The 43,236-nt window shown below is 41.8% G+C and carries 35 protein-coding genes and 2 pseudogenes; 15 read left to right on the top strand and 22 right to left on the bottom strand.

Features of this window, described 5'->3' with window-relative positions:
- The first annotated feature begins 665 nt into the window (after positions 1-665).
- A complete protein-coding gene (locus CDG77_RS18310; RefSeq protein ID WP_094330768.1) occupies positions 666-1,010 on the top strand; it encodes a DUF1815 family protein in 345 nt (114 codons plus the stop codon).
- 442 nt (positions 1,011-1,452) lie between these two features.
- Here the strand turns inward: CDG77_RS18310 and CDG77_RS18305 are convergent.
- Positions 1,453-1,787 (bottom strand): annotated as a pseudogene (locus CDG77_RS18305) (CHAT domain-containing protein); the annotation flags it as partial.
- On the bottom strand, positions 1,781-1,909 hold the full coding sequence (locus CDG77_RS18300; RefSeq protein ID WP_190234000.1) for a hypothetical protein: 129 nt from the start codon (positions 1,907-1,909) through the stop codon (positions 1,781-1,783). The gene CDG77_RS18300 and the pseudogene CDG77_RS18305, both read right to left, overlap by 7 nt.
- 343 nt (positions 1,910-2,252) lie before the next feature.
- Here CDG77_RS18300 and CDG77_RS18295 point away from each other — a divergent pair, with 343 nt between their 5' ends.
- Complete coding sequence (locus CDG77_RS18295; RefSeq protein WP_094330772.1) at positions 2,253-2,759, top strand: acyl-CoA thioesterase; 507 nt, start codon at positions 2,253-2,255, stop codon at positions 2,757-2,759.
- Between the two features lie 243 nt (positions 2,760-3,002).
- On the opposite strand, the gene CDG77_RS18290 is transcribed toward CDG77_RS18295, so the two are convergent.
- The 3 genes from CDG77_RS18290 to CDG77_RS18280 all read right to left on the bottom strand — a co-directional run bounded on the left by CDG77_RS18290 (position 3,003) and on the right by CDG77_RS18280 (position 5,692).
- Positions 3,003-3,200: a hypothetical protein gene (locus CDG77_RS18290; protein ID WP_094330766.1), complete on the bottom strand. Its 198-nt coding sequence runs from the start codon at positions 3,198-3,200 to the stop codon at positions 3,003-3,005.
- A gap of 337 nt (positions 3,201-3,537) precedes the next feature.
- Positions 3,538-4,284 carry a creatininase family protein gene (locus tag CDG77_RS18285; protein ID WP_094330765.1) on the bottom strand — a complete coding sequence of 249 codons (747 nt, stop codon included), beginning with the start codon at positions 4,282-4,284 and terminating at the stop codon, positions 3,538-3,540.
- A 193-nt stretch (positions 4,285-4,477) separates the two neighbouring features.
- Positions 4,478-5,692 carry a pyridoxal phosphate-dependent aminotransferase gene (locus tag CDG77_RS18280; RefSeq protein WP_223269858.1) on the bottom strand — a complete coding sequence of 405 codons (1,215 nt, stop codon included), beginning with the start codon at positions 5,690-5,692 and terminating at the stop codon, positions 4,478-4,480.
- Between the two features lie 155 nt (positions 5,693-5,847).
- Here CDG77_RS18280 and CDG77_RS18275 point away from each other — a divergent pair, with 155 nt between their 5' ends.
- The gene (locus tag CDG77_RS18275) at positions 5,848-6,447 is read left to right on the top strand and encodes an MBL fold metallo-hydrolase (protein WP_094330764.1); all 600 of its coding nucleotides are present in this window, start codon (positions 5,848-5,850) and stop codon (positions 6,445-6,447) included.
- 180 nt (positions 6,448-6,627) lie between these two features.
- Positions 6,628-7,839 (top strand): bifunctional diaminohydroxyphosphoribosylaminopyrimidine deaminase/5-amino-6-(5-phosphoribosylamino)uracil reductase RibD, encoded by a 1,212-nt coding sequence (gene ribD / locus CDG77_RS18270; RefSeq protein WP_094330770.1) that lies wholly within the window; start codon positions 6,628-6,630, stop codon positions 7,837-7,839.
- Positions 7,840-7,868: 29 nt separating this feature from the next.
- On the opposite strand, the gene CDG77_RS18265 is transcribed toward ribD, so the two are convergent.
- From CDG77_RS18265 to CDG77_RS18255, 3 genes are all read right to left on the bottom strand, one after another.
- Positions 7,869-8,087 (bottom strand): hypothetical protein, encoded by a 219-nt coding sequence (locus CDG77_RS18265; RefSeq protein WP_094330763.1) that lies wholly within the window; start codon positions 8,085-8,087, stop codon positions 7,869-7,871.
- 380 nt (positions 8,088-8,467) lie between these two features.
- On the bottom strand, positions 8,468-10,303 hold the full coding sequence (locus tag CDG77_RS18260) for a serine/threonine-protein kinase (protein WP_094330762.1): 1,836 nt from the start codon (positions 10,301-10,303) through the stop codon (positions 8,468-8,470).
- A 245-nt stretch (positions 10,304-10,548) separates the two neighbouring features.
- Entirely contained in the window at positions 10,549-11,601 is a 1,053-nt protein-coding gene (locus tag CDG77_RS18255; RefSeq protein WP_094330761.1) for a hypothetical protein, read from the bottom strand.
- Between the two features lie 655 nt (positions 11,602-12,256).
- Here CDG77_RS18255 and CDG77_RS18250 point away from each other — a divergent pair.
- Both CDG77_RS18250 and CDG77_RS18245 read left to right on the top strand, forming a co-directional pair.
- Complete coding sequence (locus CDG77_RS18250) at positions 12,257-14,185, top strand: alpha-amylase family glycosyl hydrolase (RefSeq protein WP_094330760.1); 1,929 nt, start codon at positions 12,257-12,259, stop codon at positions 14,183-14,185.
- 379 nt (positions 14,186-14,564) lie between these two features.
- Entirely contained in the window at positions 14,565-15,311 is a 747-nt protein-coding gene (locus CDG77_RS18245; protein ID WP_094330759.1) for a hypothetical protein, read from the top strand.
- Positions 15,312-15,578: 267 nt separating this feature from the next.
- On the opposite strand, the gene CDG77_RS18240 is transcribed toward CDG77_RS18245, so the two are convergent.
- Complete coding sequence (locus CDG77_RS18240; protein WP_094330758.1) at positions 15,579-15,980, bottom strand: hypothetical protein; 402 nt, start codon at positions 15,978-15,980, stop codon at positions 15,579-15,581.
- A gap of 171 nt (positions 15,981-16,151) precedes the next feature.
- On the opposite strand from CDG77_RS18240, the gene ppsA reads away from it, so the two are divergent.
- Entirely contained in the window at positions 16,152-19,838 is a 3,687-nt protein-coding gene (ppsA, locus tag CDG77_RS18235) for a phosphoenolpyruvate synthase (protein WP_094330757.1), read from the top strand.
- 34 nt (positions 19,839-19,872) lie between these two features.
- On the opposite strand, the gene CDG77_RS18230 is transcribed toward ppsA, so the two are convergent.
- Positions 19,873-20,268 (bottom strand): type II toxin-antitoxin system VapC family toxin, encoded by a 396-nt coding sequence (locus tag CDG77_RS18230; RefSeq protein WP_094330756.1) that lies wholly within the window; start codon positions 20,266-20,268, stop codon positions 19,873-19,875.
- Positions 20,268-20,555 carry a hypothetical protein gene (locus CDG77_RS18225; protein WP_094330755.1) on the bottom strand — a complete coding sequence of 96 codons (288 nt, stop codon included), beginning with the start codon at positions 20,553-20,555 and terminating at the stop codon, positions 20,268-20,270. Before CDG77_RS18225 ends, CDG77_RS18230 begins: the two co-directional genes overlap by 1 nt.
- A 118-nt stretch (positions 20,556-20,673) precedes the next feature.
- Between CDG77_RS18225 and CDG77_RS39115 the strand changes: the two are divergent.
- The 3 genes and pseudogenes from CDG77_RS39115 to CDG77_RS18210 all read left to right on the top strand — a co-directional run.
- A pseudogene (locus CDG77_RS39115) lies at positions 20,674-20,913 on the top strand (element excision factor XisH family protein); the annotation flags it as partial.
- Positions 20,883-21,242, top strand: coding sequence for a XisI protein (locus CDG77_RS18215; protein ID WP_094330753.1), 360 nt, complete (start codon positions 20,883-20,885; stop codon positions 21,240-21,242). The pseudogene CDG77_RS39115 and the gene CDG77_RS18215, both read left to right, overlap by 31 nt.
- Positions 21,243-21,382: 140 nt before the next feature.
- On the top strand, positions 21,383-22,954 hold the full coding sequence (locus CDG77_RS18210; RefSeq protein WP_190234001.1) for a dolichyl-phosphate-mannose--protein mannosyltransferase: 1,572 nt from the start codon (positions 21,383-21,385) through the stop codon (positions 22,952-22,954).
- 98 nt (positions 22,955-23,052) lie between these two features.
- On the opposite strand, the gene trmB is transcribed toward CDG77_RS18210, so the two are convergent.
- Positions 23,053-23,688 carry a tRNA (guanosine(46)-N7)-methyltransferase TrmB gene (gene trmB, locus CDG77_RS18205; RefSeq protein ID WP_094330752.1) on the bottom strand — a complete coding sequence of 212 codons (636 nt, stop codon included), beginning with the start codon at positions 23,686-23,688 and terminating at the stop codon, positions 23,053-23,055.
- Between the two features lie 492 nt (positions 23,689-24,180).
- Between trmB and gyrA the strand changes: the two genes are divergently transcribed.
- The 3 genes from gyrA (at position 24,181) to CDG77_RS18190 (ending at position 29,359) form a co-directional block, all read left to right on the top strand.
- Positions 24,181-26,805, top strand: a complete 2,625-nt coding sequence (gene gyrA / locus CDG77_RS18200) for a DNA topoisomerase (ATP-hydrolyzing) subunit A (RefSeq protein WP_094330751.1) — start codon at positions 24,181-24,183, stop codon at positions 26,803-26,805.
- Positions 26,786-28,453 (top strand): apolipoprotein N-acyltransferase, encoded by a 1,668-nt coding sequence (gene lnt, locus CDG77_RS18195; RefSeq protein WP_181154381.1) that lies wholly within the window; start codon positions 26,786-26,788, stop codon positions 28,451-28,453. Before gyrA ends, lnt begins: the two co-directional genes overlap by 20 nt.
- A gap of 510 nt (positions 28,454-28,963) precedes the next feature.
- On the top strand, positions 28,964-29,359 hold the full coding sequence (locus CDG77_RS18190) for a hypothetical protein (RefSeq protein ID WP_094330749.1): 396 nt from the start codon (positions 28,964-28,966) through the stop codon (positions 29,357-29,359).
- A gap of 67 nt (positions 29,360-29,426) precedes the next feature.
- Here the strand turns inward: CDG77_RS18190 and CDG77_RS18185 are convergent, their stop codons facing one another.
- The 7 genes from CDG77_RS18185 to CDG77_RS18160 all read right to left on the bottom strand — a co-directional run bounded on the left by CDG77_RS18185 (position 29,427) and on the right by CDG77_RS18160 (position 38,701).
- A complete protein-coding gene (locus CDG77_RS18185; RefSeq protein WP_094330748.1) occupies positions 29,427-30,431 on the bottom strand; it encodes a transaldolase in 1,005 nt (334 codons plus the stop codon).
- Between the two features lie 272 nt (positions 30,432-30,703).
- Positions 30,704-32,134 carry a pyruvate kinase gene (gene pyk, locus CDG77_RS18180; RefSeq protein ID WP_094330747.1) on the bottom strand — a complete coding sequence of 477 codons (1,431 nt, stop codon included), beginning with the start codon at positions 32,132-32,134 and terminating at the stop codon, positions 30,704-30,706.
- A 389-nt stretch (positions 32,135-32,523) separates the two neighbouring features.
- A complete protein-coding gene (gene gap, locus CDG77_RS18175; protein ID WP_094330746.1) occupies positions 32,524-33,564 on the bottom strand; it encodes a type I glyceraldehyde-3-phosphate dehydrogenase in 1,041 nt (346 codons plus the stop codon).
- A 338-nt stretch (positions 33,565-33,902) separates the two neighbouring features.
- Positions 33,903-34,946, bottom strand: a complete 1,044-nt coding sequence (locus CDG77_RS18170) for a DUF2891 domain-containing protein (RefSeq protein ID WP_094330745.1) — start codon at positions 34,944-34,946, stop codon at positions 33,903-33,905.
- Positions 34,889-35,197, bottom strand: a complete 309-nt coding sequence (locus tag CDG77_RS35560) for a hypothetical protein (protein WP_143857047.1) — start codon at positions 35,195-35,197, stop codon at positions 34,889-34,891. The genes CDG77_RS18170 and CDG77_RS35560 overlap by 58 nt, the downstream gene beginning before the upstream one ends.
- Positions 35,198-35,223: 26 nt before the next feature.
- Positions 35,224-36,810, bottom strand: a complete 1,587-nt coding sequence (locus CDG77_RS18165) for a B12-binding domain-containing radical SAM protein (protein WP_094330744.1) — start codon at positions 36,808-36,810, stop codon at positions 35,224-35,226.
- 907 nt (positions 36,811-37,717) lie between these two features.
- Positions 37,718-38,701 carry a CHAD domain-containing protein gene (locus CDG77_RS18160; RefSeq protein ID WP_094330743.1) on the bottom strand — a complete coding sequence of 328 codons (984 nt, stop codon included), beginning with the start codon at positions 38,699-38,701 and terminating at the stop codon, positions 37,718-37,720.
- Positions 38,702-39,001: 300 nt separating this feature from the next.
- On the opposite strand from CDG77_RS18160, the gene CDG77_RS18155 reads away from it, so the two are divergent.
- Positions 39,002-40,072, top strand: a complete 1,071-nt coding sequence (locus CDG77_RS18155; protein ID WP_094330742.1) for a DUF3616 domain-containing protein — start codon at positions 39,002-39,004, stop codon at positions 40,070-40,072.
- 16 nt (positions 40,073-40,088) lie between these two features.
- On the opposite strand, the gene CDG77_RS18150 is transcribed toward CDG77_RS18155, so the two are convergent.
- The 3 genes from CDG77_RS18150 to CDG77_RS18145 all read right to left on the bottom strand — a co-directional run bounded on the left by CDG77_RS18150 (position 40,089) and on the right by CDG77_RS18145 (position 41,944).
- A complete protein-coding gene (locus CDG77_RS18150) occupies positions 40,089-40,493 on the bottom strand; it encodes an NIL domain-containing protein (RefSeq protein ID WP_012411079.1) in 405 nt (134 codons plus the stop codon).
- A 65-nt stretch (positions 40,494-40,558) separates the two neighbouring features.
- Entirely contained in the window at positions 40,559-40,753 is a 195-nt protein-coding gene (locus tag CDG77_RS36605; RefSeq protein WP_190233999.1) for a hypothetical protein, read from the bottom strand.
- A gap of 42 nt (positions 40,754-40,795) precedes the next feature.
- Positions 40,796-41,944 (bottom strand): alanine--glyoxylate aminotransferase family protein, encoded by a 1,149-nt coding sequence (locus CDG77_RS18145; protein WP_094330741.1) that lies wholly within the window; start codon positions 41,942-41,944, stop codon positions 40,796-40,798.
- Positions 41,945-42,358: 414 nt separating this feature from the next.
- Here CDG77_RS18145 and CDG77_RS18140 point away from each other — a divergent pair.
- On the top strand, positions 42,359-43,236 hold an 878-nt coding region (locus CDG77_RS18140; RefSeq protein ID WP_143857046.1), incomplete at its 3' end, for a DUF4347 domain-containing protein.

Raw genomic sequence — 43,236 nt, 5'->3', positions numbered from 1 at the left:
TTGTTGCTCAAGTGACGGATATAAACGGACTTGTACAACCTTGTGTAACACTTCACTTTCACCTCTTTGATGTGCTTACTCTACCATAAATATACATTGTGGTAAAGCGCTAAAATCCAATAATTGGTGATTTCTCAAACACCCCACTTCCTTATCAACCTGCGGTTGATATTAGTCGGAGGTGTTTGAGGAATCACCCGGCTATCCATCCCCGCCCTGTAGAGGGACGGGGAATTCCGCCGAATTAGTTAAATGCATGAGCAATAGAGACTATAACGATAAAAAACTACGTTATAGCCTCCAATAACAGTGAATTTAGCTGCACGTTGCCAAGAAAAACAAAATATGTAGCTTTTCTGTACTTGACTAGTGCTAGATTTAGGTTACTCTTAAATCGGAACGCTTCATATAAGAATCTACCCTGACAGAAGCGTATAAAGATATAGTTAAATTTCGCAATTCTGTCCGAGATTTTTAATTTGCAAACTGAATAGTTTGATACGGCGCTCAAAACTCCGATCTACTACCCTAAACAAGGTAGCCAATTAAAGACTCAATATTATCTGTCTGGTAATTGTAGTGAATAGTTTACAATACCAGTGGATGAGAAAATCTAAAGAAAATATAAAAGAAACTCAAATGACTGTGGTGTCTGGAGGACAAAAGTGTTTCTGAGACTAGCACATCAACATCGACAATTCGTCCAAGACTTGGTAATGAACCTGCAAGCCTTGGCGGTCGTATTAGAGCGGCGCGGGTATCCTGCTTCTTGTTATACCTGTGGCGACCAAATGAATAGTGCATCATTTATGGTTAGCTTGGGTGATAACCACCTGATTCGGTTTTTGGTATCCGATTATGGGATTACTTGGACGGAAATGCGGGATGACCGCGAATTAATGAAGCTAGAAGGTGCAGAGGCAATTAGCCAACTGGACGAACTGGCCGATCTTGTCAAGCAATCTATGCAAACCGATACAGGCTCTAAAATTCTTGCCAAGAAGTATTAAGCTTCCAAAGGTCGATCGCAAATTAGAAATCGATTATCGGTAATTGGTAATGGTGGCTTAGTTAGCGATCGCTCTTATTTATCCTGTTATCCATTGCCTTTAAGTGATTGGCTCGTGGCTGGCCCATCACGTACTTTTTTGTATCTACCAAAACCTCACGAACCGAATTTTGAGCCTTTAGCTGAAAGTTAAAACGCACTCCTAATCACAATCAACATAATTAGTAATTACTAATTCATAATTCATAATCAAAAGACACGTTAAAAATATTGCAACTATCAAGCAAGTAGCGTCGTTTTATTTGGAGTTTAAATCTACTTACATAACGAAATTATAAATTATGAATTATGAATTATGAATTTTTAATGAATTTTCTAGCTGACACATCAGCCATAAGCTTGAAAAAGGCATCCTTTGACAGCAGGTGGGGAACGATCGACACCTAAAGTCCATTGCCAATCAAAATAAAGGATGCCAATAGTACGGATGACTAAAATCATTAACCGCCACCACGGGTAGATTGTGACTTCTTACCTTCCAGTCTCCGGTAATTAATGAGACTTGGGCTTGCCGTAAAGCTTCAGTTTTAGTCAACTTATCGGTGGAAAATATACTATAAAAAGCGCTCATGAGTGCCTGTGTACCACCATCATCCACAGACCCGAGGCGATCGCATCTTGCGCCAGTTTGTTGCATCTGATAGCCAAAGCCCAAAATTTCCTCACCATTACCTAACTTACCTCCCAAGCCGGTTTCACAGGCGCTCAACACTACCAAAGTGCTTCAGGATACTTTCTTTCACCTTGGTAGATTCTGCCGATGTTATTGAATGTTACTGCTTCCCAAGAGCGATCTCCATGTTCTCTAGTGATAGCTAATGCTTGCTGTAATCTCTGCAACGCTTCTTTCCATTGGCCTTGCTGAGATTCTTTGATAGCTTCTTCATTGAGCCTTTCAATTTCTGAAAGCTGATTATTCTTGGGTAAAGCTTGAGCTTTTTTTTGTAGAGTTGTATCTCAAGCTTGCATTTGTGCTTACCTGGTCATTGTCTGGGTAGGCCATCCCAAAACCGAGTAAACTAAGTAGAGTTAAAGTAATAACACTAACATACTGGAGATTAGGCTGCATAACAAAATACTCCCCATACTCGGAAGTGTAAATATTAAATCGAGAATTCTTGCAACGCAATTAATTTTTACGCTATTAAATATTTGGAAAATTTATTTATAGGTGCTTAAAAAAGTGAAAAGGTCACAAGAAAAACCTAGCCAACCAGAATTACCACCTACTAGCGCTCTTGACAATCCATCAAGTCATGAATTTGGGAATTGGTTTGAATATCCTGTGAGAGTGCAACCCCACCACACTGACTATTCTGGTGTTGTTTGGCACGGTTCCTATATAGCTTGGATGGAAGAAGCGCGGATTGAATGCTTGCGATTTATAGGGATTGAATTTGCTGATTTAGTCGCTATAGGTTGCGATTTACCAGTTGTAGAAATGTCATTGCGCTATCACCGTTCAATTCAATTGGGTATGACAGTGGTGGTAAAAACCCGCATGGCTGAGGTAACTGGTGTCCGAATCAATTGGGATTATGCCATAGTCTCAATTGATGGACAACAATTGTACGTTACTGCCAAGGTGACTTTAGTAGCTTTAGATCGCGAAAGAGGCAAGATTATGCGTCAGCTGCCGCCAAGTTTTAAGGATGCATTAGCTAAGATTTCAGCATTAAATAATGATTGACTAACAAAGGTTACAAGTAGCTAGGCGTAAATAAATTAAAGTTTGTGGTAAGGATTTAAGTTCTTACTACAAACAATGAATGGCTTACTAATACCATTTCTTTGTGAGGCTGCGCCAAATTCTCATGGCTTCTTTCTTTGTGTTCTTTGCGGTTCGTTCCTTATATAGTTTGGCGCATCTTCATACAGAATTGGTATAAGTAAGAACTGGATCTTTGTGTTGAATTCAATTAATTTTACTTTTTTACTTGCCGCTTTGGATGTTTGATAGAGTTTGAGTAAACTGCATTATGTGATGCCAAATATCTTGTGGAGTAATGCCAAAACTAATATTTAATAAAATAAGAATTGCGGCAATAGTGAAGGCACTCTTCAGGGTTGCTTTCAACAACTTCCACAATATTATGAAGACAATCCAAGCTACAATCAGCGTAGCAATCATAATATATAAATTCCTTAACAATAGCCCTTACCAGAGAAGATGTTTATTCAGTAAGGGGAAATTTTATCTGAAGTAAAAATTATTAGTGCTAAAGCTATTAGACTTAATTTGGAATAGATATTAAAGCCAATATTGTTGTCTAACTGCGCCAATTTTATATTATCTAAAAATGAGACAATAATTCAGGTGAGAGCAACTTATTTGGCAATTTGGCAGAATTTATGAAATGTTTTTTACTGGCAATTTTGTATCAATAATTACAATTTCTGGAAGGATATATTTAGAAGTTCGGAAGCAAAAGAAACCTGGTGCAGTTGTATAGGTTACTCAAGACTCCTTATTCTGCGTTCATAAATTCCAAATACCCATTACTAAGTTCTTTCACCGCCAAATCATAAAATTGTTTACCGTGTTCTGGCGTTGCTAAAGCCGGATTTGAACCCATCCGTCCATCGGGATAACGCACTCGAAAGTCAGCTGCACTATAAATTGTGTGTCCGCTTGCAACTTCTGGTGAAAGGAATGCTTGCTTAATCGCCTCTGGATAAACGTACTGGGTGAGAGCTACTTCACTTGGAGTTGCGTGAGAACCTTCTTGATTTCCATATAATTCTTTAGCCAGCTTATATACAGAACCGCACATAAACCAGTTTGCTACTTGACATTGCACTTGCTGGGCATTGGGAATCTGCAAATCTTCTAAATGGGCGTAAGTTTCTGAAAATGCAGCTTTGAGGGTAGCGATGTTACCACCGTGTCCGTTGATAAAGTAAAATTTGGTAAAACCAGCTTTGGCTAAACAAGTTACATAATCTCGCACTACCTGAATTAAAGTGCTGGGGCGGAAACTGATTGTACCAGGAAAAGCAGTATGATGCAGTGCCATCCCCACATTGATTGTAGGGCCGACGATCGCTTGAGTCGCATCACCCACACCACGAGCGATCGCTTCTGCACAAATGGCATCAGTACCAATCAACCCCGTTGGCCCGTGTTGTTCTGTGGAACCAATAGGGAAAATAATACCCCGTGACTGCTCTAAATAAGCTTCGACTTCTTGCCAAGTACTTAAATGCAGTAACATTTTTGATGACTTTCCTCAATAAAATTGCGGTGGGACAAAACCTTTTTCTGCTAAACAGCAAGTTCTATATTGCCCATAACATGATTATGAACTCCTTTGCTATCTGGTGGTGGCGATCGCGATAAAATTAGTTGGGATGTTGAAGAGAAACGAACCGCAGAGGCGCAGAGAGCGCAGAGAGAAGAAATGAATGTTAGGTTGTGGGTTGTAGGCTGGCTTGGAGTTTGAGTAAGCGATCGCTCGCTGTTTGTAATGTCTCAGGTGTTTTGCTGAAGCAAAATCTGATTAATGAGTGGCCTTTTTCTGGTTGGCTAAAAAAGCTGGAACCTGGAACTACAGCAACACCAATATTTTTGATTAGATGGTAAGTGAATTCAACGTCTGTTTTGTAGCCAAATTTGGAAATATCTGCCAGAACATAATACGCTCCTTGGGGAAGGAAGTAGGGAATGCCAACTCGATCGAGAATCTGTAAGATGCTGTCTCGCTTCTGGTGATAAAGTTTGGCTAGTTCTTCATAATAGGATGGTGGTAGTTGCATGGCAGCAACTCCGGCTCGTTGTAATGGTGCAGGTGCGCCAACGGTGAGGAAATCATGGACTTTGCGAATGGCTCCTGTTAATTTGGGGTTTGCCAAAATGTAGCCGACTCGCCAGCCAGTGACGCTGTAAGTTTTGGATAGACCATTAATGGTAACGGTACGTTCTTCCATACCGGGAAGAGTCGCTAAGGCAATATGTTGAGTGCCATCATAGAGAATATGTTCGTAAATTTCATCTGTGAAGGCTAAGACATCCCACTTTTGACAAAGTTCGGCAATTAGGGTGAGTTCTTCACGGGTGAAGACTTTGCCGGTGGGGTTGTGGGGTGTGTTGATAATAATGGCTTTGGTATTGGCATTGAAAGCTTGACGCAACTGTGCTTCATCAAAAGTCCAATGGGGAGGATGCAGTGTCACGTAGCGGGGTGTAGCACCAGCTAAAATCGCATCGGGGCCATAGTTTTCGTAATATGGCTCAAATACAATTACTTCATCCCCAGGATCGACTGTGGCTAGCATTACGGATGCCATTGCTTCTGTGGAACCACAAGTGACGGTGATTTGGGTTTCAGGGTCGATATCTAAACCGAGATACCAACGAACTTTGTTGGCGATCGCATGACGAAATGGGCGATCGCCCCAGGTAATGGCATACTGGTTGACATCTGCCTCTATTGCATCATTTGCTGCCTGCTTTAACTCCAAGGGACAGGGAAAATCAGGGAACCCCTGAGCCAAATTCACTGCACCATGTTGCAATGCCACCCGCGTCATTTCCCGAATCACCGACTCTGTAAACTGGTCTGCCTTCGCTGATATTTTTTTACGCCCAATCTTACTCAACCCGATACCTCCGTTGATTTCCATTGGCTTTAGGCGGGAATTTCTCTAAAACCCATAATACAGATACATTTATCGTAGTATACTCAAATTCCAGATTCAGGGGGAATGCAACGTCATAATCTATATACTTAATTATTGATATTAATAGTCAATTACTGAAGTAACGATCCAGAATCATCATGAAATCTTTGCACCGTCCCGATCTCTATAGCTGGTCTAATTTCAATCCGGCAAGAAATATTGATTTCAATGGGATTGCCTGGATTCGCCCAGATGGAAACATCTTGATTGACCCAGTAGCCCTCTCAAACCATGATTGGAATCATCTCAAATCCCTCGGTGGTGTGGTTTGGATTGTGCTGACGAATTCCGAGCATGTTAGGGCAAGTAAAGATATTGCCGATCAAACTTATGCTAAGATAGCTGGCCCTGTGGCAGAAAAAGACACTTTTCCCATACCTTGCGATCGCTGGTTATCTGATGGTGAAGAGTTTGTACCTGGGTTAAAAGTAATTGAACTCCAAGGCTCGAAAACTCCCGGTGAATTAGCTCTGTTACTGGAGGAGACGACTTTGATTACAGGAGATTTAGTCAGGGCACGGAAAGCAGGTAGCTTAACTATATTGCCAGATGACAAGCTGCTGAATCGAGAGGAGGCTGTTGCCTCTGTTCGCAGGTTAGCAGAACTGAGTCGGATAGAAGCAGTGCTGGTGGGGGATGGTTGGCCTATTTTTCGTGATGGACGCGATCGCTTACAGGAACTTGTGGCGACGCTGTAAATGGGTGGGAGTTATCAGAAGGGAAAGGGGAAGGCCGTTTTGCCACCCGAACGCGAGTGCGCCTCCCAGAGTTGGGCTTTTCCCTTTCCCGCTCTTTTTAATTATCAGAAGCAAAGCGCGATTCTTCTGTGGAAAGGCTGTGCGATCGCGTGCAGAATATTTACAGTGTTGCCTAAAATTATGGATAATTCCCCAGTGGTCGCTCAAGCAGATGCATCCTTACCAAATTACACTCAGGAAAATATACATTTAGTGGAGTCAGCAGTTATAAAAGAAAAAATCGGAACTGATTTTGACTCTCGCATGATGCTGCGGTGTTTAGAACTTGCTCGCCGCGCTTTAGGACGGACTTCGCCAAATCCGTTGGTGGGAGCGGTGATTGTCAAGGATGGTGAGATTGTTGGCGAGGGGTTTCATCCTCGTGCAGGTGAGCCTCATGCAGAAGTGTTTGCTTTGCAAGCAGCAGGCGATCGATCTTGTGGTGCAACAATCTATGTGTCACTTGAACCTTGCAATCACTACGGACGGACTCCCCCTTGTTCGGAAGGATTAATCCAAGCTGGAGTGGCAAAAGTAGTAGTAGGTATGGTCGATCCCAATCCATTGGTAGCGGGAGGTGGTATTGCCCGTTTACGGGCGGCGGGGATCGAAGTGTTGGTAGGAGTAGAAGAATCAGCTTGTTATCAACTAAATGAAGCTTTTGTGCATCGCATTCTCTACAAGCGACCTTTAGGAATTTTAAAATATGCTATGACTTTAGATGGCAAAATTGCTACCACCTCTGGTCATAGCACTTGGGTAACAAGCCAAGAGTCCCGCAATGAAGTACATCAATTGCGGGCGGCTTGCGATGCAATAATTGTCGGCGGTAATACAGTCAGACAAGATAATCCTTATTTAACCAGCCATCATGCAGAGGCACATAATCCTCTGCGGGTGGTGATGAGTCGCCATCTCAATTTACCGGAAACTGCCCATCTCTGGCAAACTGCCGATGCTCCAACTTTGGTGTTGACAGAAAAGGGTGCTAACCCCGATTTCCAAGAATTGTTGCGAAAACTTGGGGTGGAAGTCGTGGAATTAACATCGCTTACACCAGATAAGGCAATGGCGTACTTATATGAACGGGGTTTTTGTAGCGTATTGTGGGAATGTGGCGGGACTTTAGCTGCCAGTGCGATCGCTCAAGGAGCAGTACAAAAAGTTTTAGCATTTATCGCCCCAAAAATCATTGGTGGTAGCATTGCTCCCACACCTGTGGGCGATTTAGGTTTTACTACCATGACTGAGGCGTTGTCTCTAGAACGTGTTCGTTGGCGTGTAGTCGGCTCTGATTGCTTAGTAGAAGGTTATTTTCCTCAAAAAGCCATAGTCAATAGTAATAACACTTGACTATCAATCAATTAATCGTGATTTTGCTATCATGAACACTGACGTTCGTGGGCAAGATCGCGGATAAGAGCTAGCCGAGATTCAATGTAGTGGCTAAGAAAATCCGTTTCGTTAGAATCTAACAACACTTGTGTTTCGGTTTGTTTCACCAACCACTGCACCAAGCTAGCATCATCCAGTTGCAAGAGGAGCTTGGCTTGAGCGGTTTCAACCACTGACCAAAGCTGACGCATAATTGTAGGAGTCATCAGACCTCAATTGAATAATTTAGCTTTGCTGTTTTCAGATTACACAATTTCGATCGCACTTTAGGACATTAATGTAGAAGCTGAGACAAGTATTATTAAAAACTTAATAATGTGATTTATAACTTTATGAAGATTAAGAATTTGAAACTCAGTTGGAAGATAGGGATTGGAGATTGGGAAGGCAGATTTTCATGAGTTTAGTTGCAAAAGCTAGAAGGCAAATACACTCAATTCTAAAAACTGGGTTTTTGTGTTTCTGAAGACCGAAATTATGTTGATTGTAGCTCAGTCAAGACAGTTTTCTAAAGACTATATTCAATCATGAATCTGTCTTCTAATATACAAAAATCTCACTTTTGAGAACAATGGGTTACAGGAAATTAACACTGTCTGGCCGTCGAGGGACTGACAAAATCATGTAAATTTTCATCCCAAACACTGATGTAAATAAAATCACATTGTTGGCGGATAATTTGACCCTTGACTGAACCATTTTTAAAACTAAAATTATCAGACTGACGCTGTTGTATCTGCTTAAGTCCCTGCTTAATTTCTTCAGTAGCTTGACCATCTAACATTCCATTCAAGGTAGTCTCCATTACCTGTGGGTCTACCGATTGGGCAAAAGATACCTCAGTTTGACGCAGCACTTTAGAATTTCGATCGAATAAGTAGCCAAGGTCAATTTTGTTTGGCACTAGTTTGTAAACAACAGCACGCGTCTTACCCCATGCGCCTTTTAAATCTTGATTTGGTTTGCCAAGGGTAGCTTCTACGGCACTTCTTGATGTACCTGTAGGAAATGCGGGAACACTTTGTCTGTTGTTAGTAAAAGCTACTTTACTAGGCGGACGATCGTTCTTCTGTGGTGCTGAAGGTACTTCTGGTGTGGGAACAGCAACATTTTCTGGTTCTGGCTGTGGTGTAGAACGTACTTCTGGCGCTGGAGTATCTGAAGTTACAGGTTCTTTTTCTGGCTGTGGTGCGGATACAACTGGGGGATTAAAGGTTGGCAAAGGGGCGGGAATTACTCGCTGTCGTGGTCGTGAGATGGGTGCAACTGGAACCGGAGAAGTTTGGGAAGAAACGGGCGATTTGCTGGATGTGGGAGTGGGCAAAGATTCTGGCGATGGGGTGGAACTTGTGGCAATGGTTGTTTCTGGTTGTTGCTGACGAATGATGTTAGGAATTACTACTGCACCAATCAAGCCGCCTACCAGCAAAGTACCAACAATCAATGTTGGTTTTTGCCAGTTTCCAGGAGTGGAAGACCCTGGAATCACAGAATTTTTTTGCGGCGAATATAATGGCTGGGTTTGTCGAGTTGATGCCACAGTGGGATAAAAATTAACAGTGGGAGTATTTGCACCTAACTCAGGAGGGATATTACTAGCAGATTGCAAAGCGTGTAACATTTTACTAGCAGTGCTGTAGCGATCGCCAGCATGAGGCTTAATTGCCTGATTGAGGATTGCCGCTAATTGGAAAGAGACGTTAGGGGCATATTGCTGCCAAAGTATTTCCCCAGTTTTCAGATCGGTTTGTAATTCTTGCGGGTGTTTGCCGGTCAGCAGATAAACCGCCGTTAAACCTAAACTGTAGATATCAGTGCCGTAAACTGGACGGCCAACAGCTTGTTCGCTAGGCATATACCCAGGCGTACCAATAACGAGCGATCGCGTGGGGTATCCTGGAGGATTCACCACAGAACGGATTGTTTCTTTAACTGCGCCAAAATCAATCAAAACTGGCTTGTTATCAATCGAACGGAGAATGATGTTCTCTGGCTTGATATCTCGGTGAATAATGCCCTTACTGTGGACATAATCTAAAACTGATAGCAGACTCAAGAGAATTTGCCGAACAGCAGCTTCACTCTCAAATCCTTTGGCTTCGACAATTTTTGTCAGAGTTTGGCCGTGAATCCATTCTTGGACAAGGTAAAATTGCCCGTTCTCAGAAAAGTAGGCGTAAAGTTTCGGAATTTGGTTACTACTTTCACCTAAATACTCCAAGGTTGCGGCTTCCCGTTCAAACCGTTGTTGGATAAGTTGGTAATTTTGCGGGTCATTATTGGTTATCGGTTTAAGTTGCTTGATAACACAACGACGGCGAGAAGGCATGTGAACATCTTCTGCCAGAAAGGTTTCGCCAAAACCACCAGCGCCGATTACCTGGATAACTTGATAGCGATTGTTTAGCAGGGTTATTGTCATGAAAAATCACAAGCATAGACATCGGAGACACTCCGCCTCTGGGCTTGTCGTCAGACATCGCCCTTTCCAAATGTACATCACATAAGTAAAGCCAGGGCGAAGGTCATTCGCGTCTACACAAGCAAATTTTACCTCCGCGGACTAAGGATTTAAACCCACCTCGGAGTTTTTGGTCGTGTAGACGTGGTTTTTAACTGCCGATTTTGCTCAGAAAAAGTTAAGGGTTTGAAACCCACGGAGATGTTTTAAGCAAACTCTATAGTTTCAACAAACTCTAAAATACTTTCCTTAATATCTTCAGCTTCTTCTTCGAGGGAATCGGGAGTTTCGCCGTCAATAAAGCTGTGCTGACTACTAACTATATACAAAAATTCACCACTGATAAAAGCGAGCAGCCCTCGGTAGGCATCTAATCTGATCGCAGTTCCATTATTTTCTTGCTTAGAAATTGTGGAACCTTTGGGCATATCGATTAACACATAGTAAGCACCTCGCAAAGTATCTTTCAGATATTCGGTATACTCCACAGAAGCATCTGGTACATTGGCAAAAATCGCCTGGGGTACATACTTGTCTACTAAAATTGTTTGTAAATATTCTTCTTGTCCAACAGATTCCAGTTCCTCTAACTGTTCTAGGGGGAAAGGATAATAATCGATCCTCAATAAAGTACCGATGTCATCAGAAAAGCCAACTACTCCTTCTTGGCTTTGAATTCTACCGCCCTGTTGCGGATCGACCGGAATTGGCACAGTAAAATTACTTAAAGGGGATTGATATGTCTGTTCGCTAAAATCTTCTATGACTACTGTCTCATCTTCGTCATCGTCTGCATATTCTTCCTCTTCTGCTTCTTTAAAGGCTGCAATTACTTCCTTAATAATTTCCTCTGCTTCTTCATCTTCCAGTTCTAAGGCTGCTTGTAGCTTTTTGAGGTAGGCTTGTTTTGGTTTAGCGATCGCGAGTTCATCGTCTAAAAGCACTATCACTCCAGCTGCAAAACCATCCAGCACTAATTCATCCGAGAGAGAGACTTTAGCCGCATTAAACAGAGGCCCAATTCCCTCTTCTTGTGCAATGGAGATGAGTCTATCAACTATTTCGGTGATTTCATCTTCTGAGTATTCCTCAAAAACCTCGAATTCCCAGAGGATACCCGCTAAACTTTCTGCATCTACATCTTCAATCACGGAATCAGCGATCGCAGTGACAGTTGCGATCGCCGCCACCGCCTCTTCTGGACTTAGTGATTCCTCTGATGTCTTTGGTGAGTTAAAAACCTTGTCATATTTGGTCATAATTGCTACCTAAATTAATCCTTGATAGTAATAACAGATTTAAAGCGACAATGGTCAGTTTAGCAATGGAGCGAATCTTCTAGAGAAAAAGTTGGCGAATACCTGGTTGAATCAATATAGGACTTACGCAAAAACTCTCTGAAACTCTTATTTCTTTGTGTCCTTTGCGGACTTTGCGGTTCGTTTTTTCATGATTTTGCGTAAGTCCTGCAATAATTAGTCAAAGATAAGGAAACCTTGTTGACAGCTAATCTCCAGCGCTAATTAATCCGATTTTACAAACTACTGACTAGTCGATATCATGATTTGAGACATATTCCGAAGCGCTCGACGATATTTTTGTAAAAATTTTAATATAAATAAATGAGAGTGATTAATCAAAGGTTTGTAACCAGCACTGGAGCCGCTTCACAAGAGCAAAAATATTGTAAATTTTTGTGATGAAGCTATTGTCGTGAATAACTGCTATATTCCTTTGTTTTTATCCTCTAGCAGATGAATTATATCTATCGATAGAATTATAAACTAGCTAACGATAGATACCTACACCGCGAGCCGGATGTCACAATACCGATGTTTGTAGTTACACACAATACTCGAAATCTTTGTACTGTTAGTTCTACAACTGTGAATTACATAAATTTTGAGTCTTTTTATGGTAAAAACCCCTCCATCTCAGTTTTCCCCAGATCAATACAAAGTTGATTCTGCACAAGAAAAAGTAGACGCTATTATAGAAACGCCACCATCAGAGACTGAGGTTGACCTAGAGTTTCTTTACACCAGAGATATTGAATTTCGTCAAGAAACTATTTACTTTCTTGTGGTCGATCGTTTTTATGATGGCGATCCAGATAACAGCGAAGGTGAAAACTCAGAACTGTACGATCCCAATAGACAAGAATGGGGTAAGTACTGGGGTGGTGACTTGCAAGGTGTCATCGATAAATTAGATTATCTCAAAAATATGGGAGTTACTGCCCTTTGGCTAACTCCATTATTCGAGCAAGTAGAAGAGTTATTTATTAGCAATGCAGCGATGCATGGCTATTGGACAAAAGACTTTAAGCGGATTAATCCTCGCTACATTGCTGATGGAGAGAATCCTTCTTTAAATGCTACTCAAGAAGAAAAAAATACGACCTTCGATCGGTTAATTGCAGAACTGCACAAGCGGAATATGAAGCTGGTGCTGGATATTGTCTGCAACCACAGCAGCCCTGATACCAGTGGGAGCAAAGGTGAATTGTATGATGATGGTGTTAAAATTGCTGACTTCAATGATGATGTCAATAATTGGTATCACCACTATGGCGAAGTGCAAAACTGGGAAGACGACTGGCAAGTACAGAATTGTGAACTATCTGGTTTAGCAACCTTCAATGAAAACAATACAGAATATCGGCAGTATATCAAGTCAGCAATTAAACAATGGCTAGACAGAGGTGTGGATGCACTGCGAGTTGATACTGTCAAGCACATGCCCATCTGGTTTTGGCAAGAATTTACTGGCGAGATGAGCAATCACAAACCAGATGTATTTATTTTTGGTGAATGGATTTATAGTAATCCTAGTGACGATCGCTCAGTAGAATTTGTTAACCACTCAGGCATGACACTTCTAGACTTTGGCCTATGTGTAGCAATTCGAGCCGCACTAGGGCAAGGTTCAGAAATGGGATTCCAAACAATTCAATACATTTTTGACCAGGATTATCGCTATAACGGGGCAACAGAGTTAATTACCTTCATCGATAACCATGATATGTGCCGCTTCCAATCGCTGAATCCCGATCCAGCGATGCTTAAGGTTGCGATCGCCTTAATTATGACATCTCGCGGTATTCCCTGTATATATTACGGCACAGAACAGTATTTACATAACGATACTGATGGCGGTAATGACCCATATAACCGCCCAATGATGGAAGATTGGGATACTGATAGCGAGATTTACCGTTGTATCAGACTGCTGTCTGGTTTACGGCGACTGAATCCAGCCGTGTCAATGGGTAGCCATTGGCAAAAATACTTGACCCCCGACGTATACTGTTATGTGCGCCGTTCTCGTGATTCTCTGTGTTTTGTAGCTTTAAACCGGGGAGGAGAAGTTACCTTACCAGAAGTAGAAACAGAACTACCTGATGGTGAACATACTTGTGTCGTGACTCGCAATAAGTATGAAGTCAAAGATGGCAAGATTTATGACCTAGTACTACAAGAACGGGGAGTGCTTGTTTTCAGCCACGTTGGGGAACGCATCAAAGCACAAACAATTGTCCGCGTCCAACTCAATGGCGTAGATACCAAACCCGGTGAAATTATTGTGGTGACAGGAGATTGCCCAGAGTTGGGTAACTGGGATATCAGCAAAGCATATCCTTTAGAGTACATCAACTCAAATACCTGGTCTGCCGAGATTCCCTTTGATGAAAGTGCTGGTAAGCTGATTGCTTATAAATATGCCATGTGGCGGGAAGGGCAATCGCCTCTGCGCGAAAATTTGGTAAATCGTCGCTGGGTGATTGCGAAAGAAGGTACTGTTAAATGGCGTGATACTTGGGCATCGGGAAGAGAATCATAGAAATTTCATTCAGATAAACAATGAAGTGCGAAGGAGCAAAATTTTCATCCTTCGCACTTTATTTTTTGTGAATTAATAACGCTTCTTGATACTCCGTTGGAGAACTCGAAGAGTAGCTGCTACATATTTATGTATCCAATACCTGATTTCAAAATGCTTTTTCAATAAATATATATTTTAGCTTATGGTGATCTGGATCACACCATTTTGTCAGTAAAAATAGATAGTATCAAGCACATAAACATATAAGAACTGTCAAAAAAAGAGCTAAAGGCTCTATGTTTTACAGTATAAAAGAACAGATAATACCTTTATGAGTATTAAACTCACCAGTTGTTAATTATTACCAAGTCATCTAAAAAAAAAGAGAAAAAGGTAAATGGTGATGTTCGACCTCTTGCTGGAAAATAAATTAAGCGCTTCAAAAAAACGGAAATTTAAAAAAGAAATTTTGGCACGGGTTCAAGGTCGAAATCCAGACTATTTAGATGATGAAATAAATTTTTACAAAACTGAATTACTTCCCTATTTTATAAAATTGAGCGAACATAATCCTGTTGCCAGTGTTACAGAACAATTACGGCTTTTAGTGGGTGTTTGGACACCAATCTGGTCTACAATATCGTTGCATGAAAGTTTACCAAAAAGAATACAAGATCAGTCCTTCCAAATTTTCCAGCGTGATGGTTACTGTGCCAGTGTAGCCCGCTATATTATGGGAAAAGAGTCTTCTTTATCCCATAATTATCAATCAAATTTACCAGCTTATGATTTCATGGTAATCCAAAAATATGGAGTTCAAAATGGTAAATGGTATCTTCAAAATATAGATAGATTTCAAGCTTTTCAAAATCGAGAAATTCCTCTAACTTTAGAATCAGTCTACAACTGGTTTACTAATGTAGTTAACACTAAAGTCAACCTGAACTCGCCAAAAGATGATTTGCCTAAAGTTCTAAATTTAGACAACATAGAGATAAATCATCCTAATGAATTCCAAAAAATATCCTTAGCAACTTCTCAAATTTTTGAGAATTTATACATAGATAATGACTGGCGACTTGTGAAAACTCAAACACATTCCTCACATCTACCTAGTTACACAATTGCTGTGAAGAGGCAATAATATTGTGTCCACTAAGGTGAGTTACATTAATGAATTTACCGCAGTTATTGGTTTTTACTTCTCTGCAAGACGCTGAAGGGTAATGTAGTATTTGTTGCACGTAACCCAGGAGCGTAGACATTTGAATCAAATCCAATATCTAATTTTTTTGTTATGGCGATCCCAAAGGAATTATTAAGTACTTAGGAAGTGCCAATGGAGTAACTAGCCGATCAAGTTGTATATTAAAATACAACTGTGTATAGATAATTTATCTATAAAGTGTATCTATTTAGGTTGGGCAATACGCGCTTCAATATCTTCTAATGTTTGTAACAATAGACTCCTTGCCTGCAATTGCCAACCCCATTTCTGAATTCTATAAGCTGATACAGTCCCAACTATAGCTGCTAATAAAAAAAAGGGTTGATTTAAAGAAATTCCGAATAACAAACCCAATCCAGCAATTCCCCAAAATGGTAAGGCTACAGTTTGTCTTTGTTCTTCCACAATTTGAGTAATTATATTAGATTTATTATTAGCTAATAATGCTTCTTTTACTTGTCGCTGTTCAGCCACCGACACCGTTAAACCTATTTTTCGCCGTAGTTTTTCCATTTTACGGGCATCAGTGCTGTACTCAGTTAACTCATCTTCTGCCATTTTCAGCAGTCGTTGTAGTTGTGCCATTATATGTATCCGGTATTTTGATACAACTATTAACTTGAATAATTGTTAATTTTTATTGACTATAGCGTTGTCTTTAATCGCCAAATTTAAAGTTACACGACAGAATGAAAAATCTAAAATTGAATATGGGAAAGATATGCAAACAAATTATAAACTTAAAAGGTAATATTTATGACTACAGTATCTAAAAGTACTTTATCTCCATCTGCCCAAGAGCGATCGCTCATCTTGTGGTTTGATGAAGTTGGCATTGCTGATATCCCCTTAGTTGGTGGTAAAAATGCCTCACTGGGGGAAATGATTCAACAGCTAACGCCCAAAGGGATTAACGTTCCTAACGGATTCGCCACCACGGCTTACGCCTATCGTCATTTCATCGAATCAGCAGGTTTAGAAGCAAAGCTACGCAAACTCTTTGCCGACTTGGATGTTGAGGATGTCAGAAATTTACGCGAACGGGGGAAAAAAGCGCGATCGCTATTAATCCACACCCCATTCCCTGTAGAATTGCGAGAGGCGATCGCCACAGCATACCATAGTCTTTGCGAACGATACCATGCAGAGACAGATGTAGCAGTCCGTTCTAGCGCCACCGCCGAAGACTTACCCGATGCTAGTTTTGCTGGACAGCAAGAAACTTACCTCAATGTTGTCGGTGTGGAAGGAGTTTTAGCAGCTTGTCATAAATGCTTTGCTTCCATCTTTACCGATCGCGCTATCTCTTATCGTCATACCAAGGGATTTGACCACTTTAGCATTGCCCTTGCCGTTGGTGTGCAAAAAATGGTGCGCTCTGACTTAGCAACCTCTGGGGTAATGTTTTCCATTGACACAGAAACAGGCTTTAAGGATGCAGCACTGATTACAGCCGCCTACGGTTTAGGTGAAAACGTTGTCCAAGGTTCTGTAAATCCCGATGAATATTATGTTTTTAAACCAACTTTAAAAGCTGGTTTCCGCCCAATTATCGATAAAAAATTGGGTAGTAAAGAACTGAAAATGATTTATGATGACGGTTCCAAATTTACAAAAAATGTTTCAGTTTCCCCCAGCGACAGAGGCAAATTTGCCCTGAGTGATGAAGAGATTTTACAACTAGGAACTTGGGCGTGTTTAATTGAAGATCATTATTCTCAAGTCCACGGCATTTTTACTCCGATGGATATTGAGTGGGCAAAAGATGGAATTACTAACCAACTTTTTATTGTACAAGCACGTCCCGAAACCGTACAGTCGCAGAAGACAGGAAATGTATTACGGAGTTATCGGTTGGTATTGGGGAATAGAGAATGGGGAATCGGGAATGGGGAAAAATCTCCTAACTCTTCACTCACCGATTCTCAATCGCCAATTCCCTTGGTTACGGGAAGTGCAATTGGAGAAGCGATTAGTCAAGGGAAAGCCCGCTTAATTTTAGATGTTCAAAAACTCGAACAGTTTCAACCTGGGGAAGTTTTGGTGACAGAAAGAACCGATCCCGACTGGGAACCAATTATGAAACGCGCCAGTGCAATTGTCACCAACTCTGGTGGTAGAACATGCTTTGATGGAGAAACCAAAATATTAACCAATAAAGGGTTTCTAACCTTACGTCAGGTTTATGAGCAAGGTTATGAAGGTTTGCTAACTCTATCATTAAATACTCAGACCAACAAAATAGAGTGGCAACCAATTCTGGATGCCATGAAAAGACAAGCGAAAATGATTAGCGTCAGCGTCTCTCAAACAGGTAGAGTGACTGACAACTACTTACGCTTAACACCAGATCACAAAATGATTAATATCAGAGGTGGTGAATATCTAAAAACTGAAATTCAAGATATGCTTATAGCCCAAGAAATGGTGGTAATAGCAGAAAATATTCCGCAATTAGGTGTACCCGAAAAAGAGAATATCAAGCTGGCTTATTTATTAGGGGGTATACTCACAGATGGTTCTATTTATAGAAGCCGTACTCATGGAGAGGTACAGTTTATCGAAAAGGATACTTTGCCGAAGCAGCAATTTATAGCAGCTATGCAGGAATGCATGAATACAGTTTACGATAAACCATTTGTTGCTCATTTCAAAAAAGTATCTTCTGGCTCAATAAGAGGTCAATTAGTAGTAGGTCAAGCAACAGCTTATAGACTATACTCTAAAAAAATAGCCTACAATTTGCATGAGAAAGAGCAAAATATTGTGAGTATGTTGCTCAATAACTCTGTGGAATTTGCTTATAATTTTCTGGCAGGTGTGATTGATGGAGATGGTTGTTACTTTAATAATCGCATTCATATATATGCGTCAGAAGAACTGCTATTACAAGCTATAATTCTGGCTTGTTTAAAAATAGGGACTGTTCCTCAAGTGACCAACAATCGAGGAATATATAATGTCCAGTTGGTTGAAAAATTAACAGAAATATTGCAATTTACCAACAGGGTTAAAGGGAAAGTTAGCGATAGAGTAATACAAACACGCTTCTTTGCTACCAAACAACTATTTGATGAAAATGCCACAGGACAGATAAAACTCAGAAGAGATAATAATTTACTGATTTCTGACAAACAACTACATAAAATTGGCAAATTCAATCGTCTATTTGCAAGCGATATTCGGATGCAGAGGGTAGTTGCAGTTGATGAAGAAATTCATGATGATGATGTGTTCAATATTACAGTTGCCGAACACCATAACTATGTTGTATTCACAAGTAAATATACCCCAGTGATTGTATGTAATTGTCATGCCGCAATTATTGCGCGAGAATTGGGTGTACCTGCGATCGTCGGATGTGGCAATGCTACAGAAATCTTAAAACCCGGTCAAGAGGTAACAATTTCTTGCGCTGAAGGAGAAGAAGGAAAAGTTTATGCAGGATTATTACCTTTTGAAGTTGAAGAAGTTCCTTTAGAGAACTTACCGCGTACTCATACTAAAATTTTAATGAATGTCGGTAATCCTCAAGAAGCATTGAGTTTATCGGCAATTCCTAACGATGGAGTCGGTTTAGCAAGGACAGAATTTATTATTGCTAACCAAATCCAAATTCATCCAATGGCGTTGATTCATTATGAATTATTAAAAGATGAATTTGCAAAAGCTAAAATTGCTGAAATGACCTCGCTTTATAATGACAAACCCCAATATTTTGTAGATAAATTAGCTCAAGGGATAGGTAGAATTGCCGCAGCATTTTATCCTAAACCAGTGATTGTGCGAATGTCAGATTTCAAAAGTAATGAATATGCGAATTTGTTAGGTGGGCGACAGTTTGAACCCCATGAAGAAAACCCAATGTTAGGTTGGCGAGGAGCAGCGCGTTACTATGATGAAGGCTACAGAGAAGCTTTTGCCCTAGAATGTCATGCCCTGAAACGGGTACGGGAAGAGATGGGTTTAACGAATGTTATTCCGATGATTCCTTTTTGCCGCACTCCTGATGAAGGGCGGTTGGTTTTAGCAGAGATGGCAAAAAATGGTTTAAAGCAGGGTGTTAACGACTTGCAGGTTTATGTAATGTGTGAGTTGCCCAGTAATGTGATTTTGGCTGAGGAATTTGCTGAGGTATTTGATGGTTTCTCCATTGGTTCAAATGATTTAACTCAATTGACACTAGGGATAGATAGGGATTCGGCGTTGGTAGCGCGATTGTTTGATGAACGCAGTCCGGCTGTCAAACGAATGGTGAAAATGGCCATAGAAGCGGCGAAAAAATGCGATCGCAAAATCGGCATTTGTGGACAAGCACCCAGCGATTACCCAGAATTTGCTCAGTTTTTAGTTGAACAAGGAATTGACTCAATTAGTCTGAATCCAGATTCGGTTTTAAAGACAATGCTAGAAGTGGCAAAAGTTGAAGGTAATAATTCATAATTCGTAATGACGCTCGTTCTGACGCTCGATATTTTCAAGTTTCTAACCAGTTATCTAATTTTAAGTTGGGAATATTTTCAAAATCTTTGATATTATTAGTAACCAGAATATCGTCACGAGAACGAGCCACAGCAGCAATTAAGGCATCAAATTCTCCAGTAGGTTTCCCAATCATTCGGAGTTCACTTTGAATCTTGCCAAATTCAATAGCTGCTTCTATTTCAAATTCTTCCACTGGTAGTAGTTCTATAAACTGTGCTAATATCTCTAGATTCTCGGCTACTTGTCGAGAACAATAAACACCTTTGTATAGCTCTGAAACTACAATGATGGACAGATAGCATTGGCTGAAAAATCGATTGAATTTAGTAACAGCTTGGAGATTTTCATTTAGCAGTGCAATGCAAATGTTGGTATCTAGTAGATACATTAGCCGTTATCCTGATTATCAAGTGAGTCTATAATTCTGCCTTGATAAGTATGACGCTGTTGGTCAATTTCTGTAAATATTTCTTTTAATTCTGGTTGATTTTTCCAAGCCCCAAATAATTGATTGAGTCTAGCTAGTCTCTTATCGTCTGTTAATGGTGATTGTGTTTCCGCAATTTTATTGGCAATAAAATTTACGTCTATAATGATTTCTGTCCCATCTGGAATCTCATCAAGTTGTTCTGAAACTTCAATGTTTTGACCACGTTTTATACCTCTAACTTTCATGTTTAATTACCTCCTGTAATTATTAGTTGATGGTGAATAGTTAACCGTTATTAGTTAATAGTTATCAAAATAAACTCATTTGTCCCCCTTCATTTAAGGGTATCTCACTAGCGACTCAGAAGTAGCAGAGCTAGAACAGGTAATTGGTCAGTACTTTACCTATCTTGCTGTTATGAGCCGCAATTATCGAGATAGGGTTTTGTATATTGCTGTTCATGAGGATATTTTTACCGACATTTTTGAGGAGGAACCCCTTGGTAAACTTATATTGGAAGACTACAAAATTCCTCTGATCGTTTTCAATCCAAAGCGAGAGGTTATAGTCCGATGGATACTCTGGAACAATACAGACAGATAATTTGCACCATTCTTACTGAACACACGAAAATTCCTTACTCTTACGGTGATATTCAGCATGAAACTATTTTTGATAAAGAACAGGATCGATATTTGGTGATGATTCTTGGTCGAGAACCAGTGCCTGAACTTTCTGTAACTGCAACACGCCGCGTTCATGGCTGTCTGATTCACATTGATATTATTGATGGCAAAATTTGGATTCAACGTGATGGCACTGAAGATGGACTAGCAACGGAATTCGTGAAGGCAGGGATATCAAAGGATCGGATTGTGTTGGGATTCCGGTCTGAAGAACTACGAAAAGATTCAGAATTCGCCATCGCATAACCAACAATAGTTGAACTTCTGGATCGCTGCCTGTAATATAGCGATCGCTATATTCTGCTGATGATTAACCTATGTCCAATGCCCCATACCCCATGCCCCATCCCCAATACCCAATACCCAAAAAATGGTTCCGAATTGGGATGTTGGGTATATTTATCCTCTCACTCGCCTTACGGTTTTGGGGACTGGAGCGATTCAACACTCTGGTATTTGATGAAGTTTACTTTGCCAAATTTGGTAATAATTATCTCACGCATACGCCATTTTTTAATGCTCATCCGCCGCTAAGTCAATATATGATCGGCATCGGCATTTGGATTGGCAGTCACATTCCTTTTTGGCACGATACAGTAAATGGGTTGACGGGTTCAATGCGATCGCCTTGGACTTATCGTTGGTTAAATGCTCTTACAGGCTCATTTATTCCTGTAGTTGTGGCTGCGATCGCTTATCAGTTGAGTTATCGTCGTAGCTTTGCTCTGCTTGCAGGTTTGTTCACAGCTTGTGATGGCATCTTTCTGGTTGAGTCTCGCTATGCTTTAAGTAATATTTATATCGTCATCTTTGGTTTGTTAGGGCACTGGTTTTTATTATTGGCATTAGATAACCAAAATCGACGACGTTCATTTTGGTTAGTTTTTGCTGGCATTGCTTTTGGTGCTTCAGTTGGTACTAAGTGGAACGGTTTATGGTTCCTATCAGGTGCTTATCTTATTTGGATAGTAGCTTGGGTAATTCAGGGAATACATTCTTTTCCTAACCCCAAACTCTTTTTTACATCCCCTTTATTTAATCAGGCAGGAGGCAGGAGGCAGGATAGCGCAGCGTTAGCGAGTCTGGGAACCTCTACAGGGGAGGGGGCACAAGAAGTAGAAGGCAGGAGGCAGGAGACAGGAATTAGTACTTGTTCTTCTCCCTCTACACCATCTCTGTCATCTCAGACACCACTACAAAATTTGACTCAGCTAAATATTTTCCAGATGTTATTTTATCTAGGAATTATCCCAGCTTCTATCTACAGCATCATCTGGATTCCCCACCTTCAGCTAGATAAAACTTATGGATTTATAGAAGTACATCGGCAAATTTTGAAATTTCACTTACAACTCGGTGGTAATAGTCCGAACGTGCATCCTTATTGTGCTGCCTGGTACAAATGGCCTTTGATGACTCGACCAATGGCATATTATTATCAAACGGCTGAAAGTATCACCGAACCATTACCTGTAATGGGGCCACCTTTGCCTGCTGGTGCTGGAAAAGTTATTTATGATGTCCATGCAATGGGTAATCCATTTTTGTGGTGGTTTGGTGTTGCTGCCATGTTATTTTTAGCAGGAATGTTAGTTGCACAAATCGTAATGCCTTGGGTGAAGGAAAAGCGTTTTTCTGTGCCTGCAACCCTTAGTGTTGATAGTTGGATTGCCTTGTACTTGGTTGTAAATTATGCTGCTAACTTAGCCCCTTGGGTGGAAGTGACGAGGTGCGTTTTCATCTACCATTATATGTGTGCAGTAGTGTTTGTATTTTTAGCGATCGCTTGGTTTGTCGATCAGTGTCTTCGCAGTTATTATCAACAACTCCGGGTTTTAGGTGTCACCATTACTTTTATGATTCTGGCTGCTTTTATTTTCTGGATGCCTATTTATTTGGGTTTACCCCTTTCCCCCGACGGTTATAAAATGCGAATGTGGTTTAACTCTTGGATTTGATTAAAGCGGATATAGGGTAATTAGAAGAGTAACTTTTAAAACATTATTAATACTCGCTTGGGGTAGCGATCGCCCGATCGCTACCCCTCATTCAGAAATTATCGCCTGATAAACAAAGCCCGATAAACAGGTTCACCCTTTTTTTGCGTACCTATTTCCCGTTCTGTGGGGACTGGTAGCGGATTTTCTGCTAACCATTCTTCTGTACCAACTTTCTGATAAGCTGGGTTAGCAGCGAAGCGATCGCGCATTTCCACCGCGATAAATTCCATATCTGATTGCACAAACACAACCCCACCAACTGCAAGGTAGCTGGCTAATTCTGCCACAAATTCTGGTTGCACTACACGGCGTTTAGCATGGCGGGTTTTAAACCAAGGATCGGGGAATTGAATTGTAACGCGCTGTAAACTCCCTGGAGGGAAGGAAGATAAAAGTGAGTCCAGTGAATTATTCACATTGCAAAATAAGTAATGCAGGTTTGTGAAACCCAACTCAAAACGTAACTTATTCGCTTCCACCACCAGAGGTTCACGAATTTCTAAACCTAGATAATTCCAATTAGGTTCTATTTTGGCCATATTTAACAAAAACTGTCCTTTCGCGCAGCCAATATCTAAATGTAGTGGTTGATTTGGCTTTGCATAAATTTTTTCCCATTCAAGGGGACTTGCTGCTGTTTGATACTTTTTAGCAAGTGGATTGACATGCTGGCGGACTCGGACTGCTGCCAAAATTTCCTCTCCTTTACGTGAAAATATCTTGTTGATTCTGAATACTAAATTTTTGCGAGTTTTCCTTTAATTACATCTTGGAAGGCTTTCTCGAATTCTGCTATTTATCAAATATAAACTATCAATTATACCTGCATTTTTAATCTATTATTCAGCGACAAATATGTTAATTAAGGATTATCAGAGCAATAGCTTATAAAGCCAATTTTAGATTCTTTTCTTAAATTTATCCTGTCAGATTTCAAGTTGAACAAATTAGCACTGAGCAACCTTTTATTCTACTGCTCTTGTTAAATAGCTAAAAGCTTCTCAGATGTGAGTTATTATATCTTTTTTTTACTAGATATTTGGATTAGCTGCCCAGACAAAACAAGGCAATAATATGCTAGGATTGTATCAAATTATGGCAATTATTCAAGAGCAATTTAGCATAATTTTGCGCTTTGCCGAGTAAAAAAGCTAAAATCTACGATTTTTGGAGATTTTTAGGTTATGACAACCTCACAGGAGAGGATTATCCCGATAGACTTGCGAACCGAAATGTCGCAGTCTTATCTGGAATACGCCATGAGCGTGATAGTGGGTCGGGCGTTGCCAGATGCCAGGGATGGTCTAAAACCTGTGCATCGTCGCATTCTCTACGCAATGCACGAGCTAGGTCTACTTCACGATCGCCCTTTTAAGAAATGTGCCCGTGTAGTGGGGGAAGTGTTGGGTAAATATCACCCCCACGGCGACACGGCAGTATATGATGCCTTGGTGCGGATGGCGCAGGATTTTTCCATGCGATCGCCCCTAGTTAACGGACATGGTAACTTCGGTTCGGTAGACAACGATCCACCAGCCGCCATGCGGTACACAGAATGCCGCTTACAAGCTTTAACTAGCGCTGGGTTACTGCACGACATCGAGTATGAAACTGTAGATTTTGCCGATAACTTCGACGGTTCGCAGCAAGAACCCACAGTATTACCGGCGCGGATTCCCCAATTGTTGCTCAACGGTTCCTCTGGGATTGCCGTGGGCATGGCAACCAACATTCCGCCCCACAATTTGGGCGAATTAATTGATGCTTTGGTGGCTGTAATCCACAATCCCGAACTCACCGATCTCGATTTAATGCAGTATGTCCACGGCCCAGACTTTCCGACTGGGGCGCAAATTTTGGGAACATCTGCCATTCGAGAAGCTTACACTACCGGGCGTGGTTCCATTACCATGCGTGGTGTTGCTAACATTGAAACCGTTGAACAACGGGGACGGCCAGATAGAGAAGCAATTATCATCACCGAATTGCCCTATCAAACCAATAAAGCGGCGCTGATTGAAAAAATCGCCGAAATGGTGAACGAAAAGCGGCTAGAGGGCATCGCAGATATCCGGGATGAAAGCGATCGCGACGGGATGCGAGTTGTCATCGAACTCAAGCGTGATGCTTATCCCCGCGTCGTTCTCAACAACCTCTACAAGCAAACGCCACTACAAGCTAACTTTGGCGCGAATATGCTGGCGTTGGTGAATAGCGAACCCCAAGTACTCACCCTCAAGCAGTTCTTAACCGTCTTCTTGGATTTCCGCATCGAATCCATTGCCAGACGCACCCGTTACGAACTGCGGAAAGCTGAAGAACGCGATCATCTCCTGCAAGGGTTATTGATTGCCCTAGCCCAGTTAGATCCAATTATCGTCTTAATTCGCCATGCACCCGATGCACCCACAGCCAAAGGTGAGTTAATCACAACTTACGGACTCTCGGAAGTGCAAGCAGATGCAATTTTGCAGATGCAATTGCGGCGTTTGACTGCCTTAGAAGCAGACAAAATTCGTTTAGAACACGAAGAATTACAAGTAAAAATTACTGACTTGCAAGATATTTTGGCACGCCGGGAGAGAGTGCTAGAAATTATTGAAACCGAAGTCGCGCAATTAAAAACTAACTTTGCCACACCCCGCCGCACGGTGATTTTACCAGGGGAAGGGGAATTAGACGATCGCGACCTCATTGCCAATGAAAAAGCAATAATTCTGGTTACAGAACAAGGTTACATCAAACGGATGCCGGTTAATACCTTTGAAGCGCAAAGCCGTGCTACCAGAGGTAAAGCCGCAGCCAAGGTAAAAGATGATGATACCATTGAGCATTTTTTAACTTGCTGCGATCACGATAGTATTTTATTTTTTAGCGAGCGTGGTGTTGTTTATTGCCTGAGAGCATATCAAATTCCAGCGAGTTCGCGTACCAGTCGCGGGACACCAATTGTCCAAATGTTACCGATTCCCAAAGAGGAAAAAATTACCTCAATTGTACCTGTTGACGAGTTTAGCAGCGAAGAATATCTGGTCATGCTCACCAAGGGCGGCAATATCAAGAAAACCGAATTGGCAGCCTTTAGTCACATTCGCGCCAATGGTTTGATTGCCATTTCCTTAGAAGAAGGCGACCAATTGCGCTGGGTGCGACGCGCTAGAGTAGAGGATAGTGTAATCATTGGTTCTCGTAACGGGATGGCGATTAACTTCCGGTGCAACCACGAACAACTGCGTCCTTTAAGTAGGGCAACTCGTGGGGTGAAAGCCATGAAACTCAAAAATAAAGATGAACTGGTGGGTATGGATATTCTACCCGCAGCAATTCTGGAAACTTTGGATATAGTTACAGAAGCCGAAACAGAAGATATCGAAGCAATCGAGACAATCGAAACAATCGAAACTGAAGATATCGAAGTTATCGAAACTACCGAAGAGGGCGCAGAAGTGCCTAGCAGTGGCGTAGTCGGCCCTTGGGTGTTGGTAATTACAATGGGCGGATATGGTAAGCGCGTCCCTGTTGCCCAATTCCGCCTGCAAAATCGTGCTGGTCAGGGTTTAATGGCAACGAAGTTCAAAAACCGCAAAACCAAAGACAAATTGGCAACCCTACGCATTGTCAACAATGATGATGATGAAATCATGATGGTGACAAATCGCGGTATTATCATCCGTCAAGCCGTAAATGCAATTTCTATCCAATCGCGATCGGCAACTGGAGTCAGAGTGCAGCGTTTAGACGAAGATGACGCTATTACCGGAGTAGCAATAGTTCCACCTGATGCTGTCGATGCACAAGAAGCAGAGTAAGAAGCAGGGGGAGCAGGGGAAGCGGGGGGAGAGATTTATCTCTTTGCTCCCTTGGTTAATTGCCTTAGCTAGCGGCGTTTTAATGGGGCTAACTGTAGCCCCAGTAAATGCATGGTTTTTGGCTTGGATTGCCCTAGTTCCCTTATGGGTGCTAGTTGTCACTTCAGCAAAAGGTAAAAACCAATACCCCCCGGCTTTCCTCTGGGGTATTGGTTTTCATGCTGTCGCCCTATTCTGGATTACTGGAATTCACCCGATGACATGGTTGGGAGTTCCCTGGTTGCCGAGTTTGGCAATCACTCTTTTTTGTTGGGGATTTATCAGTGTCTTGGGAGGGATATTTCTTAGTATTTGGGCGGCTGTAATGGTTCGCCTGGGGGAACAAAAACCTTGGTTGCGTGTACTTATTGGTACAGCCGTTTGGTGTGGATTAGAGAGTCTGTGGAGTGCGGGGCCTCTGTGGTGGAGTTCTTTGGCTTACACACAAAGTCCGCACAATCTCGTAATTGTTCATTTGGGTCAACTATCGGGGCCTAATACTGTGACAGCGGCAATAGTTGCTGTGAATGGGTTAATTGCGGAAGGATGGATGAACCGCACAGAGGCAGAGAGAATTTCCTCTGCGTCGCGCCAGTTGCTACAACGGGGGGAACCCCCGCAACGCACTGGCTTCTCTGCGCCTTGGCGGTTTGTTAATAAATACTGGGTAATCGCCACGGGACTATTAATTACCTTACACCTCATCGGTTTTATCTTATATAACCGTCCCATTGCCCAACGCCCAGAAGCGGCTTTAAAAGTGGGGATTGTTCAGGGTAATATTCCAAACCGACTTTTACGAAGTTCCGAAGGGTTTCGTCGCGCCCAAGAAAATTACACCACTGGGTATCTAACTTTAGCAGACCAAGGTGTAGATGCAGTTCTCACGCCAGAAGGAGCCTTACCTATTTTTCAGAGCAACTTGATGCAAACTGCCTTAGTTGCAGCAGTGAAGGAAAAAGGTGTGGTTGCTTGGATTGGCGCTTTCGGCGAACGGGGAGACAGTTATACAATTAGCTTGTTTACTTTCAACAGTAAAGCTGAAATTGTCAGCCGCTACGATAAGTCCAAACTAGTACCCTTGGGAGAATATATTCCCTTTGAAGGAATTTTAGGCGGACTAGTTCAACGGTTGTCGCCTTTGGAGGCACACCAAGTTCCCGGTTCAGCAAATCAGGTATTTGACACTCCTTTTGGTCGTGCGATCGCTAGTATATGTTATGAATCTGCTTTTCCTGAACAATTTCGTCGCCAAGCTGCGGCGGGTGGGCAATTTATCCTCAGTTCTTCTAATGATGCCCATTACACTGCATCGATGCCATTTCAGCACCATGCACAGGATATCATGCGGGCAATTGAAACCGATCGATGGTCAGCACGGGCAACGAATACCGGATATTCAGCCTTTGTAGATCCTCACGGCAGAACTTTGTGGATGTCTGGATATAATACTTACGAAACTCATGCTGAAACAATTTATCGGCGACAAACACAAACTTTATATGTGCGTTGGGGTGATTGGTTAACACCCTTGTTGTTGATTTCTTCTGGAGGAGCTTGGCTGATAATTCGTGGTATAAAAAAATCTAGCAATTTTGGAAATCCTTAGTTTGATGCGTTACGCTGTCGCTAACACATCCTACGGATATTTTCAGAAATCAAACCGGATTCCTATATTTTTAAGAATTTGGGATGCTCCCTGTGGTAGCAGCTTATTATTTAAAGTTTAACTCAGAATATTTAGCAGTTATTGTTTGCATCCAATACAGTTTATATACATCTTGTGGGGTGTAAAAAAGTCTGCGCTAAGAGCTTCCACAAATCAAACTCCGAGGGCATGTTTCCCTACTAGAGAAGGCTTTTTGTCCCATATTATAAGAAAAAACATAGTTTATTTAATTCATAAATATTATACTTTTCTATGTGAAAAAATTACATTTTTATAGATATTGACTATTTATATACACAGAGAGAAAAAATTTACAATGATCCATAAGGGTGAAATTTAAATACAATATTTCATACCAAATTAAGTTTAAAAAAACTCTACGATCGATAATTTGTATACTTTCAGATGCTTTAATAAAGTTATTAACGAAAGTCTAGTAGAAGCAAAAACATGAAAGGTTTCAGGAAGTTATCCTCAATAGCACTATTGCTATGTGCCTTTGTGTATCCGCCCTCATTAGCTGAAGCAAAAGATATTTCTTTAAGTAATGTTCGCAATGAACAGAGGGCTGCACCAGAGGCTAACCTAGTTGGGAATAAAACCGGAGAGCTTTTAATTGCTCAACGGTGGCCAGGACGATACCGAACAATCCAACGACGGCAGGAGTTCAGACAACGGCAGGAGTTTAGACAACGACAGGAGTTTAGACGACGGCAGCCCGAACGATACCAAAATATCCGACGACGGCAGGAGTTTAGACAACGGCAGGAGTTTAGACAACGGCAGGAGTTTAGACAACGACAGCAGCCCTACGGACGATACAACATTATTCGAGGTCGTTATTAATAACGGCTGATACAGCTAACTAATGGTTAGTGGTTAACCACCACTAACCATTAACAATTGTTATTTTCTAATGACTTGCTACTACCTCTCCTTCAAGGCGAACTAGTCGATCTGCCAAAAGTTTTTCAAGGTCTTCTAATGCCTTGGTGAAACCTTTGATGCCCTCGTCTAGTTTGTCAGTTGCCATACGATCGCTAGCGTGCATTTTTTCATAGCTAGCTTTGTCAATGGATATCTTTTCGATTGACAAGTTTGCTACCTTGGCGGGGTCGAGTTTACGTGGCAGTTCTCCCACAGTTGACTGCAATTCAGCCAAAAGTGATGGAGAAATAGTCAGCAAATCACTACCTGCAAGTTCAGTAATTTCACCAAGATTACGGAAGCTAGCTCCCATAACTTCGGTTTTATAGCCGAATTTCTTGTAGTAGTTGTAGATTTGGGTTACTGACAAAACTCCTGGATCTTCGGTTGCTGGGTAGCTATCGCGTCCGGTATCCTTTTTGTACCAGTCGAGAATCCGACCGACAAAGGGAGAAATTAGGGTAACGCCGGCTTCTGCACAGGCGATCGCTTGGTGAAGACCAAACAACAAGGTAAGGTTACAGTGAATGCCTTCTTTTTCGAGAATTTCCGCAGCGCGAATGCCTTCCCAGGTGGTGGCAATTTTAATTAAGACGCGATCGCGACCAATTCCAGCAGCTTTATACTGAGCAATTAATTCCCGTGCCTTAGTCAGAGTAGCTTCGGTATCGTAAGACAAGCGAGCATCTACTTCTGTAGACACGCGACCGGGAATAATTTGTAAAATCTTTAATCCAAAAGCAACTGCTAAACGGTCAAAAGCTAGAGAAACTATCTGTGCTTGAGTGGCTCCGGCTCCAGCATCTTTCTTCGCTTGCAGTAAAGTTTGATCGACAATTCCCTGATATTCTGGCATTTGTGCCGCAGCAGTAATCAGAGAAGGATTAGTGGTGGCATCTCGGGGTTTGAACTTTTCAATTGCCTGGATATCCCCCGTATCCGCCACTACAACAGTCACTTCTCGCAATTGTTCTAGTAAATTCTTAGACATAAAAGACTCCGTGATGAATGTTACAGGATTGACTTATTCCCTAGCGAGTGCTGAGTGCTGGGTTAGAGTTAGGAGTTAGGAGTTAAGAATTAGGAGTTAAGAGTTATTATTCTGCTCCTTGTCTCCCCATCCTCAGTCCCTAGTCCCCAGTCCCTAGTCCCCAATCACCAGTCCCCAGTCTCCAGTCCCTTCAATTCTGATTCTGGCAATTTTTCTTAATGATTGCCTAATTTTGCTTTACTATCTAGAGCCACAGCCCTATTCTAGATGCCTTATGCCGAAATTGGCTGTCCAATGGAATGCACTTTGATTAAGCTAGTTGTGCCCGATTTACCAATTGGAACGCCAGAGGTAATCACTACTTTATCGCCCTTATTCGCTAGACCCATATCTACAACTGTGTTTACCACGTTGGTAAACATCTCTTCAGCATTGTGGACTGGTGGGATTAGCAAAGCTTCCACACCCCAAGAAAGGGCTAGTTGGCGATAAGTGGCGATCTCAGAGGTGAGGGCAATAATGGGAGAAGTTGGCCGATATTTAGACACCATTCTCGCTGTACTTCCTGATGAAGTGTTGCAAAGAATTGCCCGCGAACCTGTTTCATAAGCGATGCGACAGACTGATTCTGCTACAGATTCGGTAACGCTTAGACTCCCTGCTTCATGACACCAGGCATGTTTACTACCCTCATCTAGAGCCTGTTCTGTCCGCACCGCGATGTTGTGCATCATCTGAACGGCGGCTACGGGATATTGTCCGACAGCTGTTTCACCAGAAAGCATTACCGCGTCTGTCCCATCTAAAATTGAGTTGGCAACATCCGTTGCTTCAGCGCGGGTGGGATCGGGGGCGCTAATCATCGACTCTAGCATTTGGGTGGCTGTAATCACCGGTTTGCCAGCCCGATTGCAACGGCGAATAATATCTTTTTGAATCAGGGGTACTTCGTGAATTGGGACTTCCACCCCTAAATCGCCACGAGCAATCATAATTGCGTCGGCAACTTTCAGAATGGAATCAAAATTCTCTACTGCTTCTGCTCTTTCGATTTTGGCAATTAAGCGGATGGAAGCGCCAGCAGCTTCAATCATGCGCCTAGCGGGTTCTAAGTCTTGTGGCGATTGGACAAAGGACACCGCTACCCAGTCTACACCTAACTGAATTCCAAAGCGTAGATCCAGCAAGTCTTTTTCGGTGATGGAACTAACAGGTAAAGGAGTTTGTGGAAGGTTTACTCCTTTATGTGTGGAAATTAACCCGCCAGTTTTCACTTGGGCGCGAATGCGATCGGCATCGCGATCGCTAACAATCAATTTAACGCGACCATCATTAATTAAAATTGGTTCACCTGGTCGCACCATTGCGAACAAAGTCGGCAGTGGTAGAGGTATTTCGTCAATACTCTCACCTTTTTCTTGCAAAACAAAGGTGACTTCAGTACCAGCTTCTAAATTTAATCCTTCCGGTGGTAAAATTCCCAAACGGATTTTGGGGCCACACAGGTCTTGCATAATTGCGATCGGCTTTTGCTGCTCAGTGCTAATCTGTCTGAGATACTGAGCAGTTTGGGCGTGGAATTCATAAGCCCCGTGGGAAAAATTCAACCGTGCCACATTCATACCAGCTTCTACCAAGCCTTGCAGCTTTTCGAGTGCAGATGTAGCCGGCCCAACAGTACAAATGATTTTGGTTCGACGCATAGGGATTAGGGGTTGAGGAGTAACCTGTGAATTCGTAATTCGTAATTCGTAATTCGTAATTCAGAGACTTCAGATTTTATTTGGGTTTTCGGGTTTAAATCTTTAGCCTTCTTTCAAAGAATTAGTATTACGAGCCAAAAATCACATTTGCTTCATATCACTGGTTTGCTAAATAAAAATACTAGATTGCGTTTTGTTTTCGGCATCTTTCCCATTTGACCCAAATCCCAAAAGTCAAAGGTTAATCACCAATGACCATTAAACAATTCGTAGTTCGTAATTATGTTTTGTAATGGGGATTTCAACCCCGACTAATAACATACAAGCTGTTTATTATTCGTGAGTTTCAACCCCTATTCAATTACGAATTACGAATTACGAATTACGAATTATACAACAGCTGTCGGAGCGAGTTTTTCCTTTTGTGACATAGACAACATCAGGTCAATCACGCGATTCGAGTAACCCCACTCGTTGTCATACCAGGCAATTACCTTGAAGAAGTTTGAATTCAACTCAATCCCAGCACCTGCGTCGAAGATACTAGAATGGGTATCGCCTTGAAAATCTGTGGAAACTACTTCTTCATCTGTGTAGCCCAAAATACCCGCTAGTGAACCTGCGGCAGCCTCCTTCATGGCAGCACAGATTTCTTTATAACTAGTGGCTTTGGCAGTTTTGAAAGTTAAATCAACTACAGAGACATCGGGAGTCGGAACTCGCAATGCCATACCAGTCAATCTACCCTTCAATTCTGGTAAAACCAGTGCTACGGCTTTAGCTGCGCCTGTGGAAGAGGGAATAATATTCTGGCTTGCACCTCGACCACCCCGCCAATCTTTCTTACTGGGACCGTCTACAGTTGGCTGAGTGGCAGTCATGGCATGAACTGTGGTCATCAACCCTTCAGTCAACCCAAAGTTGTCATTGATAACCTTAGCTATAGGAGCTAGACAGTTTGTAGTGCAGCTAGCATTGGAGACAATGATATCTTTGCTGGGGTCAAATAGGTGATGATTGACACCCATCAGTAAGGTAGTAACTCTCTCTGGATCTTTAGTGGGAGCGGAAATTATTACACGCTTTGCACCTGCTTTCAGGTGGTTTGCGGCTCCTTCGCGATCGGTGAAGAGTCCGGTGGCTTCCACGACATAATCTGCACCTAATTTTCCCCAAGGTAACTCTGCTGGATTCCTCACCGACACGCAAGGGATGAAATGTCCGTCAATGAGGATGCCATCTTCCTTGGCTTCAACTTTATGCTTTAATTTACCGTGGGTTGAGTCGTACTTTAAGAGGTAAGCGAGGTTATCTGGTGGTACTAGGTCATTAATGCCTACAAACTCGATATTGGGATTATCGATACCAGCGCGAAGCACGAGTCGCCCGATTCGACCGAAGCCATTGATACCAACTTTCAATTTAGTCAAGATTAAGCCTCCCGTTGTGGTGGAAGTTGAACAAAAGGAGAAAGTTAAAAGTCAAAATATATTGCCTTTTACTCTTTACTCTTTGATCCTGACAGTATCAGCAAGTTAAGGCATATTTACTTGGCATATTTTAAGGATTGGGGCATTGGGGATTGGGAAAACCCTATTGAAAAAGTCTCGATAGGTTGTTATACCAATTCTCTGTAAACTACTTGCACTTAATGATTAATTCCTCAAGCCATCTCTTTCTTTGCGTACTTTGCGGTTCGTTTAATAAATATTATGTGCATCTTCATGGAGAATTTGTATTAGATCGCCCAGACTGTTTAAATAATTTGTTAAATAATTTGCCCTTGCAACCCGCGATTCGTTAAAAGATAAATAGCAAAAGTTCCTAGCCAGTGACTAGCTGCATAATGTTCGATTACAACATCTGTTAGTCCATGCTGACGATGGTGAAGGGCAGTAGAGCGGAGTGTTTCGATGCGGCGATCGCTATTTGCCAATCCAGATATAATACCATCAAGCATCCAAGCTCGACTGAGATTAAGTCCGTAGAAGTGGGCTTGCATATAATCTTGAGGATTATCTACTATTGCAGGTTCTAACCAATTTACCGAATTATCAATGGGTATTTGGGGCAGAAAATCAGTCAGCCAGTCGGTAAAATCTGTTGTTGGCAAGACTCGCCGCATTAAGTCTGCTTCAGCAAGTCCAGGGGAGAGAAAATCGTAGCCAAGCGGCTCAAATTGTAAGGAGTAGTTGCGATCGCTAAAATAAAATTGCCGTGCTTTGTTCTCTACTAACTGAATAAAATCAGTATTTTCGGTAATCCTTGCCCAATCTAGCATCAAACCAAGTGCAAAAGCTGTTTGGCTATGCATTCCTGTGCGGTTTGGAAGTCTCAGTCTGTCAATCCAGCGCTGTAAGTTATCTGCAATCAACTTTTCTAGCGGTTCCAATACAACCCGCCATTTTTTCCCTTGAGGATGATTCCACTCGTGAAGTTCCGCAGTCAGTTGCAGAAACCATGCTACACCGTAAGGAAATTCATAAAAAGGTAGCCGTTGGAAGTGGGCAATTTCTCCTTGAATCTTCTCAGGTGTTAAACTCTGGCTAAGTGCTTGCTTTGAAGCTGTGTTGAATGAGGCTTCGGGGAAATGACGCAACAGACGTACCAGCAACCAGTGACCATGTACGGCTGAATGCCAATCTAAGCAGCCATAAAAAGCAGGAGTCAATTGACGCGGTGGTTTGATATCTTCGTCGCTATCAGCCCAATACAAATTACTGTTGGGATACTCCCGCTCGATACAATCCAGCACTAATTGAGCAAACTGTGCTGCGATCGCTTCACTAATCTCCAAATTATCCGATGGCATGGTAACATAATGCAATTTTGCCTAAAAGCGTAGCGTCTTAATGCCAGGGGACGCATTAACATTGTATCGAGATGCATTGCCATTGCAGAGGGACGCATTAACATTGTATCGAGATGCATTGCCATTGCATAGGGACGCATTAACATTGCATTGAGATGCATTGCCATTGCAGAGGGACGCATTAACATTGCATCAAGATGCATTGCCATTGCAGAGGGACGCATTAACATTGCATCGAGATGCATTGGCATTGCAAGGTATTGCCAAATTTAATTTGCTACAAACTAACCATCACTTGTGTTTCAAGTTTTACCCTAGCTTCTGCTTCCAAAAATTCAGCCACTTGAGCCTCAATTTCATCCCTGACAATTTGGCGATACTCCAAGAAATGCTCAATTTGGGCACAAACGGCTAAATAGCTACTCACTCCACCCGGATTATGCCGATACATACTCCACAAGTAACGCCAGAATTGCCAGCGCGTCTGACGACGTACACCTTGCCGCCAGCAAATTACTAGCAATGCTCGGAGGACTTTCCAGTTCAATTGTTTCTTCCTACCTTTGCCCTTATTCGGGTAGGTTGCTTCACCCAAAAGACGGAAGTGTTTGTATGTACGCTCCAAAAACCGCTCTGGCTCATACAAATCACAGAACGCCTGCACATATTCACGAGCAATGTCTTCTAACGGTCGAGTTGGGACAAAGTTCATCAACGTAGTTTGGTTGATGTTGGCCGATTTATTGCGGAGTCGTCCTTCCTTTTCTAATCGATGCCAAAGGGCTGTATCTGGAAGCGCTTGCAACATACTAAATAAGGCTGTGGGTATTGCTGTTTGCTCAACAAACTTGACAATTCGCGCACCGGCTCCTACTTTCTCGCCATCAAACCCAATGATAAAGCCTGCCATGACTCGTAACCCTGAGCGGGTAATCTTATTCACCGCATCACTGAGTGAATCTCGCGTATTCTGGTATTTCTGAGTGAAAGTGAGACTTTCTTCGTCGGGGGTTTCAATTCCCAGAAAAACGGCTCCAAAATTACACACTACCATCAAGTCCATCAGTTCTTGATCTTGGGCTAAATCAACTGAAGCCTCTGTAGCAAAAGAAAAAGGATAATTATGTTCTACCATCCAGGGCAGAAGAGACTTCAAAAATAATTTGACATTCCGCTTATTACCAATGAAGTTGTCATCCACCATAAAAATACTGCGCCGCCAACCCAGTTTGTAGAGATAATCTAGTTCTGCTAATATTTGTTCTGGGTTTTTGGTGCGAGGTTTGCGTCCGTACAGCACAATAATGTCGCAGAATTCACACTGAAAGGGACATCCACGAGAAAATTGCACTGACATTTCTGCATAAGCTTCAAACTCGAGCAAGTCGAAGCGAGGGGTGGGAGTGTTGGTAACATCTGGTTTTTCACCGCCAGAACGAAAGATACCTGTGCGATCGCCGCGTGCGATCGCTGCTACAAATAAGGGTAGGGTAATTTCCCCTTCGTCTAATATCAAGTAATCTGCGCCGGCGGATGTCATTTCATCTGGTAACGCTGTCGGGAAAGGCCCACCTACAGCGACTCGTTTACCTCTGCGTTTTGCTTCTACTATCTGACAGAGCAAATCTTCTTTTTGCACAATCATCGCCGACATAATCACCAAATCTGCCCAAGCCCACTCTGCCTCTGTACAGTCGCGAACATTTCGATCTACTAGCTTATACTCCCATTCTTGCGGTAATATCGCGGCTACAGTTACCAAACCTAAAGGCGGTAGCATTGCTTTACGGTCTAATAAAGCCAGTGTTTTTTCAAAAGACCAAAAACTTTTTGGAAAACGGGGATATAGAAGTAGAACATTCATATTTGATACTTATAAACCTTGATTATCGTTGCTGGCTAAGTTCATGTAAAGGTGAACCAGCCTGACAGCATATTAGAGAAGCTTCTGTATCCAGTAGCTATAACCTCTACTATGACTTATTTAGACAAAGCAATACTTTTTGAGGAGAATTATTACTGCTTTTAGACTGGAGGGGACTCTGAAACTCCGGGCTTGTCTTCAGACATCGCAATTCCCGCAAATCTTCAAACATGCGTGGGTGAATGATTTAGTCGGAAATCTCAGGATTTTTGCGACGGTTCTAAAATTTATTCTTTTTATGATTTGGCAAATTGGCAGCCCTAAAAAAATTAACCGTGTTATCTTCAGTCCTAATACAAGGTGTATTTGCACTTTCAAGCTATTTAGACGGGCTGCAACCCGTCTTTATTTATCGCCAGATTCTTTATAGATATCAATTTTACAAAAAGAACTAGGGATTTTTAGAATAGTGGGATAGGTTCAGGGAATCATCCCAATTTGGCAAAAATAAACGGGAGTGATGCAAAAACCCTTTTCAATCCTCTTGCCTTTGTGTCCTACCCTGCGCCGCGTCTATGTGTCCTTCTCTAACGAAACGCTGCGCGTAGCTTGCTTCCCCGCAGAGGTATGCGGTTCATTTTTTATCCTTCGGGGTAAGTCACAATCTCGTATAGGACTCCTATTTGATTTTTGAACAAAATTAGGTATGTAGGGTGTGTTAGAACGAAGTTCATAACGCACCACTATCAAGGGTTTCGTGCGTTACGCTGTCGCTAACACACCCTACGTATCTTTTCAGAAATCAAACCGGATTCCTATATATAAATTAAACTTAGCTATCAGCCTCAGAATTGACTCTGAGACTGATAGGAACTAGTCTAAATTCTGAGCTAAGAAGTTTAATCTTTTAATTTATTACTCCTGAAAGCGGGTGCAGTATTGTTAAATGAAAGCTATGCCTAGTTTCAGCTTTCAGATACCGTTCTTGCAAAGGCTGCCACTGCTGCCACGACTGGTAACGATTTTCAGTTAGCAAAGTAGCAAGAGTAGGCAACTCAGTCTGAATTTCTGATTTGAATACATTTGCAAGCCAGTCAGTTAAGACTGCACTATCTTGCATCGTACCCAAAATTTCTTGGATACTTTTCACTTCTGTAAGATAAGCTTCGTAAGACTCGCCATATAAGTCAGTAAATAACTCCATCTGGTAGCGGATGCGTTTAGCTTCTTTTCGCAAACTATGAAGAATTTCGCCTTCTGTTGTCAATTGTTTTTCGATCTTTTCTGGTTCCCAGTTTTTCTGGATCTTCAGTTCTGAATCGACAAATTGAGTGCCAACTAACCAACCTGGATGCAGTAAGAAGTTACTAACTTCTGGTAAAAGTAAATCTGGTAGTACTTGCTGAATAGTAATAGATGCTAAAGGTAGATAACTTGGTTTATCCAACCACTTATCTAATGTCTCTTTTAAAGACTTGTAAGATTCATCTTTTAACGTTTTCTGCACACTCGATAGTACATCTTCACGTTGTTTAGCTAAAGCCGTGAAAGCTGTTTGTAGAGATTCTTGTTCTTTGCGGGGTAATTTTGGTTTGTAATTGTTTTCCAAACTTTCTTTGAGTACATCTAAATCTCGGAGATTACCAAGACGACGGGCTATTTTACCGATATTTTTATCGCTGACTGGTTTCGACAAATCTAACGCTAGCTCAAACCTAGTTACAGCTGTCCTTAAGCGACGCATCCCCACTCGCATTTGATGCAGTGCTTCTGGATCTTCGTCTTTCTTTACTGATTTTTCCCACTTCCAGGTTTTCTTAACGTGTTTTTGAATCGCTTGGTAGGCGTAGTCCCCTAGAGTTTTTACCGTGGGTTTTGTAGCTAATTTCATAATTTATCTTAATGACATACCTCATGAGGTTATTGCATAATAACATTAGTTAAAAGTTTGGATCTCATCTAATAGTATTGTTATATTTTTTCGTCCCTGAGAATTGAAAGTTTTTATTATAACTATTGGTAGATGCTGCATATTTTCTCTCTAAATATGCAGCATCTATCAATAGGTAAGGAGCAGACTTACTCGTTGCAATTTGATATGTACTATAGCTTCTAAAAATATTGAGATGACATTAAATTATTTATTATGATATCATGATTAATCTTTTTGTAACCATGAAGATGATTTAAAATGTCAAACTCACATTTGTGTAATCAAGTTTTATTGACTTTTGTAGATAATTTTAAAGAACATAGAGAAGACTTATCAGCAGTGCTGCTAACACATCAGAAGTATTTATGGTTAGGGTCAGATGAAACCTCAACTATTGAGCGGCTATCTTTAGCTGATACTGATAAATTTACAGAGCATCAACAATTTAGAGTAGCAGAATTCATCGACTTACCTGCACCAGAAAATCAAGAAGTTGATATAGAAGGACTTGCTTACACTGATGATTATCTATGGTTTGTTGGTTCTCATAGCTACAAACGTAAAAAACCCAAACTCGATGATAAGACTGATGTCCAAAACTTTAAAAGGCTGGCAAAAATTGAGTCAGAACCTAATCGTTACGTCTTAGGACGGATTCCTTTAATAGACGGGAAGTTATTCTCATCTTACCCACATCCCCAAAATCCAGATGTGCAGTTGAGTGCTGCTAAACTAGAGATAACGGAACAGGGTAATTTGCTGATGACAGCTTTGGCAGACGATCCCCATTTAGGCTTGTTTATCAAAGCATTAATTCCAGGAAAAGATAATGGTTTTGATATTGAAGGAATAGGTGTTTATCAAAACCGGATTTTTTTGGGTTTGCGTGGGCCTGTATTGCGGGGTTGGGCTGTGATACTGGAAATTGAGTTAGAAGATTCTAGCGCTGGAATTCTAAAACTGCGGCAAATTGGAGAAGCGAAGGAGTTATATAAAAAGCATTTTATCTGGTTGAATGGCTTGGGAATTCGGGATTTGTGTGTAGATGGAAAAGATTTGTTGATTTTAGCCGGCCCAACGATGGATTTAGATGGGCCCATGCAAGTGTATCGTTGGACAAATGGCGTTAACTTACGAGAAAATATCTTCAGCAATCCAGATTTTGTACAAGATATTCCCTATGGAAACCGGGAAGATCGTGCTGAAGGAATGGCGCTGTTTCAGGATGTAGCTGGTATACCTTCGCTATTGGTGGTTTATGACTCTCCAGCCAAAACTAGGTTGGTGGGTGATGGTGGTGTATTAGCAGATGTGTTTAAGCTGGAATAGGATCGATTTTGGATTGTTAAAGGTTAGTAGAGATTGCTTGTACGGGACAAGTGGGGATACACTGTTCGCAGACAATACAACGCGATCGCGTGAATGTCAGTTTATACGTCTCAGGGTGGAGAGTCAGGGCTTCAGTAGGACAAACCCCAGTACACAAGCCGCAATGGACACACACATCCTCATCGATCGCAATTTCGCCTAAAGTATAAGAAACATTAACATGCCGCGATCGCATCCATTCGATAGCGGCATCTAATTGATCGATATCTCCAGCTAGTTCCACTACCAGTTTGCCAATTTGATTTGGGGCAACTTGGGCGCGGATAATATTGGCAGCGACGTTGAACTCTTTGGCCAGTACATAAGTGACTGGCATTTGCACAGCGCGTTTCGGGAAGGTGAGTGTTACTCTTTTTTTCACAGGTTTAGCAGAGGGTTTTTTCTGTTGTAGCGTATTGAAAGTTTTATAACTCGTTGAAGAAGAATTCAGAAGTCAGAATCAAGACCCTCTCTACAAGACGCTGCGCGTAGCTTACTTCCCCGCAGGGGTACGCGGACTCGCTTGCCGCCGGCGCTATCCGCCAGTCGTACAAAATTCATTGTGTTAGCGATAGCGGGGCGTTTAGCCCATTCTGACTCCTGACTTCTGAATTCTGTTTCGATAATTGTAGCGCCAGACAAAGTGCGTTAAGCTACCGTTAACGCACTTGTTTAGCCGAAAAACTACTTAGGCAAAACCTGCCGCAGTGCTGCTAAAAGTTGGTCAACACTTTCCTTTCGACTATTAAAGCCCATCAATCCCACGCGCCAGACTTTACCAGCGAGTTCGCCAAGACCACCACCAATCTCAATATTATGTTCATTGAGTAACTTTTGTGCGATCGCTTTCCCATCTACTCCTGCTGGAATGCAAACAGTGGTAAGGGTTGGTAGTCTATACTCTTGTTTAACGTGCATACTCAATCCTAAATTCTCCAACCCTTCCCAGAGATACTCTACGTTTTTCTGATGCCTTTGCCAGGAGTTTGCTAATCCCTCTTCTGCAAGCAAACGTAGTGCTTCCCGCAATGCGTAATATAAATTAATCGGTGCTGTGTGGTGATAGGTGCGTTCAGCGCCCCAATACTTACCCAGTAACGACATATCCAAATACCAGTTTGCAACCTTTGTTGGGCGCTGTTGCAATTTCTCAACTGCACGCGCACTCATAGTAAAAGGCGAAGCACCAGGCGGACAACCCAACCCTTTTTGGCTACAACTATAGGCTAAGTCAACTCCCCAAGCATCCAAAAATAATGGAACGCCACCCAAACTTGTCACAGTATCCACCAGCAGCAAAGTGCCAAATTCACGACACAAATCAGCGACTCCTTCTAAGGGTTGCCGTGCGCCGGTGGAAGTTTCGGCATGAACTAGAGCTAAAATAGCCGGACGATGAGTTTCTAAGGCAGTCTTGAGTTCATCTAGGTTGAAGACTTGTCCCCAAGGTTTGGTAATGGTTCGCACATCAGCACCATAACGTCCAGCCATATCTACGAGACGATTACCAAAATAACCAGCTGCACCAATCAAAACGACATTACCAGGTTCAACAGCATTAGCGATCGTTGCTTCCATTGCAGCTGTTCCCGTACCACTGACTGCAATGGTGAGTGGGTTTTCTGTCTGCCATACGTAGCGTAGCAATGACTGAATTTCATCCATGAGTGCGAGAAAAGTTGGGTCAAGATGACCAACTGGTGGGGTATTCATTGCTTGGAGAACTGTGGGATGGGCATTTGATGGCCCTGGCCCTAACAGTAGACGAGATGGGATTTCTAGTGGTGTGAGTTGCAAGCGCCCAGAGTCGTTGATTGAAATTGTTTGCGTCATAATCTGTCTTCGCCTAGACCATACTTACCGGATCATATAGGACTCCTATTTCATTTTTGAAAAAACTCACTCAGTACAACTTGAAAAGTCTGTTTCTCTATTGCTTGTTGTATGCAGTTCCTGAACAAAGTTTGTTGGAAATTAGCTTTAAACATAAATAAGACAAATTTTTTGTATCAATTTATAAATTGTCTTTGATTGAACTGACTTTGAAAGCTTTTTACCTAATCAACATATTTCCTTTTTACATCAAGGATTGGAGGTACTTTTTATGCTCCGCAGATTCCTGAAACTTCATTAAGGAAACTAGTGTATCTACCGAGGAAAAGAATTTATTTTATTCCTAAATTGAATGCATCTACCATAAATTACTTGCAAAAATTTTCATTTTTGCTCAATATCAGGTACTTAGTTATGACAAAGCACACTGTTATAAATAAAAGATTATTTATCAATATTGGTACTAACCCAACTTTAGATTTTTATTCTACCCGCATAGTTTTTATTGACCCACAGGTTGAAGATTACCAAAGTCTGGTACTGGGTGTTTTACCAGATACCTCTGTTGTACTTTTAGATGCCAACCAAGATGGCATTAAGCAAATTAGTCAAGTGCTGGAGTCTCATCAGGGAATCACTAGCCTGCACATTGTTTCTCACGGCGCACCTGGGTGCATTTATTTGGGCAACACTCAACTCAGCTACGAAACCCTCAACTACTACGCAGCAGACCTGATGGGTTGGGCTAATGCTTTGAGTGAAGATGCACAACTACTGCTGTATGGTTGCAACGTAGCTCAAACAGAACCAGGTGTTTTGTTTATACGCTGTCTGAGCGAATTGACAGGTGCAGTAGTAGCGGCCTCTAATGACTTGACAGGGAACGCTGCATTAGGTGGTGATTGGGAACTGGAGGTTTCTACAGGAGATATTGTTCCTCATTTGGCATTTAGGCAAGAAGTAATAGCAGCCTATACTTCAATTCTACCTGTAGTTCTCGATCCCAGCTTTGATAGTGATGGCAAAGTCACTACTAACTTGGGCAGTACTGACATTGGTAGAAGCATTGCCTTGCAAGATGATGGCAAGATTTTGGTAGCAGGAGTAAGTAATAATAACTTTGCTGTGGTACGTTACAAGAGTGATGGTACTCTCGACAGCAGTTTTGGTAGTGCTGGCAAGGTCAATACTAACTTGGGAAGTACCGATATCGGCTACAGCATTGCCCTGCAAGGTGATGGCAAGATTCTGGTAGCAGGAGTAAGTGGTAATAACTTTGCTGTGGTACGTTA

Origin of the sequence: Nostoc sp. 'Peltigera membranacea cyanobiont' 213, assembly GCF_002245975.1 — a bacterium.
In the GTDB taxonomy this organism is placed as follows: Bacteria; Cyanobacteriota; Cyanobacteriia; order Cyanobacteriales; family Nostocaceae; genus Nostoc.
Note: the sequence above shows the minus strand (reverse complement) of the source record. Positions and strands in the feature narration are given on the sequence as shown.

What these genes read in the sequence shown, in the direction of transcription:
- CDG77_RS18265 (WP_094330763.1), bottom strand. Translation starts at nt 8,087, where the DNA reads ATGACTCCTACAATTATGCGTCAGCTTTGGTCAGTGGTTGAAACCGCT.
- ribD (WP_094330770.1), top strand. Translation starts at nt 6,628, where the DNA reads ATGGATAATTCCCCAGTGGTCGCTCAAGCAGATGCATCCTTACCAAAT.
- CDG77_RS18225 (WP_094330755.1), bottom strand. Translation starts at nt 20,555, where the DNA reads ATGAAAGTTAGAGGTATAAAACGTGGTCAAAACATTGAAGTTTCAGAA.
- pyk (WP_094330747.1), bottom strand. Translation starts at nt 32,134, where the DNA reads ATGCGTCGAACCAAAATCATTTGTACTGTTGGGCCGGCTACATCTGCA.
- CDG77_RS18230 (WP_094330756.1), bottom strand. Translation starts at nt 20,268, where the DNA reads ATGTATCTACTAGATACCAACATTTGCATTGCACTGCTAAATGAAAAT.
- CDG77_RS18160 (WP_094330743.1), bottom strand. Translation starts at nt 38,701, where the DNA reads ATGAAATTAGCTACAAAACCCACGGTAAAAACTCTAGGGGACTACGCC.
- CDG77_RS18290 (WP_094330766.1), bottom strand. Translation starts at nt 3,200, where the DNA reads ATGATTGCTACGCTGATTGTAGCTTGGATTGTCTTCATAATATTGTGG.
- CDG77_RS18260 (WP_094330762.1), bottom strand. Translation starts at nt 10,303, where the DNA reads ATGACAATAACCCTGCTAAACAATCGCTATCAAGTTATCCAGGTAATC.
- CDG77_RS18190 (WP_094330749.1), top strand. Translation starts at nt 28,964, where the DNA reads ATGAAAGGTTTCAGGAAGTTATCCTCAATAGCACTATTGCTATGTGCC.
- CDG77_RS18165 (WP_094330744.1), bottom strand. Translation starts at nt 36,810, where the DNA reads ATGAATGTTCTACTTCTATATCCCCGTTTTCCAAAAAGTTTTTGGTCT.
- CDG77_RS18240 (WP_094330758.1), bottom strand. Translation starts at nt 15,980, where the DNA reads ATGGCACAACTACAACGACTGCTGAAAATGGCAGAAGATGAGTTAACT.
- CDG77_RS18185 (WP_094330748.1), bottom strand. Translation starts at nt 30,431, where the DNA reads ATGTCTAAGAATTTACTAGAACAATTGCGAGAAGTGACTGTTGTAGTG.
- lnt (WP_181154381.1), top strand. Translation starts at nt 26,786, where the DNA reads ATGCACAAGAAGCAGAGTAAGAAGCAGGGGGAGCAGGGGAAGCGGGGG.
- gyrA (WP_094330751.1), top strand. Translation starts at nt 24,181, where the DNA reads ATGACAACCTCACAGGAGAGGATTATCCCGATAGACTTGCGAACCGAA.
- CDG77_RS18210 (WP_190234001.1), top strand. Translation starts at nt 21,383, where the DNA reads ATGTTGGGTATATTTATCCTCTCACTCGCCTTACGGTTTTGGGGACTG.
- CDG77_RS18245 (WP_094330759.1), top strand. Translation starts at nt 14,565, where the DNA reads ATGGTGATGTTCGACCTCTTGCTGGAAAATAAATTAAGCGCTTCAAAA.
- CDG77_RS18250 (WP_094330760.1), top strand. Translation starts at nt 12,257, where the DNA reads ATGGTAAAAACCCCTCCATCTCAGTTTTCCCCAGATCAATACAAAGTT.
- CDG77_RS18275 (WP_094330764.1), top strand. Translation starts at nt 5,848, where the DNA reads ATGAAATCTTTGCACCGTCCCGATCTCTATAGCTGGTCTAATTTCAAT.
- CDG77_RS18215 (WP_094330753.1), top strand. Translation starts at nt 20,883, where the DNA reads ATGGATACTCTGGAACAATACAGACAGATAATTTGCACCATTCTTACT.
- CDG77_RS18145 (WP_094330741.1), bottom strand. Translation starts at nt 41,944, where the DNA reads ATGACGCAAACAATTTCAATCAACGACTCTGGGCGCTTGCAACTCACA.
- CDG77_RS18155 (WP_094330742.1), top strand. Translation starts at nt 39,002, where the DNA reads ATGTCAAACTCACATTTGTGTAATCAAGTTTTATTGACTTTTGTAGAT.
- CDG77_RS18280 (WP_223269858.1), bottom strand. Translation starts at nt 5,692, where the DNA reads ATGGAAATCAACGGAGGTATCGGGTTGAGTAAGATTGGGCGTAAAAAA.
- CDG77_RS18255 (WP_094330761.1), bottom strand. Translation starts at nt 11,601, where the DNA reads ATGACCAAATATGACAAGGTTTTTAACTCACCAAAGACATCAGAGGAA.
- CDG77_RS35560 (WP_143857047.1), bottom strand. Translation starts at nt 35,197, where the DNA reads ATGCCAATGCATCTCGATGCAATGTTAATGCGTCCCTCTGCAATGGCA.
- CDG77_RS18285 (WP_094330765.1), bottom strand. Translation starts at nt 4,284, where the DNA reads ATGTTACTGCATTTAAGTACTTGGCAAGAAGTCGAAGCTTATTTAGAG.
- CDG77_RS18170 (WP_094330745.1), bottom strand. Translation starts at nt 34,946, where the DNA reads ATGCCATCGGATAATTTGGAGATTAGTGAAGCGATCGCAGCACAGTTT.
- ppsA (WP_094330757.1), top strand. Translation starts at nt 16,152, where the DNA reads ATGACTACAGTATCTAAAAGTACTTTATCTCCATCTGCCCAAGAGCGA.